Source organism: Jingyaoa shaoxingensis, from assembly GCF_014385005.1.
GTDB lineage: Bacteria > Bacillota > Clostridia > Lachnospirales > Lachnospiraceae > Marvinbryantia > Marvinbryantia shaoxingensis.
This window is the reverse complement of record NZ_JACRSZ010000020.1, coordinates 1-44,794: the sequence shown is the minus strand read 5'-3', so window position 1 is coordinate 44,794 and position 44,794 is coordinate 1. Positions and strand designations below refer to the sequence as shown.

Here is a 44,794-nt window from a genome sequence, read left to right as displayed (position 1 = left end):
CCAGTTCAAAATTAACGTCTAGCTAATTTATCCCTTTTACTGTTTTATAAGGTCAGTTCCTTGAATTAACTTTTAGAATCTTTCAAGGTTGTTTCACTGTTCAATTATCAAGGTTCTTTGTCGCTTTGTTTATTAGCGGCAACTGTTTTATTTTATCACTGCTTCAAGGCTTTGTCAAGTACTTTTTTAACTTTTTTTGAAGTTTTTAAGTTCTTGTCTTCATTCTTCTCTTTCGAGCGAACTTCTAAAGTTTATCATGTCGATATTCTTTTGTCAAGTACTTTTTTCAACTTTTTTTGAAGTCTTTATTTTGCAAATGACAAACGGAGAAAGAGGGATTTGAACCCTCGCGCCGCGCAAACGACCTACACCCTTAGCAGGGGCGCCTCTTCAGCCTCTTGAGTATTTCTCCGGATTCTGAATTCTCATTATCGATATTCAAAACATGCATCAATCACTGACGCGTAAGTCATTATACTAAATCAGTATACGTTTGTCAACCTTATTTTGAAACTTTTTTACATTTCTTTTACACTAGCTGTTCCTGATTCTGTGGCTTGCTGACTTTTCCCTTGAATCGATTATAAATATAGCTATTCGCTTCTTTCTCTTCTGTATCATCCAGTTCTTTTAATACTATACTTCCACCGTATTTTCTCTCCAGTGCTTTCTGAATCAGATAATCTGCCACCTCCGGATTCTTTGGGAGCAATGGTCCATGCAGGTAAGTACCTATGACATTTTTATATACTACACCCTCATATCCGCTTTTGCCGTCATTCCCACTGCCATAGACAACTTTTCCAAACGGCTTATTGTTTTTGATATTAGTTCTGCCACCATGGTTTTCAAAACCAACTACCGGCATAGATACCAGTTCACTTTCCAGAACAATATTATCAATCAGACGATAGTCTGTTCCCCTGTCTGTATCCAGATCAATCAATCCCAGACCTTCTATTTTACCTTCTGCTGTTGCATAATAATTGCCCAGAAGCTGATAACCGCCACAGATAGCAATTACCACTCCATTATCTTCCACATAGTTTCGAAAATCTTCTCTGATCATTTTGAGTCTGTTGCAGACCAGCATTTGCTCTCTGTCTGACCCACCGCCAAGTAATACAATATCCAGACCGGAAAAATCAATCTTATCATTGATCTCATAGCAGACAGTCTCTGCTTCTATTCCGCGCCACTGGCATCGCTTCATGAGACACTGGATATTTCCCCTGTCGCCATACAGATTTAATAAATCCGGATATAAATGTCCGATTGTTATTTTCATATTCTTCACCCCTGTTTGCCGGAATACTCTGCTTCTATCTTTTTCAGAATATTATGTGTGCTGTAAAGTCCTGTATAATTTACCAGTACATAGAGATTCTTACATCCATTCTCAATACGGTCCCGGATTGCCTTCTCTACATCAGGTTCCAGACTGGATGGAATATCTACATATTTTAGTCTCAGCCTCATATCCTGACAGCGGATTCCACTTACGATGATGCTGTTGATATTATCTGCCTGAAAACGGTCAAAGTCTACATCCCACAGCCAGGAAATATCTGTGCCATCCTGATCATTGTCATTAATCAGAATAATCAGATCCTTTTCTGAGGTATCTTCCATTACAGCGGAAATATTCTGGTTAAATCCTGCCGGATTTTTTGCCAGATTCAAAATAATCTCTGTACCGTTGATGGAAAAATGCTCATTTCGTCCGTTTTCCGGATTATACTGCTTCAGCACCTCTACAAAATTCGTAATCTCCAGTCCTGCTTCTCTTGCTGCCGCATAAACTGCAAGGATATTGTATACGTTATAGAATCCTCTGTAATTTGCCTCAATATGGCGGCCTTCTACATCAAATGCCAGATGCTTGCCGGTCTCAATATGGGAGGCATTATATTTGATCTCAGGACGTTTAAAATCACAGTTACTGCAATAATAATCTCCAAGCTGGCTGAAATGATAAAAATGATAATTCATTTTTGCGCCGCATTTTTTACAGAAACGACCTTCCTTGATCTCATTAATGGATTCTTCAAATACTTTTTCCTGAATGCCATAAGTTACATATGCATTACCACTCTCCATGGTCACATAAGTAGAGAGTGCATCGTCTGCATTCACAATCACTTTCATATTCGGTGCCATCTTCATGGCATCTCTTACCAGGTTCATGGTAATATCGATCTCTCCATATCGGTCGAGCTGATCACGAAACAGATTGGTCAGCACACAGAAATCCGGTTTGAAATGCGGAAAAATGCGCAAGGCAGATGCTTCATCTACCTCAATGCATGCATAATCTGCATCCAGTTTTCCATTCCATCCTGCTGCCAGCACGAAGGCTGCTACGGCTCCGTTGAGCATATTGGAACCAGTATGATTACATACTACTTTTTTATTCTGTGCTTCCAGCGTAGAGCATAAAAGATTATTCGTAGTCGTTTTTCCATTTGTTCCACAGACTACAAAGATCTTTTCTCTCACATCCCCTGCCAGTTCTGACAGGATCGCCGGATCAATCATCAGTGCTATTTTTCCAGCCCAGGTAACTCCCTGCTTTCCAAGCATTCTACAGATCTTTGCAGTAAGTTTGGATGCAAAGACCGCAGTCATTCTGCGTAACTTCATAATTCTATCTCCATTTTAAATAAGTACTCTGCAACTTTTACAGAGTACTTATTTTTTATTTTATATTGTCTGACCTGCTTCTTCTGATACCTCTTCTGAGCCCTCTTCATTTTCATTCTTGGATGACTCTCTCACTTTTGCAATACTTGCGATAGTAATTCCGTTCTTCAGATCCATCAGTTTTACTCCTGATGTCACTCTTCCCAGAATCGAGATATCACTGCACGGCATCTGAATGATAATGCCGTCTGTATTGATCATCATAACTTCGTTTTCTCTGCTTAAGATCTTCATGCCGACCACATTACCGGTCTTCTCTATGATCTTATAGCACTTCACGCCTTTTCCGCCACGGTTCTGTACCGTAAATTCATTGATATCTGTCAGCTTGCCCATACCGTTTTCAGATACCGTCAACATGTACTCTCCCTGACTGGAAAGCTGCATTCCAACCACTTCGTCTGTATCCAGCAGGTTAATTCCGATCACACCCATAGAGGCTCTGCCGGTTGCTCTTACATCCGACTCACAGAAACGAATACACTGGCCATACTTGGTTACCAGGAATACATCCTGATCACCGTCGGTATATTTCACTTCGATCAGCTCATCGTCTTCCCGCAGATTAATGGCAGTCAGACCTGTTTTTCTCATATTCTGGTATTCATCCAGAGAGGTCTTCTTGACCATACCGTTCTTGGTAGCCATAAACAGGTACGCATTTTCACGATATTCTTTCATGGTTACAATCGAAGTAATCGTCTCCTCAGGCTGAAGCTGAAGCAGATTAATAATTGCCGTACCTCTTGCGGTTCTGGATGCTTCCGGAATCTCATAGGTCTTCAGACGATAGACTCTTCCCTTATTGGTAAAGAACATAATAGATGCATGAGTATTGGTCAGGATCAACTCTTCAATGTAATCATCATCCAGAGTCTGCATTCCCTTGATGCCCTTGCCACCACGGTTCTGACTCTTAAAATTATCTCTGGTCATACGTTTGATATAACCAAGCTTCGTCATAGTGACGACCACTTCTTCCTGCGGAATCAGATCCTCCATAGAAATATCAAATTCATCATATCCGATGGATGTTCTTCTTGGATCCGCATATTTATCTCGGATCTCTTCCAGTTCCTTCTTAATTACGCCAAGAAGTAGATTCTCGTCAGCCAGAATTGCCTTTAACTCAGAAATCTTCTTCTGCAGTTCTGCATATTCTGCTTCGATTTTCTCTCTTTCCAGACCGGTCAGTGCACGCAGACGCATATCTACGATGGCCTGAGCCTGAACATCTGTCAGAGTAAAACGCTCCATCAGAGATTCTTTGGCAATGGCTGCACTTCTGGATGCACGAATAATCCGGATAACTTCATCGATATTATCTAGGGCAATCAGCAATCCCTGTAAAATATGGGCACGTTCCTCTGCCTTATTCAGATCGTATCTGGTTCTTCTTGTTACAACTTCTTCCTGATGTTTCAGGTAATAAGTAAGCATCTGGAGAAGGTTCATAACTACCGGCTGGTTATTATAAAGAGCCAGCATGATGACACCAAATGTATCCTGTAACTGTGTATGCTTATACAACTGGTTCAGGATTACATTGGCATTTACATCACGACGCAGTTCGATATTGATTCGCATACCTTCTCGGCTGGATTCATCTGTCAGAGCCGTGATACCATCGATTTTCTTTTCTTTTACCAGATCTGCGATCTTTTCAATCAATCTTGCTTTATTAACCAGATATGGCAGTTCTGTAACGATGATTCGGGTCTTGCCGTTTGGCAGGGTCTCCATATTGGTTACCGCACGCACACGGATCTTGCCACGTCCGGTACGGTACGCTTCTTCGATTCCTCTGGTTCCCAGGATCTGGGCTCCCGTCGGAAAATCCGGGCCTTTTACGATCTTTAAGATCTCTTCAATCTCCGTATCTCTGCCTTCTTCAATACGATTATCAATGATCTTAATGACCGCATTCACAACCTCCCCCAGATTGTGAGGAGGGATATTCGTTGCCATACCAACTGCAATACCGGTGGTACCGTTGCACAACAGATTCGGGTATCTGGAGGGCAGTACGGTTGGTTCTTTTTCTGTCTCATCAAAGTTCGGTGCAAAATCTACCGTATCTTTGTTAATGTCTGCCAGCATCTCCATGGAGATTTTGCTTAATCTGGCTTCTGTATATCGCATGGCTGCAGCACCGTCACCATCCACGGAACCAAAGTTACCATGACCGTCTACCAGTGGATAACGGGTAGACCAGTCCTGTGCCATGTTAACCAGAGCTCCATAGATAGAGCTGTCACCATGAGGATGATATTTACCCATGGTATCACCGACAATACGGGCACATTTTCTGTGCGGTTTGTCAGGACCATTATTCAGTTCAATCATAGAATACAGCACTCTTCGCTGTACAGGTTTCAATCCATCTCTTACATCAGGAAGTGCACGGGATGCAATAACGCTCATGGCATATTCGATGTAAGACTGTTCCATGGTCTTCTTCAGATCGACTTCATGTACTTTGTCAAAAATATTATCTTCCACGCTCGTTCCTCCTAAATGTCAAGATTCTTTGCATATTTTGCATTTTCTTCGATAAATTCCCTTCGAGGCTCTACCTGGTCACCCATCAGTGTGGTGAAAGTCAGATCCAGCTCAGAAGTGGAATCCTCGTCCATATTCACTCTCAGCAGAATTCTCTTTTCCGGATCCATAGTGGTCTCCCAGAGCTGTTCTGCATCCATTTCTCCAAGTCCTTTGTATCGCTGGATCTTGTTGTTCTGGTCACGGCCTACTTCCTGAAGAATCTGATCCAGTTCCTCATCAGAGTATGCATACCACACTTTTTTATTCTTTTCCAGCTTATACAGAGGCGGCTGTGCCAGATAGACGTGTCCCTGTTTGATCAGCTCCGGCATGAATCGATAGATAAATGTCAGCAGTAATGTGCTGATATGGGCGCCGTCTACATCTGCATCGGTCATAATAATAATTTTATGATAACGCAGCTTGGAAATATCAAAATCATCATGAATACCGGTACCAAACGCGGTAATCATTGCTTTGATCTCCGCATTAGAATAAATACGGTCCAGTCTTGCTTTTTCTACATTTAAGATCTTACCACGAAGCGGCAAAATTGCCTGGGTTGCACGAGTTCTGGCAGTCTTTGCCGAACCTCCCGCAGAGTCACCCTCTACGATATAGATCTCACAGTTTTTTGGATCTTTGTCTGAGCAGTCTGCCAGTTTTCCAGGAAGGGAAAGTCCATCCAGTGCTGATTTTCTTCTTGTCAGCTCTCTGGCTTTTCTGGCTGCTTCTCTTGCTCTCTGTGCCAGAATGGACTTCTCCAGAATAATCTTGGCCACCTGAGGATGCTGTTCCAGATAGATCATCAGCTGTTCGGATACAATACTGTCTACCGCTCCTCTCGCCTCACTGTTCCCCAGCTTCTGCTTCGTCTGTCCCTCAAACTGAGGCTCCCCAATCTTGATGCTCACAATAGCAGTCAGGCCTTCACGGATATCTTCCCCAGAAAGGGTCTCTGTCTCTTTAATCAGCTTATTTAATCTTGCGTAAGCATTAAATGTCTTGGTTAAGGCATTCTTAAAACCGGTCAGATGGGTACCACCCTCCGGTGTAGTGATATTATTTACAAAACTGTAAGATCCTTCTGTATAAGAATCATTGTGCTGCATGGATACTTCCACGTACACGTCATCCTTCGTGCCCTCACAGTAAATAATATCCGGGTAAAGAGGAGTCTTTCCTTTGTTCAGGTATGTAACAAACTCCTTAATTCCTCCCTCATAGTGGAAGGTCTTTTCCATCTCATGTCCTTCTCTTTTGTCCCTGAGAATAATCTTCACATTCTTGGTCAGAAATGCCATTTCGCGAAGACGCTGTTTCAGAGTATCGTAATCAAAAATGGTATCTTCAAAAATCTGCTTATCCGGCAGGAAAGTTACCATGGTGCCGGATTTGCCTTGTTCACAGTCTCCGATGATCTTTAACGGGTAGCAGACATGGCCTCTCTCATAACGCTGATTATATACCTTTCCTTCTTTGTAGATGGTTACCTCCAGCCATTCAGAAAGGGCATTTACAACTGATGCACCTACTCCGTGAAGTCCGCCGGATACCTTGTATCCGCCGCCACCGAACTTTCCTCCGGCATGAAGAATCGTAAATACTACTTCTACCGCCGGTTTTCCTGATTTATGATTAATTCCTACCGGAATTCCACGTCCGTTATCTATTACCGTAATCGAATTATCTTCATTGATCGTTACATCAATGGTATTACAGAACCCTGCCAGGGCCTCATCGATTGCGTTATCCACAATTTCATAGACCAGATGATGAAGTCCGCGAAGTGAAGTACTTCCGATGTACATACCAGGTCTCTTTCTGACTGCTTCCAGACCCTCCAGAATCTGAATCTGGTCTGCTCCATATTCATGATTTACTTCTGTTCCCATACATCCTCCTATCTACTCAAACACTTTTCCGTCTACTACATGAAACACTTTATTGATCTGAAATCGGTTTTCCACAAAATCATCCAGACCGGTGCAGGTGATCAGGGTCTGAATATCATGAATACTGTCCAGCAGGTAACCCTGCCTGTGGCTGTCCAGCTCCGATAACACATCATCCAGAAGCAGAATCGGAGTATCCCCCAGTTCCTGCTTCACCAATTCAATTTCAGACAGTTTCAAAGACAGTGCAGCCGTCCTCTGCTGCCCCTGAGAACCAAATTTGCGGATATCCACATTTTTGATCTGAAAACAGATATCGTCCCTGTGAGGTCCGATCAGGGATACCTTAAACTTCAGATCCCTGTCTCTGTTTCTCTTCAGTATTTCTTCAAACTCCTCTGCCTGGACATTCGCATCATAGGTAACCAGAATTTCTTCCCTGCTGCCTGACAGTCTGCCATGGATCTCTCTCATGATCTCATTGAGCCGGCTGATAAATACTTTCCTCTCTTCGATCACCTTTTTTCCATATTCCACCATCTGCATATCCCATATATCCAGTGTATCCATAAAATCAGGTCTGAAACTGATCTCTTTTAATAATTTGTTTCTCTGATTGACTATTTTATTATAATTTGCCAGATTATGCATATACACTTTGCTCAACTGGCAAAGCTCCATATCTACAAATCTTCGCCGTTCTCCCGGACCATTTTTAATAATATTCAGATCCTCCGGCGAAAAAAATACAAAATTCGCCACACCGAACAACTCACTGGCCTTGCGGATCGGTACTCCGTTAATGGCGATTCCCTTGGTTTTATTTTTTTTCAGGTGCATATCAATCTTCACAGGGCTTCCACCACGGATAATCTTCATCCGTATATGAGATTCTTCCTGGTCAAACTGAATCATCTCCCTGTCCTTGCTGCTGCGGTGGGATTTGGTTGTCCCGCACACATAGACCGATTCCAGAATATTGGTCTTTCCCTGAGCATTGTCCCCGTAAAAAATATTGGTTCCCTGATCAAATTTTAATTTCAGCGACTGATAATTGCGGAAATTTTCAAGCTTTATAGAATCAACAATCATATATTCACCAGCTTATTTTTCGATTTTAATAATATTGCCTTCAAATTCCACTTCATCACCATCGTATAATTTCTTACCACGCTGCAGCTCTGTCTGACCATTCACCTTCACCAAGCCATCCTGTATGGCAAACTTGGCATCTACACCGGATTCTGCCAGACCGGCAGCCTTCAGAGCCTGGCCAAGCTTAATGTATTCATCACGTAATTTTATGATTTCCATTGCTGTTCCTTTCTTTGCAATTCCCCATCTGATATACCACGAATTGTTCCGTGCTTCGCATTCTCACAATTCTTTCAAATATTCGGATATTGTGGTCTTTAATTTATTCCCCTGATATTATACGTTAAAATTTACCGGTAAAATCAGATAGATGTAGCTCTCTGTTTCATCCTTGATGAAGCATGGAGCCTTGGAATTTACCAGATAAATCTGGATGGTTTCATCATCAATGACACGAAGAGCATCGATCAGGAATCTTGGATTGAATCCGATCAGAATGTCTTTTCCTTCTTTCTGAATCTCAATATGCTCATTCATGGAACCGATCTGAGAATTAATCTTAAGTTCCATATTGGTATCATCAATGCCGATGATGATTGGCTTTTTATCCCCTTCCTTAATCAGCAGGGTCGCACGGTCAATACAGTTCAGTAATTCTTTTTTATTGACCGTAAGCTTAGTCTCATAATCACTGGACAGCATCTGATCAATACGGAAATAGTCACCTTCAATCAGTCGGGATACCGCAATCGTATCATCAAACTCAAACAGAATATGATTCTTTGTAAAATAAATATTGACGATATCGTCCACTTCACCGGACAAAATCTTGCTGATCTCAATGAGTGTCTTTCCAGGAACGACAACCTTGCGGTGCTCATAATTCTCCTTTAATTCGATTTTACGAATTGAGATACGATGTCCGTCAAGTGATACCACCTTCAGTATATTATCACTGATCTCAAACAGTTCACCGGTCATCATTTTATTGTTTTCATTCTGTGCAATCGAGAAGATCGTCTGGCGGATTACTTCTTTCAGCGTAAACTGAGATACACTGATAGAATGATCTTTTTCCACAAAAGGTAAATATGGATAATCATCCCCGGCCTTACCGGAAATGTTGAATTTGGAATTCTCACAGGTTATCAACGCCTGATATTTGTCGTCCGTTGCAATCGTGATATCACTGTCAGCCAGTTTACGGATAATTTCAGAAAAAAGCTTGGCTTCCAGAGCAATGACACCTTTTTCCACAATTTCTCCTTTGACAATTGTTTCAATGCCAAGTTCCATATCATTGGTTGTAAATTTGATTACTCCTTTGGATGCGTCAATTAGGATGCATTCCAGGATTGGCATTGTGGTTTTGGAAGGTACTGCCTTCATCACAATGTTGATACTTTTCATTAATTCTGCTTTTGAACAGATAATTTTCATAGAGGGTGCTCCTTTCAGCTTGGTGTGTATGTAATTAAAAAAGATTAGTCGTAGCCGTCATAGGGTCTGTGGATTTGTAGATAAGTGCTCTCAGCCCAGTGTTTAAGGGAAAAATGAGCGGTATAACTATGTGAGAAACTCACAAAACAGCCCCTTTTGAAGGTGGATAAGTGTGGATAACTCTAATTTGGGTTAATCTTCTTTATTAAAATATCGACGGTATTACGGACATTATCATTATTGTTAATTTCGTATTCGATAGCTTTACATCCATGTATAATGGTAGAATGATCCTTTCCGCCAAGGAGTGCACCAAGTTCTTTATACTTGATCTGGGTCATTTTTCTGCAAAGATACATGGCGATCTGTCTCGGAAGCACGATTTCTGCATTCCTTTTAGAGCCCTTCATGTCTTCTTTGGAAACATGGAAGTGCTCGCTGACCGTATCCAGGATGTATTCCGGTGTAATTACCTTCTTTTCATCCGGTGAAATGATGTTTTTCAATGCTTCTTTTGCCAGTTCAAGATTGATTTCCCTCTTATTTAAATTGCCAAATGCAACGACAATGTTCAGTGCCCCTTCCAGTTCACGGATGTTGGACTTTACATTGGTTGCAATATATTCAATAACGGAGTTATCGATGGTATATCCGTCCAGTTCTTCCCGTTTTTTCAAAATCGCCATTCGTGTTTCGTAGTCAGGCGAAGAAATATCAGCGATCAGACCCCATTCAAAGCGGGACTTCAGGCGGTCTTCCAACGTAATCATCTCTTTTGGCGGTTTATCGGATGATATGATGACCTGTTTTCCGGCACTGTGCAGATCGTTAAAAGTATGGAAAAATTCTTCCTGTGTAGATTCTTTTCCTATAATAAACTGAATATCATCTATAAGGAGAACATCAATATTACGGTATTTATCACGGAATTTGGACATAGCAGCACTGTTACCGCTTCGGATATTATCGATAACTTCGTTGGTAAAAGTCTCACTGGTAACGTAAAGAACCTTCTTTTCCGGATCCTGATCAAGTATAAAATGGGCAATGGAATGCATCAGATGGGTCTTTCCCAATCCCACGCCTCCGTAAATAAACAGCGGATTATAGACTTCACCAGGTGATTCTGCCACTGCAAGGGAAGCTGCATGTGCAAAATTATTATTTTTACCCACCACAAAAGTATCAAAAGTATAGCGGGGATTTAAATTCGCTTTTTCCAAAAGCAGATTCGTTTTTTCCACATCTTTTGCCTTTGTTTCCACGTTTTTTATATTTTCCGGAAGTATAAAATCCAGAGAGCAGTCCAGTCCGGTTAGTTCGGCAATGGCTACTTTAATAGGAAGCGCATACTTTTTCTGAATATAATTGATCGTCATCTGCTGATCTACCAGAATCGTTACAATATTATTCTCAAAACTGTGGACTTTTAAAGGTTTTAGCCAGGTATCAAAGGACACCTTCGTCACTTCATGTTCAACCATGACGTGGTGCAGAATAGCGTCCCAGTTTTCTTCTATTATATTCATGAAAATTCTCCTTTTGCACATAAAATCTCTGTTTATAATATTAAACCAAATTCCATTAATGCGCAATCAAAAGTTTGAAGGAATGTGTATAAATATGTGTAAAACTTGGTTTTGAGTGAAAAAAATGGGTTATACACACTGTATTTACAAAAAAATGTGGCTCATGTGGATTGTGAAGTGGAAAATGTGAATTTGTGAATGATGCTGTTCACATGATCCACATGCGTAAATACAGGGGATTTCGTGGACAAGGTTTATTTATACACACATTATCACCGAGTTATTCACAAGTTATCCCCACGATGTGGATAACTTTGTGGGAAATATTCACATGATCCACACATAGCAGAAGATGAGTACTGCACATAAGATACAGTGTGATTCTGGCGGAACATTTTTGATTATAAGAAAAACAAATTTTTAAAAGAATTTTCAAGAATCAAGATAAATTACTTGACGAACCCTGTTTTTATGAATATAATTGAAATGATGTTTTTCTACGTAAATTGAACAATAATTACCAATAATGATAAACATTTGGTTTTGAAAAAGGAGGTGCCCGGAACTATGGCAAAAATGACATTTCAGCCTAAGAAGAGACAGAGATCTAAAGTACATGGATTCAGATCCAGAATGAGTACTCCAGGCGGAAGAAAAGTATTAGCTGCAAGAAGAGCAAAAGGAAGAAAAGTTTTATCAGCATAGGCCGCATTTTTGTGGCCTTTTCTTCATATTAAGGGGAAAAAACATAAAGATATGAAATTTTCAGAGTCTTTAAAAAAGAACCGGGATTTTCAGACGGTGTATCACCAGGGAAAGTCTCAGGCAAATAAGTATTTAATTATGTATGCGTTACAGAATGCTGGAACCAGGAATCGCCTGGGAATATCTGTAAGCAAAAAAGTAGGAAACAGCGTAGTAAGACATCATCTCACCAGACTGGTAAGGGAAAGTTACCGTCTGAATGAAGAACAATTCAAAAAAGGTTACGATCTGGTAGTGATCGTAAGACCTTCCGCGAAGGAAAAAGGCTATCATGAAATTGAAAGTGCATTGCTGCACCTGGGGGGAAAACTAGATATCAGATGAAGCAGTTATTGATTCTATTGATCAGATTTTACCAGAAGTATTTATCACCGATGAAGACAACCAGATGTCCCTATGTGCCGACCTGTTCCCAGTATGGACTGGAAGCAATACAGAAGCATGGTGCGATAAAGGGAAGTATTCTGGCAGCCTGGAGAATATTGAGATGTAATCCCTTTTCACATGGTGGAATCGATCCGGTTCCGGATGAATTCTTATCTTTTAGGAGGAAAAAAATTTGAAAACAACAGTACTTACCAAAAGTAATGTGTTTATTATAGGACCAGTAGCTACCCTGCTTGGTTTTATTATCAATGCACTTTACTTGTTTTTGAGTGGGGCATTTAATATTCAGAACATTGGTCTGTGTATTATTTTATTCACCATTGTTATCAATGTATTAATGCTGCCGCTGACCATCAAACAGCAGAAGTCATCAAAGCTGACCCAGGTCATGAACCCGGAACTTCAGGCTATTGCCAAGAAGTACAAGAACAAAAAAGACCAGGCATCCATGATGAAGATGCAGGAAGAACAGCAGGCCGTGTATGCAAAATACGGTATTTCTCCAATGGGAAGCTGTCTGCCAATGCTGATTCAGATGCCGATTCTGTTTGCAATGTATCAGGTTATATGGAAAGTACCTGCTTATGTAAAGAGTGTATACAATATGTATACCGCACTGGTATCTGATGTACTGGCATCCACACAGATGCAGACATTTCTGTCAGATTTTTCAACGAATGCAAGAGTGAACCTGGATAAAGTTGGATTTACCAATGATTCTGTAGTAGATATTCTGCACAGTATGACTCCGGCAAACTGGGCTGCATTCGCAGACAAGTTCCCGGATTACAAAGATGTAATTGAACAGACAGCAGCACAGGCAGCTCATGTCAATCAGTTTTTAACCATTAACATTACAGACTCACCGTTTGCTATTATTAAAGACAGTTTTGCAAACCACCAGTGGCTGGCACTTGTCATTGCAATCCTGATTCCGCTTCTGGCAGGTCTGACACAGTACCTGAACACAAAGCTGATTCCACAGCCGGAAAGCAACGGTGATGATACGAACAGCGCAATGAATTCATCCATGAAGACTATGAACACCATGATGCCACTGATGTCCGTATTTTTCTGCTTTACATTTTCAACTGGTATCGGTATTTACTGGGTAGCAAGTTCAGCAGTAAGATGTGTGATCCAGCTCATTGTAAATAAGCGTATGGAAAAGGTTGACATCGAAGAGATGGTGAAACAGAACATGGAAAAATACAATGAGAAGCGTGTAAAACAGGGACTTCGTCCTGAAAATATCAGTGGACAGGCAAAGAAGAACCTGAAGAACCTTCAGAATCCGGTCGTGGAAGATGAAGAAGCAATTCGCAACAAAAATGAAAAGAGACTTCAGAGCATGAAGGACTCTACAGAGTACTATAACAAGGCTGCAAAACCTGGAAGCATTGCTTCCAAGGCAAGAATGGTAGAGCAGTATAACGAGAAGAATAACAAGAACGCAAAAAGCTATAAAAAGTAAAGGGAGATCCGAGCAATGGAAGAGTATATTACCGTCACCGCCAAAACGGTGAAAGATGCGATTCTGGAAGCATCTCTGAAACTGGAGACATTCCGTGACAATATCGAATATGAAGTAATCGAAGAAGGAAGCACAGGATTCCTTGGTTTCGGAAGTAAGAAAGCAGTCATCAAAGCAAGAAAGAAAGTTGCGGTTGAAGATATTCTGAAAGAAGAAATCAAAGAAGAAAAGCCTGCTAAGAAAGAAAAACGGGAATTCAAAAAAGAGAAAAAAGAATTCAAAGAAACCAGAAAAGAATTCAAAAAAGAAAGAAAAGAATTCCACAAAGAGAAAAAAGCTGAAGAAAAACCAGCCAGAGAAGAAGCAGTGAAAGAAGAACCTGTAAAAGCAGCAGAAGAGATTCCTGTTGTTACAGAAGAAGCAGCACCTGTAGCAGAAGCACCGGCAGAGATCAGAAAAGAACGTAAGATAGTACCGCTGACTCCGGAAGAAAAGGAAGAAGCAAAGGAAAAAGCTGTGAAATTCATGAAAGATGTATTCGCATCAATCGAGATGGAAGTAGAAGTAACAGCAAGCTTTGAAGATGAAGTTCTGAATGTTGAAATGTCCGGCGAAGATATGGGTGTACTGATTGGTAAGAGAGGACAGACACTGGATTCTCTTCAGTATCTGACCAGCCTTGTGGTAAATAAAGGAAAATCTGGTTATGTACGTGTGAAAGTAGATACAGAAAACTACAGAAGCCGCAGAAAAGAAACACTGGAAAATCTGGCAAAGAACATTGCATACAAGGTTAAGAGAACCAAAAGACCGGTATTCCTGGAGCCGATGAATCCTTATGAAAGAAGAATCATTCATTCTGCACTTCAGAATGATCCTTATGTAACCACTCACAGCGAAGGCGAAGAACCATACCGTAAAGTAGTTGTTACATTAAAGAGAAATAATAACCGATAAGCGTAAAGAAAAAAAGACTGCCGATCCGTGAGATCAGCAGTCTTTTTTGTCGTTAGTCCAGTTCTGTGTAGAAATCAACTACTGCGTCATAAGCAGCATCATCGTCGATGACGGTGAGTACGATCTCTTCTTCAGAGCATTCCGGGTCATTTTCCACTTTCATGAATAACATGTGCTCAGGATCGTCTGTAACGCTGTCTCCTTCGATTTCACCAAGTAATACGTATTTGTCATCCTGCATCTCAAACTCGTCCAGGATGGCGAATTCTACTTCGCTGCCATCATCCATTTCCAGAACAACAGTTTCAAATTCTTCCATTTTTTCTGTGTTTTCCATTGAAATAATCTCCTTATTGTGTGTTGCTAACAGTGTAACACATGAGAGATAAGAAAAGCAATGAAAATTCAAGATTGACGGTTTGTATTATGAAATAAAATCTGCTATACTGTTTAAGATATTTAGGAGGAGTGACTTATGTTTCACACAGATACGATCGCAGCAATTTCAACAGGAATGACAAGTTCAGGCATTGGAATTATCCGCATCAGCGGACCGGATGCCATAGCCATAGCGGATAAAGTATATGATTCCAGATCGGGAAAGAAGCTGGAAAATATGCCAACCCATACGATTCATTATGGATTTATCCGGGACGGAGAAGAGTTCATTGATGAAGTACTGGTTATGCTGATGAGAGGACCACGTAGTTTTACTGCGGAAGATACCGTGGAGATTAACTGTCATGGCGGTGTCTATGCCATGAACCGGATCCTGGAGCTGGTGATCCGAAAGGGAGCCAGACCGGCGCAGCCGGGAGAATTTACCAAGAGAGCATTTTTAAATGGAAGGATCGATCTTTCTCAGGCAGAGGCTGTTATAGATGTGATTAATGCGAAGAATGAATATGCATTAAAGAGTTCAGTCAGCCAGTTAAAAGGATCTGTGTTGAAAGTAATTAAGGATATCAGAGAAAAGATCATTTATCATATTGCCTATATTGAGTCGGCACTGGATGATCCGGAACATATCAGCCTGGATGGATATCCGAAACAGCTGGAGGAACAGGTGGAGCAGTGGAAGGAGAAGATCCGTACACTGATTGCTTCTTCGGAGAATGGAAAACGCATGAAGGAAGGCATCAGGACGGTTATTGTGGGCAAGCCAAATGCCGGAAAATCTTCCCTTCTCAATGTACTGCTGGGAGAGGAGAGAGCCATTGTTACAGATATTGCGGGAACCACGAGAGATGTGCTGGAAGAGCAGATGAGCCTGTCCGGTATCAGCCTGAATATTATTGATACGGCGGGTATACGAAGCACAGAGGATGTGGTGGAAAAAATAGGCGTGAAAAAGGCCAAAACCTATGCCCGGGACGCAGATCTGATTATTTATGTGGTGGATTCTTCTACGGGACTGGATGAGAATGATGAAGAGATCATGGAGATGATACGGGATCGCAAGGCCATTGTGCTGCTGAATAAGATGGATCTTGACTGTATTACAACAGAAGAAGACATCAGGAAGCATCTGGATAAGCCGGTGATTCCTGTTTCTGCCAAAGAGGAACAGGGAATTGACAGGCTGGAACAGACTGTCAAAGATATGTTTTATGATGGCAGTATCTCATTTAATGACGAGATCTACATTACGAATATGAGACAGAAAGCAGCGCTGAAAGAGGCACTGGACAGTCTGGAGCAGGTATCTGTGAGCATTCAGAATCAGATGCCGGAAGACTTCTTTTCCATTGACATGATGAATGCGTATGAAGAACTCGGAAGTATTACAGGGGAATCCGTGGGTGAAGACCTGGTAAATGAGATTTTCAGTAAATTTTGTATGGGAAAATAATACGAGGAAAAAGAATGAATCATTTAGAAATAACAACAGATGTGGTAGTTGTAGGTGCAGGACATGCAGGCTGTGAAGCAGCACTTGCATGTGCCAGACTGGGACTGAAAACAGTGATTTTCACAGTCAGCGTAGACAGCATTGCGCTGATGCCATGTAATCCGAATGTAGGTGGAAGTTCCAAGGGACATCTGGTAAGGGAAATCGATGCACTGGGTGGAGAGATGGGAAAAAATATTGACCAGACTTTTATCCAATCCAAGATGTTGAACGGTTCCAAGGGACCGGCGGTGCATTCACTGAGAGCTCAGGCAGACAAGAAAGACTACAGTAGCCGCATGAGAAAAACACTGGAAAATACGCCGAATCTGACGATTAAACAGGCAGAGGTGACTGAGATTATCGTAGAGGACGGTGTTCTCACCGGAGTGAAGACATTTTCCGGCGCAGTATATCACTGTAAAGCCTGTGTACTGTGTACAGGAACTTATCTGAAGGCAAGATGTATCTACGGTGATATCAGCAATTATACAGGACCAAATGGACTCCAGGCAGCTAATCATCTGACAGATTCCCTGAAGGCAAATGGGATCGAGATGTTTCGTTTTAAGACAGGAACACCAGCCCGTATCGACAAACGGACCATTGATTTTTCCAAAATGGAAGAGCAGTTTGGAGATAAAAGAGTGGTACCGTTTTCTTTTTCTACAGACCCTGACGACGTACAGATTGATCAGATCTCCTGCTGGCTGACTTATACCAATGAGAAGACGCATGAGATCATCCGCGCTAATCTGGATCGTTCGCCATTGTATTCTGGCATGATAGAGGGAACCGGACCAAGATACTGCCCGTCTATTGAAGATAAGGTGGTAAGATTTGCAGATAAGAATCGACATCAGGTTTTTATAGAGCCGGAAGGTCGTTATACCAATGAAATGTATGTGGGCGGAATGTCAAGTTCTCTGCCTGAAGATGTGCAGATTGCCATGTATCGTTCAGTGCCTGGTCTGGAGCATGCAGAGATTGTACGAAATGCCTATGCCATCGAGTATGACTGTATCAACGCCAGACAGTTAAAACCGACACTGGAATTCAAGAAGATTCAGGGACTGTTCAGTGGAGGTCAGTTTAACGGAAGTTCCGGTTATGAGGAGGCAGCTGCACAGGGACTGGCAGCAGGTATTAATGCAGCCATGAAGACACTGGGAAGAGAACAGGTGGTATTTGACCGCTCAGAGTCTTATATTGGCGTGTTGATCGATGACCTGGTAACGAAGGACAACAAAGAGCCATATCGTATGATGACGTCCAGATCAGAGTATCGTCTGTTACTCCGTCAGGATAACGCAGATCAGCGCCTGACACCACTGGGACATCAGATCGGGCTGATTGATGAGGAAACTTATCAGAATCTTCTGGAAAAAGAGCGTCAGATTGCAGAAGAGACAAAGCGTGTGGAACATCTGAATATTGGAGCGAATCCTGCGGTTCAGGCATTCCTGGAGGCACATCAGAGCACTCCGTTGAAAACAGGAACCACACTTGGAGAACTGATTCGCCGTCCGGAGCTGGATTATGAGATGCTGGGAGAACTGGATCCGCAGCGTCCGCAGTTAAACCGTGGAGTAGGAGAGCAGGTCAATATTAATATCAAGTATGACGGATATATCAAACGTCAGTTGAAGCAGGTAGAGCATTTTAAGAAGTTGGAAAATAAGAAGATACCGGAAGGTATCCATTATGAGGAGATTCACGGACTTCGTATTGAAGCGCAGCAGAAGCTGAATCAGTTTCGGCCGATATCCGTTGGACAGGCCTCCAGAATTTCTGGAGTATCGCCTGCAGATATTTCGGTATTGCTGATCTATATGGAACAGATGAATCATGCTTCTCATAGATAGGTAAAGAGACAGCGATTATGCTAAAGATTCTGACAAGTAAGAAATGAATTATAGAAAAACTGTGTCGGAAAATGTAGAATAAAAAGAAAAAATGTATGATTATGTATACAATTTGAAATAATGTATTTTTAAAATACAATATAAGATAAAGCATTACAAAATTGTATAAAAACAGATACAATAATTTTAAAATAGGAGAATCATATGCCAGAATTAGAAAAATATGATATGAGTAAATTCCTGGAGAACTGTGAGAAAATGAATCTGACTTTATCCACAAAGCAACAGAAGCAGTTTGTAAGGTATTATGAACTACTGGTAGAGTGGAATGCTTTCATGAATCTGACCGGCATTACAGAGTTTCAGGAAGTACTTCAGAAGCATTTTGAGGACAGTCTTGCGGTTGTGAAAGGCACAGATTTGTCTGATGTAAAGTCTGTTATGGATGTGGGAACCGGTGCAGGCTTTCCGGGTTTGCCATTAAAAATCGCATTTCCACACCTGAAAATTGTGTTGCTGGATTCTCTTGGAAAACGAGTGAAGTTCCTGAATCATGTGATTGAAGAACTTCAGCTTGAAGACATTACAGCGATACATGGAAGAGCGGAAGATTTTGCCAGAAAAGAAGAGTACAGAGAACAGTTCGATTTAGTTGTATCCAGGGCAGTTGCAAATCTTTCCTCACTTAGTGAATATTGTATACCGTACACAAAAATAAACGGAGCTTTTATCTCATACAAATCTGGAAAAATTGAAGAAGAGCTGGATCAGGCGAAGAAATCTATCTTTCTGTTGGGAGGAAAATTAGAAAATACTGTAAAATTCCAACTGGAGGGCAGTGATATAGAAAGATCACTGGTCATAATCCGTAAAGAGAGAAAAACGGCAAAAAAATATCCCCGGAAAGCGGGAATACCTGCAAAAGAACCATTATAGTTATGGGAACTGTTCAGAATTCTTTGATTCACGAAACAATCCGTGTAATCAAAATACCCATATCATAGAATAGAAAAGAGAGAATTATTTGTGATATAATTCTCTCTTTTTTTGCAATAAATGGAAAGAGATTTTATAAACAGATGATTAATTATGAAAAATCTTTTCTTATAATTAGAGTTAGATATATTCACATATATCAGATGTGAGATGACTCCCACCTCTTTAGGTGGCGAGGGGCAAATTAGCATCAGTGGTGGGAGTCAATCCCCCATCTGATATAGCCTCCGGCAGGATTGCAGAGATGCGCAAAAGAAATATGTCATGCTTTGCATGACGCGCATCTCGCAGCAAGAATGCCGAGGCATTCTTGAATTGTATCTGTGAATATTCTGAAAAATTATATACATTCCAACAGAAACCTGGCAGGTGCTTCTAATTGAGGGAGCATCTTTGTTTTTGCAATTGTTGAAACCCTGATATCAGGATTCAGTTTCTGATAAGCAGATATAATAGCACCAGCATTTGGCGTTTCACTTCCACAGATAAGATGCATTTCCTGCGTCAGACCTGCAAATGGAATGGAAATATTCGTATTTATATAATTACTGTGCAGACTGGCAAGAAGATGACGCCCTCCGCCCTGTTCCCAGTGCGCGGCTTCATAATACGTATGCAAAGTCTTTGAAGATACCAGGAATGGATTGTAAAAATAAGTCTCTGTAAAGTTGTATTCAATCTCATTCTCAGAACTGAAGATATAGTAAAGGAAAGTACCGAGAATCGGGCAGTCCATAACTGATTTTGCAAACTTTAATGTCGGTGTTGGAACTGTAGACAGCTTTTCCGGAGAAACTGGATTCACGAATATCAGTTTTCCAAATAAATCAGGATACATATGTGCTGCCATAACGGTAAAGGATCCAGAAATACCAGTAGCCATTACCTGTGTCTGCTCCTGAATGATATCAGTGATAAAGTCATGAAGCAGCTGAACAAAGAAATAATTAATATAAGTTATATATGGTTTTGCAGATCTGCCACATCCGGGAAGATCTATGGTATAGACGGTATTGGTCTTGGCAAGTTCCTCTATTACTTCATTCCATTCTGCACTGGAAGAAGTAGGATGCAGATCATGAATCAGTAAGAGCGGTGCGCCGCTTCCCTGTTTTGTGTAATAGACAGCACCTTGTGACCAGTGATAATACTTTCCAGAGTTATTCTTCAGCAGTTTTCTGAGCAGAGCAGAGGATTCTACGAACTTATTAGCAAAATACATAGCAATAGTAGCAAAAATGCCAAGCTTAACAAGAGTTTCCAAACGTTTTTTCATTGTAAAACCTCCTTCGGTTTGGTGGTTTGAAAATCAGAATATTATGATGCAGTTAGAATTGCGGAAGTGCGAAATACGGAACAATTCGTATAGCATCTTTTATAAGTCTAGTATAAACGAAAATGAAAAAGGTTACAATGGAAAAATGTATAAATGTTTCACGTGAAACATTTATTAATATAGATGCAAATGAAATAAGATAGTCATTACCTAATACATTAAATTTCGTAACTGTTCAGTACCTTCACAGTTACGAGTCAAAATCCATCGAAAATCGCCTTCGGCGATGAAATTTTGACTTGCATGTCTCGGGATTTTGGCATTTTCATGCCAAAACGCCTCGCGGAACAGTGGGTTCTGAATAGTTACTAAATTTCTATAATTCATGTGTAGTTCAAGAATGCTGAGGCGTTTCACATCTGGTATATACATAATGGGAAAAGTGATTTATGAAGTTTAGACAAGACAACACATGTTATTTTTTATAAATGTTTCACGTGAAACATTTCTTCTTTGTATAGATTTCAAGCTTGAGATATGTTATACTTTTTGTAGTGTAATGATAATTTTGTTTTGTAAATGAATTAAAGGGGATAAAGTAGTATGGGACGAGCAATTGTTGTCGCGAATCAGAAGGGTGGCGTCGGAAAAACTACAACAGCAATTAATCTGGCTGCATGCCTGGCAGAAGCTGGCCAGAAAGTTCTGGCGATTGACATGGATCCACAGGGTAACATGACCAGTGGCCTGGGTGTAGATAAAGATGTCATAGAAAATACGGTATATGAATTATTATTAGGGGAAACAGAAGTAGAAGGCTGTGTACAGAAGGAAGTAATTGAGAATCTTTCTGTTATTGGTTCGAATATTAATCTTTCAGCTGCGGAGATTGAATTGATTGGACAGGATGAAAAGGAGTACATTTTACAGAAGGCAATCGCACCGATCCGCGATCAGTATGATTTCATAATTATTGATTGTCCACCTTCTCTCAGTATGCTTACCATTAACTCTATGTGTCTGGCAGATACTGTTTTAGTACCAATTCAGTGTGAATACTATGCATTGGAGGGACTGACACAGCTGATTCATACGATCAATCTGGTGCAGGAGAGACTGAATCCTTCTCTGGAGATTGAAGGTGTGGTATTTACTATGTATGATGCCAGAACAAATTTGTCTCTTCAGGTAGTGGAAAATGTAAAGAGCAATCTGGAACAGAATATTTATAAGACTATTATTCCGAGAAATGTTAGACTGGCAGAGGCTCCAAGTTATGGAATGCCGATTAACATGTATGATACGAAGTCAGCAGGAGCGGAAAGTTACAGATTATTGGCGGATGAAGTGATACATAGAGGAGAAGAAGAATGGTAGCAAAAAAATCAGGATTGGGGAAAGGTCTGGATGCGCTGATTCCGGCAGGCAATAAGAAGACCGTAGTAAAAAAGGATTCAGAACCGGTAATTATTGAAAAGATTGTGGAAAAAAAGGGTGTTGAGACTCTGAAGATTACAGAAGTAGAACCAAACAGAGAACAGCCAAGAAAAAATTTTGATGAAGATGCCTTGCTGGAGCTGGCAGATTCTATAAAACAGTATGGAGTAATTCAGCCACTGATTGTACAGAAAAAAGCGGATCATTACGAAATTATTGCCGGGGAGAGAAGATGGAGAGCAGCCAAAATGGCTGGTGTGAAAGAAATACCGGTGATAATTAAGGATTATACGGATCAGCAGGTGATGGAGATTTCACTGATCGAAAATATTCAGCGAGAAGATCTGAATCCGATTGAAGAGGCAATGGCATACAAGAATTTGATGGAAGAATTTCATCTGAAACAGGATGAGATTGCAGAAAAAGTATCCAAGAGCAGGACAGCTGTAACAAATTCCATGAGATTATTGAAACTGGATAAAAGAGTACAGCAAATGATGATTGATGACATGATCTCAGCAGGCCATGCCAGAACATTAATTACCATCGAAGATCCTGATGCACAGTATAATATTGCAACAAAGATCTTTGATGAAAAACTGAGTGTACGTGAAACAGAAAAACTGGTAAAGCTGCTTCAGAAGCCGGAAGTCAAAAAAGAAAAAGTAGAAAAAGTGAATTCTTTCATATATAAGGACATTGAAGAGAAGATGAAAGCAATTCTGGGAACGAAGGTAACCGTAGATCACAAGTCAAACAATAAAGGAAAGATTTCAATTGAGTATTATTCCAATGAAGAGTTGGAAAGAATCCTATATCTGTTGGAATCTATTAAATAACGAGGAGATAAAATGGAAAATTCGATATTAAACGACCTGATCATTGATCCAGGCTATATACTGATCTTAATGATGGCCATGATAGTGATTCTGTTTGTATTGCAGATCAAAAATTCATTTAAGATTGACCGTTTTATGAAAAAATACAAAAGTTTTATGAAAGGGAAAGACGGAGTTTCACTGGAAAAAACGATTCTCAGAAATATCAATGAAATTGATATGCTGATGGAGTCCAGCAAAAATCATATGGAACAGATCAAACAGTTAAAAGAAATTCAGTTACATACCTTGAATAAAACAGCTATTGTAAAATATGATGCATTCAAAGAAATGGGTGGAAAACTGAGTTTTGCACTGGCAATGCTGGATCAGGAAAACAGTGGATTTGTACTGAATGCAATTCACAGCAGAGAAGGTTGTTACACATACATTAAAGAGATCGTAAAAGGAGAATCTTATATTGTTCTTGGCGAAGAAGAAAAAGAAGCGCTGAGACAGGCAGTGAACATGTATGTGGAATAAAAATATGTTGAAGCGTAACAGATTGAGATGTGAATAAATAGATAATAGAATCAGAAAAGGAAGTTATACACATTATGGAAAGATGTATAACTTCTTTTTTGTATGATAAAAATGTGGATTATTGTCACAGAAATTATGAGCAGTATTTCACTTTGAAATATGCACATTATAGTTTACGTCAGCAAAGTGTGGATAAATAGAAGTATAGAAATATGTCAGGCACTTTTCAACTTTTTTTTACAAAATAGGAGAAAAACAAAGAGACAAAAGTGAAAATTACAAAAATCCTGGTCGATTTTTGTAAAAAAGAGAGATTTACAGATGAGTAAAAAAATAGAATTATCCACAAAAAGTGGGTAAAATGTGTGTAATTTGTGAGTTATGTAAATTACTCAAGATTTGTGCCAGAATAAAAAGAAATGTTTTCAAGAAAACCACATTATTCACACATAAAAAATGAAAATTGTGAATAACATAGAAATAGTATGAAGTTTAGTAGTTATGTAAATCAAAATAATACAACAGGTTTACATAACTACTAAAGCAGAGAATGGACAGTGGCGGTAAAACAAAATGATTCACATTATGAAAAAGCATATAAAATGTGGACGGGTGCTTTCAGAACAGCAAATTGCACTTTACGAATTTTTAAAAATGCGGTATGATATTCAGTAAGTGTTTAAGATACGGAAAGGGAAAGAACATGTTAGATATTAAGTTTTTAAGAGAAAACCCAGATGTTGTGAAACAAAATATTAAGAATAAATTTCAGGATTCCAAGCTGGAACTGGTAGATGAAGTTATTGAGCTGGATCAGAAGAACAGAGATATTAAGAATGAGCTTCAGTCTCTGCAGGCCAATAGAAATAAATTATCCAAACAGATTGGTGCGCTGATGGGACAGGGTAAGAAAGAGGAAGCAGAAGAAGTGAAGAAGCAGGTTACAGCACAGGCTGATCGCATGACTGAGCTTTCTGCAGATGAAAAAGAAGTAGAAGAAAAGATCCGTAAGATCATGATGGTAATTCCGAACATCATTGATCCTTCTGTACCGATCGGTAAAGATGACAGCGAGAACGTAGAAATCGAAAGATTCGGTGAACCAGTAGTTCCTGATTTTGAAATTCCATACCATACAGATATTATGGAACGTTTTGACGGTATCGATATGGATGCAGCCGGAAGAGTAGCCGGTAACGGATTCTACTACCTGATGGGAGATATCGCAAGAATTCATTCTTCTGTACTGGCTTATGCAAGAGATTTCATGATCAATCGTGGATTTACTTACTGCATTCCACCTTTCATGATCAGAAGCGCCGTAGTTGACGGTGTTATGAGCTTCTCTGAGATGGAATCTATGATGTATAAGATTGAGGGCGAAGATCTGTATCTGATCGGAACCAGTGAACATTCTATGATTGGTAAATTTATTGATACCATGACACCAGAGGAAGAGCTGCCGAAGACTCTGACCAGCTATTCTCCATGTTTCCGTAAAGAAAAAGGTGCGCACGGTATTGAAGAACGTGGTGTATATCGTATTCATCAGTTTGAAAAACAGGAAATGATCGTTGTCTGCAAGCCAGAAGAAAGCAAGATCTGGTATGACAAATTATGGCAGAATACCGTAGATTTGTTCCGTTCTCTGGATATCCCGGTACGTACTCTGGAATGTTGCTCCGGTGACCTGGCAGACCTGAAGGTAAAATCCTGTGACGTAGAAGCATGGTCTCCACGTCAGAAGAAGTATTTCGAAGTAGGAAGCTGCTCTAACTTGGGTGATGCGCAGGCACGTCGTCTGAGAATCCGCGTAAAAGGAAAAGACGGTAAGAAGTATCTGGCACATACTTTAAATAACACAGTAGTAGCACCACCACGTATGCTGATTGCATTCCTGGAGAACAACCTGAATGCAGACGGAAGTGTCAATATTCCTAAGGCACTGCAGCCATACATGGGCGGTATTGAAAAGATCGTACCAAAGCATTAGGATCGAGTGATCACGTCAGCCAATGGCATTTTTGAATAACAGGAGAGGCATTTTATGCACAGTTTTTTGCGCAGCGTAGGATTCAGTAATATAAAGGACCGTAAAGATATCGATGCACTGATAAAGGATGTGTGTCTTAATTGTGATACCCGAAATGCGGTCAGACTGGATCATGGACAGGCATTCGTAGAATACCGTAAGGAATTCGGAACCGGATGTGGTCTTGCGGTGTGCGGGGAAATAGATGAAAATGGATTCCATTATGATTACTATTTTCCATATTTTCAGACAGATACCGTGAGCAGTACGGAAGATCTGTCTATTGAAAAGCATGGTGGAGAAGATTCTTTTGCCGGTGTCTGCGAGGATAACCGGCTGGGAACTTCTCTGATCTTTTATGTGCAAAATGCAGTTGACTATATGCGTGCATGTCTTGTAAAATGGAGTGTAGGGAATCATCTGAGTACTTCTCTGACCGGACTTGCCTCAGATGGAAAGATTTTACTTCCATTATATAAAGATGCAGAGCAGGTGTTGCAGGATAAAGAATCCGCGATCACCCGTTCACAGATGATCAATGCTGCGAAGAACGGAGATCAGGATGCCATCGACAGCCTGACACTGGAAGAGATGGATACTTACAGTATGGTTTCCAGGAGAATTCAGACAGAAGATGTGTTTACCATTGTGGATACTTTCTTTATGCCATTTGGTATGGAATGCGATCATTATCAGATCATGGGAGAGATCCAGTCCTACCGTAAGGTGAAGAATATCAGAAGCAAAGAATACCTGTATCAGATGAAGATTCTCTGCAATGATATAGAGATGGATGTTTGCATCAATGAGGCAGATCTGCTGGGAGATCCGGACGTGGGTCGAAGATTCAAGGGTAACGTCTGGCTTCAGGGATACATTCATTTCCCGGAAAATTAGGGCAGACTGGATAGAGCATTCGCCTCCTAAGCGGTGACCAGAGTTATCGCCTCGGCGTATAACAGAAAAATGAATTTGAGTTCGATTCTGTTATGTGATGTCACAATTAAGAGGACATGCGGTTTTGGAAAAGGCGATAGCTTCATACCAAAAAATTTCATCATATAAGATTGATTCAGCTGACGCAAGTCAGTTTTAAATCATAAAATTCAATGCCGTTGAAATGGCTGAAAACCTTGATTTTAAGCCAAAAATCCGGTATTTGTCCTGTTAGTTTAATGGATAGAACAAGTGCCTCCTAAGCACTAGATGTGGGTTCGATTCCCGCACGGGACGTCCTATCAAAAGCGGAATGTATTAGAAAAATTTCTAATATAATTTCCGCTTTTTGTTTTTTTCAGGGGGAAAATGGAATAGAATAGCAGCTAATACGGAAAGAATCCTATTAGCCGCTGTCTAATAAAACGCACTGCTGGTATAATAGCTGGAAATAAATCGAAATTCTAATAAAAGAGAAAAGCCAGCTGTTTATTTGAGAAAGTGGATGTAAATTCAAGCTCAGATAAGAAAAAAGAGGAAGGGAAATATCCGGCGGTAAGTTATTAGGTGTGAATACAATAGAATCTTTGCTTAGTGAGAACTAAGGTCAACAGAAAGCCTGTTTGGATCAGATTTCAAAAAGAAATTTGAATACTATTACGGCACTCAGGCTGATCAGTTCAGTTTTATCCGGATTCCAAGAATATTATTATTAGATGAAGCATTTTCCGCACTGTCTTTATCAGCTAAAGTCCTTTACTCGGTACTTCTGGACAGAATGGGACTGTCAATGAAAAATAAATGGCTTGACGAAGAAAACAAGGTGTACATTATCTATCAGATCACGGAGATACAGAGTGACTTGGGATTCTCTAAGAAAAAAGCAATGGATTATCTCACAGAATTGGAGAAAATCGGACTGATTGAAAAGAAAAAGAGAGGCTTTGGATTGCCGAACATTATATATGTTAAGAGCTTTATTGCACATCAGAGTAGTCAAAGAAGTAATGAAATGAGAACCTCACAGGAAAAAGATTTGGTACATAGAAGTATCGAAATAGGAACTTCTGAGTTGATGAGATAGTAGGAAGCCTATTGTTGTCTGTGGAGAAATCTGCGGATGATGGCAGGCTTATTTTTTGTTTGAGTATTCAAACTTTTATGTGACAAACGTAACTGTCTGTGATATTATAAAAACGATATAAGCGAAAATGACTTTTGCGGAAACGAAAGTATCTTTATATTTTTTTGTCCGTATACTTCCTATAATAGGAATGAATACTTGCAAAGGTGATTACTAATAATTTTTCATTATTACAGGTACAATAAGAACATGTAATAGTGGAAATGAGGGATAGTTACTTGCAGATAGAGAAGTATATTGCGGATACAATAACATCTTTATGTGAAAAGCGTGACATCAGTAAATACAGATTATCGCAGCTGTCGGGAATTTCCCAGTCGTCACTGGGAAGAATCATGACGCAGGAAAATCTGCCGTCGCTGATCACACTTGAAAAAATATGTACAGCATTAGGCGCGACATTATCACAGTTTTTTTAGGAAGGTAATTCAGAGAATCTGACAGAAAAACAGAAAGAAGTTCTAGGGATATGGAACGATCTGAGTACAAATGAGCAGGAAACAGTAATGTCAATGCTGCGTGGACTTCGGAAGTAGGAGAACAGTTCGAGTATATGTATCGGCTGTTCTTTTTTTGTTTTTGAACGTAAAAACGGTAATGTTTTTCTTGTGTACAGCAGAGCACTATAGTATAATAAATCCGGTTTTTTTGTATAAGTATTAAAGCTATAATATGGAAATCGGCAAACCAGATGAAAGTCTGGGACGCAAAGCTACAGGGCCTGTAAAATGGCAGCCAGTTACATGAAATGAGGTGCACTGTCTGTTTGGCAGTGCTTTTTTATGGTAGAGCACTTGAATAAGTAATACAGAAGCTGTTTGGAAAAATATTGTGAAAAATAGCGGGGAGGTTATTGATAATTAATGAATGTGAAATTAAAATCTGGAAGCAAGCAACTGTAGCCTAGAGGAGGGGAGAAAGATGAAGAAGTGCAAATTAGTACAGAATATAATGAATTTCAAATTTTGTTACATTATATTTTGCACAATTATATGTTTTATTGTTTTATCCGTTCCTACATTTGCCAAGGAAAACTCTGACAATGTTATCCGGGTAGGATCTTTTGAAGAAACTTATAATACCGTCAATGAAAAGGGAGAAAGAAGAGGATATGGTTATGAGTATCTTCAAGATATTGCAGGTTATGCAGGATGGACATATAAATACATAACAAGTGATTGGAAAAACTGCTTTACACAGTTGGAAAATGGAGAGATTGATATTCTTGGTGACATTTCCTATACAGACGAACGTGCTGAAAATATGCTTTTTTCCGATATGCCTATGGGGGAAGAGAAATATTACATCTATACGGATGCATCCAATATGGATCTTACAGCAGGAAATTTGGATTCTTTTGAGGGAAAAAATATTGGTGTGTCTAAAGATAATATAGTGGAGGATGTGCTTAATGAATGGGAATCAAAATATGGTCTGCATACGAAGCATATCAATGTTTCTACAACCGCAGAAATTATGGACAAACTGTCGAACCATGAAATTGACTGCTTCGTTTCGGTAGAAGAATCCCGTTGGGAAGAATCGGATATTTCACCGCTAACAAGTATTGGAGAGACAGAAATCTATTTCGCTATAAATCCAGAACGTCCGGATATCAAAGAAGCACTGGATAGTGCTATGCGCAGAATCAAGGATGACAACCCATTTTACACAGATGATCTCTACAGGCGTTATCTTTCTGCACAGAGCAGCTCGTTTCTTTCAAAAGAAGAAAGTGAGTGGATCGGGCAGCATGGTGCAATCCGGATAGGGTATCTGAATCAGGATGGAGGTATCAGCAGTGTAGATCCATCAACAGGTAAACTGACAGGTATTATTACAGATTATGTGGATCTTGCAGAAAATTGTCTGCAAGGTCAGACTCTGGAATTTGAATTAAATGGATATGAGACAAGAAGTGAACTGCTTCAGGCATTGCAGGATGGAAAAATAGACCTGATTTTTCATGCAAACCAGAATCCATACTTTGCAGAAACAAATGGATTTGCTTTGTCGGATACGCTATTGACTCTCAATATGGCAGCAATTACGGCAAAGGATTCTTTTGATGAAAATAAAGAGAATATAGTTGCCGTTGAAAAAGATGATTTTGCATTGAAAGCATATCTTTCATACAATTATCCGCAATGGAAGGTTGTGGAATATGAAACATCAGATGCAGCAGTAAAAGCAATGCAGAAAGGGGAGACGGATTGTATTGTAAGCAATTCAGGTACTGTTTCAGACTATTTGAAAAATAATAAGCTTCATAGTGTCTTCCTGACAAAAGAAGCTGATGTTCCATTTGCTATTCAGCAGGGAGAACCGGTTCTTTTGTCCATTCTGAATAAAACACTGACATCTATGCCTACAACTCAATTTTCAGGTGCAGTAGTTTCGTATAATGCTTCCTCACGAAAAGTTACAGCGAAGGATTTTATTCAGGACAATTTACTGACAGTTTCACTTATCGCTGGAATTTCTTTTTTCGTTGTTCTGTTTATAATTCTTGATTCCTTGAAAAAATCAAGACGTGCGGAAGAAAAATCCAAGAAGTCTGCTGAGCAGGCATTGAAGCTGAATCAGGAGCTTGAAGAAAAACAGCAGGAATTACAAAATGCACTTGTAGAAGCACAGAGTGCCAATAAGGCTAAGACTTCCTTTTTAAATAACATGTCTCATGATATCAGAACACCGATCAATGGTATTATTGGCATGCTTACAATTCTTGAGAAAAGCGGAAATGATGCTGAGCGGGCAAAGGATTGCATGAATAAAATACATGAGTCATCGAAACTGCTACTATCATTGATAAATGATGTTTTAGATATGGCAAAGTTAGAATCAGATACCGTGGTTTTTGGTGATGAATCCATCAATCTGGATCAGGTATGTCAGGAAATCACGGAGTCACTATCTTTTCAGGCAGAAGAAAAAGGACTGCATGTTATAGGAGAACATGATGATTACAGTGGTATATATGTTTGGAGCAATGCAGTTCATCTGAAAAAAATATTGATGAATCTGTTTACAAACAGTATGAAGTACAATAAGGTGAATGGTTTTATTTACATGAGTATGAGAACGATTGAAAGATTAGAAGATCACATGACATGTGAATTTAAAATAAAAGATAATGGAATTGGAATGTCAGAAGAATTTATAAAAAATGAATTGTTTACTCCATTTGTACAGGCAGATAATTCCCCACGTTCTGATTATAATGGGACAGGTCTGGGAATGCCTATTGTGAAACAACTTGTAGAAAAGATGGGCGGAACCATAACAGTTGAAAGCAAGCTTGGTGAAGGAAGCTGTTTTACTGTAATACTTCCATTTGAAATTGATACGAATGCACGGCCAGAAGAAAAAGAAGATTTTGATGCAGATATATCAGATATCCGGGTATTGCTGGTTGAAGATAATGAGCTGAATGTGGAAATAGCAGAATTTATGCTGACGGAAAATGGGGCTAAAGTAGAAACAGTGAACAATGGGTTAGAAGCTGTTCAGCATTTTGAAGCTTCCGAACCGGGAACATACGATGTTATTTTAATGGATGTTATGATGCCGGTGATGGATGGTCTTACTGCTGCAAGAACAATAAGAGACCTGGAACGGCAGGATGCAAAAATAATCCCTATCATTGCTATGACTGCAAATGCATTTAGGGAAGATGCCGAAAGGTGTATGGAAGCAGGAATGAACGCACATCTTGCAAAGCCGCTGGATGCGGAAAAAATTAAGCAGACCATAAGCGAAGAGTTGAGAAAGCAAAATGCCTGTCATAAATGATTATGAGGCAACCGCAGCAATCAGGAGCCTTCCAGATGCATGGGAAAAGCAGACAGGAAACATAGAGAGAGGATTTTGTTATGACAGAAATTAATTTATTTCCGAAGCAACCGCAGTCTGTGATTGTTTTGGTTTTTATAACTGTGCTGATCGTTCTGCTTCTTATCCTGACTGTAATGGTACATATGAGGAACAGAAAACTGAAAAGTACGTTGGAAGAACAGATGGCGGAAAGACGGCTTTTGGATAAGATATGTGCAGATTTTACGGCTGTCTATTATGTTGAATTAAATACCGGTTCCTTTGAAATTCTCCATATAAACGATGGAACCAACGTAAAAAAAATGAATCTGAAACAGGGTGATAATTTCAATTCTTCTGCTGACCAATATGCGGTTCAATATCTGTATGAGAAAGAAAGACAGGAATTTAAGGACTGGATTTCGACAGGGCATCTAAAGGAACAGCTTTCCCGGAAGGAGCGCATTACATACCATTATAGAAGTAAACCGAATCCGAACCAGCATGAATTTTTTGAGGCACAGGCAGCCAAAATATACGAGGATGAGAAACATTTTTTTGCACTGGTGGGTTTTCGGCATATTGATGATATCATGGAAAAAGAAACTACGATCCAGAATCAATTAAAGCAGGCACTGGATGAAGCACGGCTGAGTAATGAAATAATCTCAGCAATTGCTAAGAGTTACTGTTCTATCTACAGGATTGATGTGCAGAAAGATTTTTTTGAAGAGATATCAAATGACAGTGAAATACACAAACTGACAGGAAACAGAGGCAGTGCATCGGAGAAACTGTATCAGCTTTGTGATACAATGGTTGCACCGGAATACCGTTCGCTGATCCGTCCATTTCTGGATGTCTCTACACTTTCAGCAAGATTGAAGACGGAAGAATGTATTTCTACAGAATACAGAATGTGTGATGGCAGTTGGCACAGGATGCTTTTTACTGTAAAAAAAAGGGATGAGTCTGGAAATGTAACCCATGTTTTATGTACAGTCCGTAGTATCAGCGATTCCAAGAGACGTGAAGAGGATCTTAACTTTGCTGCGGAAGCAGCAAAGCGGGAAGCCGAAATGAAAACAAGGTTTCTGGCAACGATGAGTCATGATATCCGTACACCACTGAACGGTATTATCGGTATGGTAAATATGGGAAATCAGTACGCAGATGATCCACAGATGCAGCAGAAGATCAGAGAAAAGGTAATGGAATCCCTGAAATATCTGGTGTCTCTGGTAAATGATGTGTTGGATATGAATAAACTACAGAGCGGGGATTTGAAGGACCAGCAGCTTTTATTTGATCTGACAGAGGTACTGCAGGAACTGAATCAGATTTATGATGAGCGGGCTGCCAAGAAAGGCATCCGGTATGAGATTGACTGGAAAAATGGTACATACAGTCACAGCACTCTGGTTGGAAACCCGGTATATCTTGGAAGGATTCTGTCGAATATTATGGACAATGCCATAAAATTCAGTCAGTCGGGTAGTGTGCTCACGTTCGGGGTTAAGGAAGAAACTCTGGATGATGGCAGAGCAAATTTCACTTTCTACTGTAAAGACCAGGGTGTGGGTATGAGTGAAGATTTTATTGCACATGCTTTTGATATGTTCTCTCAGGAAAGCGAGACAAGCAGATCCAGGTATGAAGGCACCGGACTGGGGCTTGCAATTACGAAGCAACTCGTGGACAGAATGGATGGAAGTATTGAACTGAAGAGCAAAGCAGGTGTCGGGACAACAGTTATTGTAAAAATTCCGTTCAAAATTGGCACACAGGATAAAAACAGTAATTTATCAGATAAGCCAGTAAGCCTTGATGATTATTCGGTAGAAGGCATGCGGGCATTGGTTGTGGAAGACAATGAGTTGAACATGGAAATTTCCAGATGTATACTGGAAGACAGCGGTATGGAAGTTACATGTGCAGTAGACGGGCAGGAAGCAGTTGAAATCTTCGAGAAATCTGCACCGGATTATTTTGGGGTAATTTATATGGATATTATGATGCCGAGGATGAATGGTCTGGATGCGGCAAGGACAATCAGGGAAATGAAAAGAAGGGATGCCAGGAGGGTTCCGATCATTGCAATGTCCGCGAATTCTTTTGCAGAAGACATTATCAACAGCCGGCTGGCTGGAATGAATGTTCATCTTGCAAAGCCACTGGATGCGGAAAAAATGATCATTGCCTTAAAACAATGCATGGCAGATAATAGCGATGTAAAACTGCACGAAGATTTGTAGGAATAAAAAGACAGAGCATATAAAGTTGTTATATGGTCTGTTTTTTTATTCCTTAGAAGAAGCAGGCTGTGAAAATTCATATGTCTTTTTGGGACTGAAATAATTATTTAAATGAAAAACTAATTTCCAGCTGTGGACTATCCCTGTCTGACATCATTAGCAAAATCAATGCAAGGGGAACATAATTAGGATAAAAGCAGACCGGTGGAGAGCAAAATCTCTGCTGGTTTTATATATGAGATCAAATCAGAGCATGTGAGAAAAAAGAGATAAAATAGTGGTCAAAGCATCTTGCGTAAATGGCGGTATCTGATGTATAATTTAGAAGAAATCTGACAAAGAAAATAGTGTATCACACATTTCATTTCCCGCTTTTAAATGGGCAGAATAGTTGGATTTTATGATTTGAAAAATTATAGATGGAGTTGGCGCTTTATATTAGAAGCGTACAATCATTTTTTCAGAAAATGTAAAAATCCGAAATAATTTTCAATGATCTTATATGAACAGAAATAGTCTGGGAAAGCGCATTTTTACTGGACTTATAAGTGAATAGGTTGTCCCGGTTGGACTAGTATGAACCTGCATAAAAGTTGCTCCTAAGCGAAGGGGCGGAGGTTCAAATCCTCTTGTCGACGGGTTTCAAAGCGTTCGAAAATGTTAGCTGGATTAGCTGACAACGAACGCTTTTGTTATTTTCTAATCCCGTTCGTGACATGATTTTCCATTCAAAATATATTAGAATAAAAATATGACTGTTTCTTTAAAAAGAAGCCGGTCATATTTTTTATGAAAAATAAATTTTGTTGAGGTTAAATTGAGATTGACTTTGTATTGTATAAGTATGAAATAAAAAGGAATCAGGTGATGTACAATGAAAAAGCATAAAATATGTAAAATCCTTCTTGTTATACTGGCAATTTTTTTATGTGTGGCTTTTTATGAATTGCTCGGAATCTGCGTTGCATATAAAAAGCAGCCGGAAGTGTCCAATACAACCAAAAAAGAAACAAAAAATGGGTCATGGAACGAATGCAGTGAAAATACAGAACGGGCAGTAATCATAGAAAAGAATCCAGAAGCGCTTTTACAAAGAGTGCGTTTGATCAAGAATGCAAAAAAGGAAATTATTCTTTCTACTTTTGCATTTCAATCCGATGAAAGTGGAAAATTGATTTTAGGAGCACTGCATGATGCGGCAGACAGAGGTGTACATATTCGTCTGTTAGTAGATGGAATGGAGAGCTGGATTGATATGGAAGGAAATCCGTATTTCTATGGATTATCTTCCCATGAGAATGTTGAAATTAAACTGTATAATAAGGCCAATCCGTTGAAACCGTGGAAAATGATGGGTAGAATGCATGATAAATATTTGATTGCAGATGGAAAGAGATATATTCTTGGGGGAAGAAATACATACAATTATTTCCTGGGTGATTTTCCGGGACATAAGAACTATGACAGAGACGTGTTAGTGGTTTGCGATGAACCTGAGAAAGAAAATTCAGTTAACCAGTTGTCAGAGTATTTTGAAACCATATGGAATCAGGAAGACAGTGGTTATTTTCATAACAATAAAAAACTGGCAAATAGAAAATCTGTAAAGAACGCAGTTTTAGAGCTGCAGAACAGCTATCAGAAATATTTTGAAGAGAATAAGGAAAGAATCTGCGATACCGATTACACGGACGAAACTTTTGAGACAGAAAAGATTGCATTAGTGTCAAATCCTATCCACACAGGTCCCAAGGAACCAGTAGTCTGGTATCAACTGGGAGAACTAATGAAAAATGCAAAAGAGCGCGTGAAAATTCATACACCATATATTATCTGCAATGATATGATGTATAATACATGGAAAGAGATTGCGGAGAGAGTTCCGGATTTTTCTATCATGACCAATTCGGTTGCCAACAATGGAAATCCGTTTGGTTCTGCTGATTATGCGAGAAACAGAAACAGAATTTTAAATACAGGAATTGATATCTGGGAGTATGAAGGCGGCTATTCTTACCACGGAAAAAGCATCCTGATTGATGATGATCTATCCGTAATCGGTTCCTTTAACATGGATATGAGAAGCACGTATCTGGATACGGAACTGATGCTTGTAATACGCAGTAAAGATATTAATAAACAGTTGGAAGAGGGCATGATGGAATATGAAAGAGTGTCCCGACAAGTATTGGAAGATGGAACCTATCGTGATCCGTATCATGTAGAGCCAATTGAATTGACAAAGAAGCGTCAGAGAAACGTACTTTTGATACAGCATCTGCTTGGATGGGCAAGATATCTGTTCTGATAAAGGAGGAAGAAAATCGTGTTTCAAATATTAATTGTAGAAGATGATAAAGAATTAAGCCAGCTATTCCAAAAAGTGCTTGAGAAGAATGGATATCAGGTCAAAAGTGCATCGGATGGAGCACTGGCATTAGAAATATTGGATAAAGAGTATATTGATCTGATCATTTCTGATATTATGATGCCGGTTATGGATGGTTATGAACTGGTGTCGGAACTCCGTTCAGCAGGATATCAGATACCGGTACTTATGATCACTGCGAAAGGTTCCTTTGATGATATGCGCCAGGGATTTCTTTCGGGAAGTGACGATTATATGGTAAAACCGGTAAATGTGAATGAAATGGTTTTAAGAGTCGGAGCGCTGCTTCGCCGTGCACAGATACTGAATGAACACAAAATTGTGATCGGTTCAACAGAGTTTGATTATGATGCAATGACGGTTACAACTGATAAGGAAAGTCTTGTTTTGCCTAAAAAAGAATTCCTGCTTTTATATAAGCTTGCAGCTTCGCCAGGCAGAATATTTACAAAACAACAGTTGATGGATGAAGTATGGGGATACGAGACGGAGGCAGACCCACATACGATAGAGGTACATATAGGAAGAATCAGGGAGCGTTTGAAAGATAACCCTGATTTTGAAATCGTAACAATGCGTGGAATTGGATACAAGGTGGTGAAAAAATAATGGAACAAAAGAAAGAAAAAGGATTGCGGATCCGATCCTGTCTGACTGGTGCAATCTGGCTGGCACTCGTATTTTCAACAGTCATATCTGCGTTATTATTTGCTTTTTTGAATCATTTTTTTAATCTGCCTGGCAGCATACCTGTGCTTGGCTGGCTTTTGATTTTTAATACATTGATTGCAGGGCTGATTACTTCCTTTATCAATGCAAGGTTGCTGGAACCAATTACCAGACTTAGTAAAGCAATGAAGGAAGTTTCGCAGGGAGATTTTGAACAGCACTTGGAAACGAACAGCCGTATCGCAGAAGTTGGAGAATCTTACCAGAGTTTTAATGTGATGACAAAAGAGCTTCGTGCAACAGAAGTACTGCAGATGGATTTTGTCTCCAATGTTTCTCATGAGTTTAAGACCCCGATCAATGCCATTGAAGGGTATACAATGCTGCTTCAGGGAGAAGAACTGTCTCCGGATCAAGAGGAATATGTAGAAAAAATCCTGTTTAACACCCAAAGACTTTCCGGATTGGTTGGTAATATTTTGCTGTTATCCAAGTTAGAGAATCAGAATATACCAATGAAAAAAACAGAATATCGTCTGGATGAACAGATCCGCCAGGCATTTCTTTCATTGGAAACAAAATGGACAGAAAAAGAAATTGGTTTCCAGGTAGAATTGGAGGAAGTTAAATATACTGGGAATGAAGGACTTTTTATGCATATATGGATGAATCTTTTAGATAATGCGATTAAGTTCAGTCCTGCAAAGGGGACAATTATGATGTTTCTGAAGCAGGAAAAGGATTCTGTAATGTTTATTCTGGAAGATGAAGGACCGGGAATAGAGGATGATGTGAAAACCAGAATATTTGACAAGTTCTATCAGGTAGATGGATCTCATAAAGCAGAAGGAAATGGCTTAGGTCTTGCACTTGTAAAACGGATTGTAGATAGTGCCGGAGGAACAATCAAAGCAGAAAACCGTGAATATGGTGGATGCAGATTTGTTATAGGGCTGCCAAAGCAGAAAGATGAGATTATATAGTTTTAAGATAAATTAGAAGATGGGAGGATTTATATGACATTTTATCAGGAGTTGCAGTTAAATCAGGCAGGTTCTAAAAACCTGTTGAAAAAGAGTGAAACACCAAAAGAAAAATTATATCATATGTGGGTATATCTGGTGAAGATAGCTGTTACAATGGCATTTTGTTTTTTCTTTGTTAGTATTTTCAGCATCCTATTTGGAAATGAGAACAGCATTGTAGGTGTAGTAGTCTTATTATGTCTCATGGTGTTTCGGAATGCGGATCTGGGGATCCACACCGGACAATCTACGATGATTTTGGCTTTGTTCTTTGTAATTATGACTGTATGTCCGCATTTAGCAAACCAGCTTTCACCGGTACTTGGAATGCTGTTAAACATTGCTGCACTGGCAGTGCTGATTCTGTTCGGATGTCATAACCCATTCATGTTTAACCAATCCACATTGGTTCTTGGTTATCTGTTATTGTATGGATATGATGTAACAGGAAAAAGTTATCAGATGCGATTAACCGGAATGGCATTAGGTGCAGCACTTACCTGCTTCGTATTTTATCGAAATCATAAAAACAGAACGTATAAAAGAAATTTGAATGATTTGGTACAGGAATTTGATATATCTTCTTCCAGAACAAAGTGGCAGTTATGTCAGATCATATGCGTACCGGCAGTACTCTGCATTGCGGAACTCTGCAATATGCCACGGGCAATGTGGGCTGGAATTGCGGCAATGTCAGCAATCTTACCATTTATGGAGGACATGCAATACAGAGTCCGTAAAAGGATTGTCGGAAATATTGCAGGTGTTATATGTTTTACAGTACTATATTTTCTGCTTCCTTCATCCATCTATACATACATAGGAATCCTTGGCGGAATTGGTGTAGGACTTTCTGCAAAATATGGCTGGCAGGCAGTATTTAACACATTTGGTGCTTTGGCCATTGCTACAGAGAGTTATGGACTAAAAGGAGCAGTTGGTCTTAGAGTGATTCAGAATGTTTTTGGCGTTGTATTTGCATTAATATTTTGTTCTATGTTTTATTGGCTTATGTCGAAAAAAAAGGAAAGTGAGGTGACCGTACATGCAGAGTGAAGTGAATCAGGAAGAAAATTTGAATAGAATTATTACGGTTCCTAATCTTCTTTCTTTTTTTCGGCTTTGTCTGATTCCGGTAATTATATGGAGTTATTGTGTAAAGAAAAATCCTCTGTTAGCTGGTGAAATCTTATTGCTGTCTGTTTACTCGTTTTCCGCATGTGCTTCTTTTAATCGTAATAATGGCAGGTAAGGAGCTGTATATGGTAGTCAGTGGATGTCTTGTGATACAAAAGACAGGAAAAGTACATGGTGCAGACTGGCATGGAAAGATAGTAACCTTTTTATTATATGGAACTGCAGCGGTGCATATTATATGGTTCCACATTACACCGATGGTATCAGATCTGTTGATTGGTTTGTGCGCTATAATGATGGTCATATCGGTCGCTCTGTATATTATCCAGAATACCAGGACTCTTAAGGGAGAGACTGTATAATTATGATGATCCGGATGATTTCGCTGATGACTGGGCTGAGGAAATTGTGGAGGTGAACTTGTTGAAAGAAAGTACATATCAAACTCCTTGTGGAACGATTCACTATTGGTCAAGTATTCTGAGTTTGGATACAACGACGCTTGTATTTCTTCCGGGGTTGACTGCTGACCATAGATTATTTGATAAACAGGTTGAGTACTTCGATGGAAAATATAATATTATTGTATGGGATGCACCGGCTCATGCCTCATCCTGGCCGTTTCGGTTTGAATTTGATCTGTTTGATAAGGCAAAATGGCTGAATGGGATTTTTGAAAAAGAAGAAATCATAAAACCAATTATAATCGGTCAATCAATGGGAGGATATGTGGGACAGGCTTATGCACAATTGTATCCTGACCGGCTGGCAGGTTTTATTTCCATTGATTCAGCACCGCTCCAGAGAAACTATGTGACAGCAGTGGAGATCTGGCTTCTGAAAAGAATGGAACCAGTATATGCACATTACCCATGGAAGTTGCTTTTGAAATCCGGAACTGAGGGAGTTGCAACTTCTAATTATGGCAGAAATCTGATGAAAGAAATGATGCTAGTCTATGATGGTGATCAGCATCGTTATGCCCAAATTGCCGGGCATGGGTTTCGTATTCTGGCAGAGGCAATGGAAAAGGATCTGCCATATGAAATCAAATGTCCTTCCCTGTTGATATGTGGTACAAAGGATCATGCCGGCTCATGCATAAGGTATAACAGAGAATGGCATCGAAAAACGAAAATTCCTTTAAAGTGGATTGAAGGGGCCGGTCATAATTCTAATACAGATAAACCGGAGATGATAAATAGTTTGATAGAAGAATTCCTTTCAAACATATAAAGACTATTGAAAACAATTGGTCAACCGTTATAAAAGGACAATAAACAAATCGGAATCAGAAGGAGGATCATTATGAGATTTTATAACATATTTTTCAGCCCGACAGGGGGTACAGAGAAAGTAGCAGATATTGTTGCGAAAGGGACGAAGCTGGATGCTGAAGAAATCGACCTAATTAAAGAACCAGATAAACTCATGAAGGTGAAATTTGAAAAAAAGGACCTATGTTTGGTTGCTGTACCGTCTTACGGTGGACGCATTCCATCAGTTGTAACGGATATGTTTCGCAAAGTAAAGGCAGATGGTACGAAAGCAATTCTTGTGGCAGTATTTGGAAACCGTATGATTGATGATACTCTATTGGAACTACAGGATGTTCTGGAGGCATCAGGATTTGTATGTATCGCAGGAATGGAGGCTGTCGCGGAGCATTCCCTGATGCACCAATTTGGAACCGGACGCCCGGATCGGCAGGATGAAAAGGAATTGCTGGAATTTGCCGCAAAGATTATGCAAAACAGCGAAGCACAAAGTACACCTGCATTTCCGGGAAACAGACCATATCGAGAATATGGTGGTGTTCCGCTCAAACCTGCTGCAAATGGAAAATGCACTTCCTGCGGTCTGTGCGCAAAAGAATGCCCGGCAGGTGCCATTCCGTTGGACAATCCAAAGATGACCGATAAGGATAAGTGCATTTCTTGTATGCACTGTGTAGCAGTCTGTCCGAAGAAAGCAAGAAATTACAGTAAGCTTGTCAGTTTTATCGCTGGACTGAAAATGAAGAAGGTTTGTTCCAGTAGGAAGGAAAACAAATTGTATTTATAATAGGGCGAGCAATACAATGAGAAACATGTAAATTGATACGTGAACAATCGGCTCAGTATGATATTTAATTAAATATTGCAATGAAAAGATCATTTACCGTAAACAAGCAGTAGATGGTCTTTTTTATATCTTTTTGTGAACAAGTAGAGATTTATAGCTGGTAATATGTGTTTTATCATAATCCGTGAAATAAGATGGGTTAATTCTTCGATTTACATGTTTTTTAAGGTGTAATGGCATGGTATTATGGTACTTATAAAGAACCTATTATGTCTGTTGGAGAGAGCGGTGAAAAGTTATGAAGCTATTATTTAAACAAAGGCTGTTTTCATGGTTTGACAGCTATGATATCTATGATGAAGCAGGCAACACTGTTTATGTAGTAAAAGGCCAGTTGTCCTGGGGACATAAACTTGTAATTTATGATGCCTATGGAAATGAAGTAGGAATGGTTGTTCAGAAAGTACTTACTTTTCTTCCTAAATTTGAAATTTATAAAAACGGCAGTTATATCGGATGCCTGAGCAAAGAATTCTCATTCCTGACGCCACATTATAATATTGATTACAATGGATGGCATATTGATGGAACCATTATGGAATGGGACTATAGCATTCTTAATCAAAACGGTTATTCAATTGCACGGGTTAGTAAAGAACTGTTTCACATGACTGATACATATGTTATTGATGTGCAGGATCCAGGAAATGCATTGGATGCGTTGATGTTCGTACTTGCGATTGATGGAGAAAAATGTTCCAGGAATTAGATAGTTGATCTTGGTGTCAAAGATATTCGGAGATGGGGAGGTAGCATGGGATTATTCAAAAAGAAAATCGTGAAAAAAACATATGACAGAGAACATATGAAACCAGTTATTCGTGCAAGCATTTGTACTGGAGAAGAAGTAGCAGGGTTCAAAGACATACGGACCGGAAAAATCGAAGAAATCATGCTGATCAGATCTCCAGAGGACTTAGAAAAATTCAAAGAGATATATGAGATAACAGAGGAAATCTCAAAAGAATATTAGACATTGGATAAGGGGGATGTGTTGTCATGAGAACTATAGGTAATATCCTTTGGTTTATATTTGGAGGATTACTGGGCGGACTGGCCTGGGTTTTTGCAGGATGCATATGGTGTATTACAATTATTGGAATTCCGGTAGGTCTGCAATGCTTTAAATTTGCAACCCTGGCATTCTGGCCGTTTGGAAAAGAAATTGTATATGGAAATGGAATGTTTTCGTTTCTGATAAATCTTATATGGATTATATTTTTTGGATGGGAAATGGCACTTGGAAACCTGATAGTTGGTTGTATTTGGTGTGTTACGATAGTTGGAATTCCATTTGGAAAGCAGTTTTTCAAGATGGCGAGACTCTCTTTCATGCCATTTGGTGCGAGTGTGATAGGGTAGAATGTGTAAGGTCTTATTAATGAAAAATGAAATAATATTATTCACGGATGGTAATATTAATATTGAAGTTCAAATAAACCCTGAACAGGAAACAGTCTGGTTGACACAGAAGTATTGTTTGATGTTAAGCATACTCTCGCATTAGCCCCTTGTGATTGAGGCAAGTAAAGAAGAACTGACCATGCCGCATTTCTCCTGTAGAGATTCTGATGCAGCAACCGGTCACTGATAAGGAATTTAAAAATTTCACAGACTGTGCGGTTAAGAAAAGTAACAAAAATGCCCTGATTTTCGCAACTGAAGATATGGAGAAGCCTTTCATAAGCTTCAATGAAGGAATATGGAATTTCGTTGAACCGGAGCTTCAGAAGAAATTGTATGAAATGGAAAAAGTCTTTTAATATATCTTGATCAATGATATAATATTCTAAAATGTTGATAAATGGATATTTTTGCTTTCTAAAATGTTGATGGATGGACATTTTCGACTTCCAAAATGTTGATAATAAAAGAAACATAGTAATTAAAAATGTTACAAAGTTATTCTTGATAAAAATATTATTTGATAACAGGAGATGTTTTATGTTAAAAAGAAAAGTGACGCATTACATAAAAAAATGGGTAGATTCAAAAAACAAAAAATGTCTTGTAATTCAAGGAGCCAGACAAACAGGAAAAACATATATAGTTGAAAGATTTGCAGAAGAGAACTATGAAGAAATTGTTGAAATTAATTTCAAACAGATACCTTCTGCGATTGATATTTTTTCCGGTGATCTAACAGTAGATAATATGGTTATGGCTATGCGGTTTCGTTTTCCTGAAAAGAAGATTATTCCAGGAAAGACTATGATTTTTCTGGATGAGATCCAGGAGTGTCAGGAAGCAATAACTTCTCTTAAGTTTTGGGCATTAGATAATAGATTTGATGTCATTGCATCAGGATCACTTCTAGGAATTGATTATAAACGTGCTTCTTCTTATCCTGTTGGGTATGTTGATTATCTGAAAATGTATGGAATAGACTTTGAGGAGTTTCTTTGGGGAATGGGAATCTCTGAGGATATGATAAGGAATATCTGTGGATATCTTAGTTCAAAAGCTGCTATTCCAGAGGCGATTCATTCTCAGATGATGAAATATTTTAGGCAGTATGTCGCTATAGGTGGTATGCCGGAAGCAGTTCAGAAGTATATAGATACAAAAGATTTCAGGGAGGTTGACCGGATTCAGAGAAGCCTGTTACAGGGATATCAGTATGATATAGCCCATTATGCTACAGCTGAAGAAAAAGTAAAAGCGGAGAAGTGCTACCTTTCCCTTGCGAAACAGTTATTGGATAAAGAAAATCATAAATTTCAATATAAAGAAGTTGAGCATGGAGGCAGGGCACAGAAGTATTTTTCTAGTATCGAATGGTTACTTCGTGCAGATATGTTGTATTTGTGTAAACTTGTAACAGATATAAGATTTGATCTGAATGATTATGCAAGAGATGATTTTTTCAGAGCTTATACAACAGACTTGTCGCTGCTGATGGCGATGAAAGATTTTTCCTTGAAGCAGCATATTATAGAAAATACCTTGGCAGGAAATTCCAAAGGAGGAATATTTGAATGTGCTGTAACAGATGCTCTTTATAAGAAGGGATATCAGTTATATTTCTATAAAAATGAGACAACGAAAAAAGAAATTGATGTAATCATTCAAAAAGATGGAAAAGTAGTTCCTATTGAGGTCAAGAGTGGAAATACACGTGCAAATTCACTAAAGTCGATCATGAAAAATAATAAAGATATAAGCTATGGATATAAGTTCATAGATGGGAATGTAGGAACCGGCGAAGATGGAATAATCACATTACCGCTCTATATGATCGCTTTCTTTGATAAAGTATCAGAATAACTGTAGACAAACTTGGTGTTGGGTGTTATGCTCAGCACCAAGTTTCTTATCAAGAAGTCTTGCGTAATCTTGCTCTGCTTTTCTTAACATGAATCTTTTGCAAACACTGTCTCCGGAACAAGAGGAAGTACTTACGAAATATTGCTATGAAATATTTGCCAGCGGAGCAGAGACAGAAGAGTTTTCCTATCGCCTAGTGATAAAGGATGGACTGAGATTAAAAAGTACGGTAAGATCTGTATTAGAAACGATGTCGTGAAATCGAGATTGTGCGCCCAGATAAGGGCGAGTAGTCTAGCAGGTGGAATGCCTGTCTGGTAAGGTCTAACCAACCGCCAGTAGCGAGTCTTGGGTGACTGTCAGTAATGGTAGTTGCTAAGCGTAG

General features: G+C 39.4%; 37 protein-coding genes, 2 tRNA genes, 1 pseudogene and 1 riboswitch. Of the genes and pseudogenes, 29 read left to right on the top strand and 11 right to left on the bottom strand.

The window, feature by feature from the left end; translation table 11 throughout:
• Positions 1 to 324 precede the first annotated feature (324 nt).
• From H8716_RS15195 to dnaA, 9 genes are all read right to left on the bottom strand, one after another.
• Positions 325 to 412, bottom strand: a tRNA-Ser gene (locus H8716_RS15195).
• A 117-nt stretch (positions 413 to 529) separates the two neighbouring features.
• The gene (locus H8716_RS15190) at positions 530 to 1,288 is read right to left on the bottom strand and encodes a type 1 glutamine amidotransferase (protein ID WP_249309848.1); all 759 of its coding nucleotides are present in this window, start codon (positions 1,286 to 1,288) and stop codon (positions 530 to 532) included.
• Positions 1,289 to 1,293: 5 nt separating this feature from the next.
• Positions 1,294 to 2,643, bottom strand: a complete 1,350-nt coding sequence (locus H8716_RS15185; RefSeq protein WP_249309847.1) for a MurT ligase domain-containing protein — start codon at positions 2,641 to 2,643, stop codon at positions 1,294 to 1,296.
• Between the two features lie 60 nt (positions 2,644 to 2,703).
• Positions 2,704 to 5,205, bottom strand: a complete 2,502-nt coding sequence (gene gyrA, locus H8716_RS15180) for a DNA gyrase subunit A (RefSeq protein WP_330606654.1) — start codon at positions 5,203 to 5,205, stop codon at positions 2,704 to 2,706.
• Positions 5,206 to 5,216: 11 nt separating this feature from the next.
• Positions 5,217 to 7,142: a DNA topoisomerase (ATP-hydrolyzing) subunit B gene (gene gyrB, locus H8716_RS15175; RefSeq protein ID WP_249309846.1), complete on the bottom strand. Its 1,926-nt coding sequence runs from the start codon at positions 7,140 to 7,142 to the stop codon at positions 5,217 to 5,219.
• 12 nt (positions 7,143 to 7,154) lie between these two features.
• On the bottom strand, positions 7,155 to 8,234 hold the full coding sequence (gene recF, locus H8716_RS15170) for a DNA replication/repair protein RecF (RefSeq protein ID WP_249309845.1): 1,080 nt from the start codon (positions 8,232 to 8,234) through the stop codon (positions 7,155 to 7,157).
• Between the two features lie 12 nt (positions 8,235 to 8,246).
• Entirely contained in the window at positions 8,247 to 8,456 is a 210-nt protein-coding gene (locus H8716_RS15165; RefSeq protein ID WP_249309844.1) for an RNA-binding S4 domain-containing protein, read from the bottom strand.
• Between the two features lie 117 nt (positions 8,457 to 8,573).
• Positions 8,574 to 9,677 carry a DNA polymerase III subunit beta gene (gene dnaN / locus H8716_RS15160; protein ID WP_249309843.1) on the bottom strand — a complete coding sequence of 368 codons (1,104 nt, stop codon included), beginning with the start codon at positions 9,675 to 9,677 and terminating at the stop codon, positions 8,574 to 8,576.
• 182 nt (positions 9,678 to 9,859) lie between these two features.
• Positions 9,860 to 11,206, bottom strand: a complete 1,347-nt coding sequence (gene dnaA / locus H8716_RS15155; RefSeq protein ID WP_249309842.1) for a chromosomal replication initiator protein DnaA — start codon at positions 11,204 to 11,206, stop codon at positions 9,860 to 9,862.
• A 567-nt stretch (positions 11,207 to 11,773) separates the two neighbouring features.
• On the opposite strand from dnaA, the gene rpmH reads away from it, so the two are divergent.
• From rpmH to jag, 5 genes are read left to right on the top strand one after another with little or no spacing between them, the layout of a single operon-like run.
• The gene (rpmH, locus tag H8716_RS15150; RefSeq protein WP_117449816.1) at positions 11,774 to 11,911 is read left to right on the top strand and encodes a 50S ribosomal protein L34; all 138 of its coding nucleotides are present in this window, start codon (positions 11,774 to 11,776) and stop codon (positions 11,909 to 11,911) included.
• Between the two features lie 51 nt (positions 11,912 to 11,962).
• On the top strand, positions 11,963 to 12,295 hold the full coding sequence (rnpA, locus tag H8716_RS15145) for a ribonuclease P protein component (RefSeq protein WP_249309841.1): 333 nt from the start codon (positions 11,963 to 11,965) through the stop codon (positions 12,293 to 12,295).
• A complete protein-coding gene (gene yidD, locus H8716_RS15140) occupies positions 12,292 to 12,534 on the top strand; it encodes a membrane protein insertion efficiency factor YidD (RefSeq protein ID WP_117449814.1) in 243 nt (80 codons plus the stop codon). Before rnpA ends, yidD begins: the two co-directional genes overlap by 4 nt.
• Positions 12,531 to 13,832 carry a YidC/Oxa1 family membrane protein insertase gene (locus H8716_RS15135; protein WP_249309840.1) on the top strand — a complete coding sequence of 434 codons (1,302 nt, stop codon included), beginning with the start codon at positions 12,531 to 12,533 and terminating at the stop codon, positions 13,830 to 13,832. Before yidD ends, H8716_RS15135 begins: the two co-directional genes overlap by 4 nt.
• A 15-nt stretch (positions 13,833 to 13,847) precedes the next feature.
• Positions 13,848 to 14,789, top strand: coding sequence for an RNA-binding cell elongation regulator Jag/EloR (gene jag / locus H8716_RS15130; RefSeq protein WP_249309839.1), 942 nt, complete (start codon positions 13,848 to 13,850; stop codon positions 14,787 to 14,789).
• A gap of 52 nt (positions 14,790 to 14,841) precedes the next feature.
• On the opposite strand, the gene H8716_RS15125 is transcribed toward jag, so the two are convergent.
• A complete protein-coding gene (locus H8716_RS15125; RefSeq protein WP_249309838.1) occupies positions 14,842 to 15,126 on the bottom strand; it encodes a DUF1292 domain-containing protein in 285 nt (94 codons plus the stop codon).
• A gap of 138 nt (positions 15,127 to 15,264) precedes the next feature.
• On the opposite strand from H8716_RS15125, the gene mnmE reads away from it, so the two are divergent.
• From mnmE to rsmG, 3 genes are all read left to right on the top strand, one after another.
• Positions 15,265 to 16,641, top strand: coding sequence for a tRNA uridine-5-carboxymethylaminomethyl(34) synthesis GTPase MnmE (mnmE, locus tag H8716_RS15120; protein WP_249309837.1), 1,377 nt, complete (start codon positions 15,265 to 15,267; stop codon positions 16,639 to 16,641).
• Between the two features lie 14 nt (positions 16,642 to 16,655).
• Positions 16,656 to 18,545 (top strand): tRNA uridine-5-carboxymethylaminomethyl(34) synthesis enzyme MnmG, encoded by a 1,890-nt coding sequence (gene mnmG, locus H8716_RS15115; protein WP_249309836.1) that lies wholly within the window; start codon positions 16,656 to 16,658, stop codon positions 18,543 to 18,545.
• 228 nt (positions 18,546 to 18,773) lie between these two features.
• Positions 18,774 to 19,481 (top strand): 16S rRNA (guanine(527)-N(7))-methyltransferase RsmG, encoded by a 708-nt coding sequence (gene rsmG / locus H8716_RS15110; protein ID WP_249309851.1) that lies wholly within the window; start codon positions 18,774 to 18,776, stop codon positions 19,479 to 19,481.
• 400 nt (positions 19,482 to 19,881) lie between these two features.
• Here rsmG and H8716_RS15105 read toward each other — a convergent pair whose 3' ends face one another.
• Positions 19,882 to 20,817, bottom strand: a complete 936-nt coding sequence (locus tag H8716_RS15105; protein WP_249309835.1) for an alpha/beta fold hydrolase — start codon at positions 20,815 to 20,817, stop codon at positions 19,882 to 19,884.
• 603 nt (positions 20,818 to 21,420) lie between these two features.
• Here H8716_RS15105 and H8716_RS15100 point away from each other — a divergent pair.
• The 21 genes and pseudogenes from H8716_RS15100 (at position 21,421) to H8716_RS15000 (ending at position 44,409) form a co-directional block, all read left to right on the top strand.
• Positions 21,421 to 22,194 (top strand): ParA family protein, encoded by a 774-nt coding sequence (locus H8716_RS15100; RefSeq protein ID WP_249309834.1) that lies wholly within the window; start codon positions 21,421 to 21,423, stop codon positions 22,192 to 22,194.
• On the top strand, positions 22,188 to 23,093 hold the full coding sequence (locus H8716_RS15095) for a ParB/RepB/Spo0J family partition protein (RefSeq protein WP_249309833.1): 906 nt from the start codon (positions 22,188 to 22,190) through the stop codon (positions 23,091 to 23,093). The genes H8716_RS15100 and H8716_RS15095 overlap by 7 nt, the downstream gene beginning before the upstream one ends.
• A 12-nt stretch (positions 23,094 to 23,105) precedes the next feature.
• Positions 23,106 to 23,615 (top strand): DUF4446 family protein, encoded by a 510-nt coding sequence (locus H8716_RS15090; protein ID WP_249309832.1) that lies wholly within the window; start codon positions 23,106 to 23,108, stop codon positions 23,613 to 23,615.
• A 703-nt stretch (positions 23,616 to 24,318) separates the two neighbouring features.
• Positions 24,319 to 25,608 carry a serine--tRNA ligase gene (serS, locus tag H8716_RS15085; RefSeq protein WP_249309831.1) on the top strand — a complete coding sequence of 430 codons (1,290 nt, stop codon included), beginning with the start codon at positions 24,319 to 24,321 and terminating at the stop codon, positions 25,606 to 25,608.
• A 54-nt stretch (positions 25,609 to 25,662) separates the two neighbouring features.
• Entirely contained in the window at positions 25,663 to 26,544 is an 882-nt protein-coding gene (locus H8716_RS15080) for a DUF3881 family protein (protein WP_249309830.1), read from the top strand.
• Between the two features lie 264 nt (positions 26,545 to 26,808).
• Positions 26,809 to 26,880, top strand: a tRNA-Arg gene (locus H8716_RS15075).
• A gap of 322 nt (positions 26,881 to 27,202) precedes the next feature.
• Positions 27,203 to 27,667, top strand: a complete 465-nt coding sequence (locus H8716_RS15070; RefSeq protein WP_283243179.1) for a replication initiator protein A — start codon at positions 27,203 to 27,205, stop codon at positions 27,665 to 27,667.
• A gap of 263 nt (positions 27,668 to 27,930) precedes the next feature.
• Positions 27,931 to 28,146, top strand: coding sequence for a helix-turn-helix domain-containing protein (locus tag H8716_RS17955; RefSeq protein ID WP_249309849.1), 216 nt, complete (start codon positions 27,931 to 27,933; stop codon positions 28,144 to 28,146).
• Positions 28,147 to 28,398: 252 nt separating this feature from the next.
• Positions 28,399 to 28,474, top strand: a riboswitch (cyclic di-GMP riboswitch).
• Positions 28,475 to 28,648: 174 nt separating this feature from the next.
• Entirely contained in the window at positions 28,649 to 31,522 is a 2,874-nt protein-coding gene (locus H8716_RS15060) for a response regulator (protein ID WP_249309829.1), read from the top strand.
• 80 nt (positions 31,523 to 31,602) lie between these two features.
• Positions 31,603 to 33,798 carry an ATP-binding protein gene (locus H8716_RS15055; protein WP_249309828.1) on the top strand — a complete coding sequence of 732 codons (2,196 nt, stop codon included), beginning with the start codon at positions 31,603 to 31,605 and terminating at the stop codon, positions 33,796 to 33,798.
• Between the two features lie 874 nt (positions 33,799 to 34,672).
• A complete protein-coding gene (locus H8716_RS15050; protein ID WP_249309827.1) occupies positions 34,673 to 36,106 on the top strand; it encodes a phospholipase D family protein in 1,434 nt (477 codons plus the stop codon).
• Positions 36,107 to 36,124: 18 nt separating this feature from the next.
• On the top strand, positions 36,125 to 36,796 hold the full coding sequence (locus tag H8716_RS15045; RefSeq protein ID WP_023921287.1) for a response regulator transcription factor: 672 nt from the start codon (positions 36,125 to 36,127) through the stop codon (positions 36,794 to 36,796).
• Positions 36,796 to 37,839, top strand: coding sequence for a HAMP domain-containing sensor histidine kinase (locus H8716_RS15040; protein WP_249309826.1), 1,044 nt, complete (start codon positions 36,796 to 36,798; stop codon positions 37,837 to 37,839). Before H8716_RS15045 ends, H8716_RS15040 begins: the two co-directional genes overlap by 1 nt.
• 33 nt (positions 37,840 to 37,872) lie before the next feature.
• Positions 37,873 to 38,937, top strand: coding sequence for an FUSC family protein (locus tag H8716_RS15035; protein ID WP_249309825.1), 1,065 nt, complete (start codon positions 37,873 to 37,875; stop codon positions 38,935 to 38,937).
• A pseudogene (locus tag H8716_RS15030) lies at positions 38,927 to 39,380 on the top strand (CDP-alcohol phosphatidyltransferase family protein). Before H8716_RS15035 ends, H8716_RS15030 begins: the two are co-directional and overlap by 11 nt.
• Positions 39,381 to 39,441: 61 nt before the next feature.
• Positions 39,442 to 40,254 (top strand): alpha/beta fold hydrolase, encoded by an 813-nt coding sequence (locus H8716_RS15025; RefSeq protein ID WP_249309824.1) that lies wholly within the window; start codon positions 39,442 to 39,444, stop codon positions 40,252 to 40,254.
• A gap of 72 nt (positions 40,255 to 40,326) precedes the next feature.
• Positions 40,327 to 41,082: a 4Fe-4S binding protein gene (locus H8716_RS15020; protein ID WP_249309823.1), complete on the top strand. Its 756-nt coding sequence runs from the start codon at positions 40,327 to 40,329 to the stop codon at positions 41,080 to 41,082.
• Between the two features lie 298 nt (positions 41,083 to 41,380).
• Positions 41,381 to 41,851 (top strand): LURP-one-related/scramblase family protein, encoded by a 471-nt coding sequence (locus H8716_RS15015; protein WP_249309822.1) that lies wholly within the window; start codon positions 41,381 to 41,383, stop codon positions 41,849 to 41,851.
• 45 nt (positions 41,852 to 41,896) lie between these two features.
• On the top strand, positions 41,897 to 42,115 hold the full coding sequence (locus H8716_RS15010; protein ID WP_249309821.1) for an aspartate dehydrogenase: 219 nt from the start codon (positions 41,897 to 41,899) through the stop codon (positions 42,113 to 42,115).
• A 26-nt stretch (positions 42,116 to 42,141) separates the two neighbouring features.
• Positions 42,142 to 42,504, top strand: a complete 363-nt coding sequence (locus tag H8716_RS15005; protein WP_249309820.1) for a YccF domain-containing protein — start codon at positions 42,142 to 42,144, stop codon at positions 42,502 to 42,504.
• 582 nt (positions 42,505 to 43,086) lie between these two features.
• A complete protein-coding gene (locus H8716_RS15000; protein WP_249309819.1) occupies positions 43,087 to 44,409 on the top strand; it encodes an ATP-binding protein in 1,323 nt (440 codons plus the stop codon).
• Positions 44,410 to 44,794 lie beyond the last annotated feature (385 nt).

Excerpts from the sequence above, each read along its gene's own strand:
- H8716_RS15190 (WP_249309848.1), bottom strand. The coding sequence starts at position 1,288 with ATGAAAATAACAATCGGACATTTATATCCGGATTTATTAAATCTGTAT.
- H8716_RS15185 (WP_249309847.1), bottom strand. The coding sequence starts at position 2,643 with ATGAAGTTACGCAGAATGACTGCGGTCTTTGCATCCAAACTTACTGCA.
- gyrB (WP_249309846.1), bottom strand. The coding sequence starts at position 7,142 with ATGGGAACAGAAGTAAATCATGAATATGGAGCAGACCAGATTCAGATT.
- recF (WP_249309845.1), bottom strand. The coding sequence starts at position 8,234 with ATGATTGTTGATTCTATAAAGCTTGAAAATTTCCGCAATTATCAGTCG.
- H8716_RS15165 (WP_249309844.1), bottom strand. The coding sequence starts at position 8,456 with ATGGAAATCATAAAATTACGTGATGAATACATTAAGCTTGGCCAGGCT.
- dnaN (WP_249309843.1), bottom strand. The coding sequence starts at position 9,677 with ATGAAAATTATCTGTTCAAAAGCAGAATTAATGAAAAGTATCAACATT.
- dnaA (WP_249309842.1), bottom strand. The coding sequence starts at position 11,206 with ATGAATATAATAGAAGAAAACTGGGACGCTATTCTGCACCACGTCATG.
- rpmH (WP_117449816.1), top strand. The coding sequence starts at position 11,774 with ATGGCAAAAATGACATTTCAGCCTAAGAAGAGACAGAGATCTAAAGTA.
- rnpA (WP_249309841.1), top strand. The coding sequence starts at position 11,963 with ATGAAATTTTCAGAGTCTTTAAAAAAGAACCGGGATTTTCAGACGGTG.
- yidD (WP_117449814.1), top strand. The coding sequence starts at position 12,292 with ATGAAGCAGTTATTGATTCTATTGATCAGATTTTACCAGAAGTATTTA.
- jag (WP_249309839.1), top strand. The coding sequence starts at position 13,848 with ATGGAAGAGTATATTACCGTCACCGCCAAAACGGTGAAAGATGCGATT.
- H8716_RS15125 (WP_249309838.1), bottom strand. The coding sequence starts at position 15,126 with ATGGAAAACACAGAAAAAATGGAAGAATTTGAAACTGTTGTTCTGGAA.
- mnmE (WP_249309837.1), top strand. The coding sequence starts at position 15,265 with ATGTTTCACACAGATACGATCGCAGCAATTTCAACAGGAATGACAAGT.
- mnmG (WP_249309836.1), top strand. The coding sequence starts at position 16,656 with ATGAATCATTTAGAAATAACAACAGATGTGGTAGTTGTAGGTGCAGGA.
- rsmG (WP_249309851.1), top strand. The coding sequence starts at position 18,774 with ATGAGTAAATTCCTGGAGAACTGTGAGAAAATGAATCTGACTTTATCC.
- H8716_RS15105 (WP_249309835.1), bottom strand. The coding sequence starts at position 20,817 with ATGAAAAAACGTTTGGAAACTCTTGTTAAGCTTGGCATTTTTGCTACT.
- H8716_RS15100 (WP_249309834.1), top strand. The coding sequence starts at position 21,421 with ATGGGACGAGCAATTGTTGTCGCGAATCAGAAGGGTGGCGTCGGAAAA.
- H8716_RS15095 (WP_249309833.1), top strand. The coding sequence starts at position 22,188 with ATGGTAGCAAAAAAATCAGGATTGGGGAAAGGTCTGGATGCGCTGATT.
- H8716_RS15090 (WP_249309832.1), top strand. The coding sequence starts at position 23,106 with ATGGAAAATTCGATATTAAACGACCTGATCATTGATCCAGGCTATATA.
- serS (WP_249309831.1), top strand. The coding sequence starts at position 24,319 with ATGTTAGATATTAAGTTTTTAAGAGAAAACCCAGATGTTGTGAAACAA.
- H8716_RS15080 (WP_249309830.1), top strand. The coding sequence starts at position 25,663 with ATGCACAGTTTTTTGCGCAGCGTAGGATTCAGTAATATAAAGGACCGT.
- H8716_RS17955 (WP_249309849.1), top strand. The coding sequence starts at position 27,931 with ATGAGGGATAGTTACTTGCAGATAGAGAAGTATATTGCGGATACAATA.
- H8716_RS15060 (WP_249309829.1), top strand. The coding sequence starts at position 28,649 with ATGAAGAAGTGCAAATTAGTACAGAATATAATGAATTTCAAATTTTGT.
- H8716_RS15055 (WP_249309828.1), top strand. The coding sequence starts at position 31,603 with ATGACAGAAATTAATTTATTTCCGAAGCAACCGCAGTCTGTGATTGTT.
- H8716_RS15050 (WP_249309827.1), top strand. The coding sequence starts at position 34,673 with ATGAAAAAGCATAAAATATGTAAAATCCTTCTTGTTATACTGGCAATT.
- H8716_RS15040 (WP_249309826.1), top strand. The coding sequence starts at position 36,796 with ATGGAACAAAAGAAAGAAAAAGGATTGCGGATCCGATCCTGTCTGACT.
- H8716_RS15035 (WP_249309825.1), top strand. The coding sequence starts at position 37,873 with ATGACATTTTATCAGGAGTTGCAGTTAAATCAGGCAGGTTCTAAAAAC.
- H8716_RS15020 (WP_249309823.1), top strand. The coding sequence starts at position 40,327 with ATGAGATTTTATAACATATTTTTCAGCCCGACAGGGGGTACAGAGAAA.
- H8716_RS15015 (WP_249309822.1), top strand. The coding sequence starts at position 41,381 with ATGAAGCTATTATTTAAACAAAGGCTGTTTTCATGGTTTGACAGCTAT.
- H8716_RS15010 (WP_249309821.1), top strand. The coding sequence starts at position 41,897 with ATGGGATTATTCAAAAAGAAAATCGTGAAAAAAACATATGACAGAGAA.
- H8716_RS15005 (WP_249309820.1), top strand. The coding sequence starts at position 42,142 with ATGAGAACTATAGGTAATATCCTTTGGTTTATATTTGGAGGATTACTG.
- H8716_RS15000 (WP_249309819.1), top strand. The coding sequence starts at position 43,087 with ATGTTAAAAAGAAAAGTGACGCATTACATAAAAAAATGGGTAGATTCA.